A 56,255-nucleotide genomic window follows, 5' to 3' on the forward strand; every position below is an offset into this window, starting at 1 on the left:
GACCCGGCTCAGCTTTCAGGGATTCACGCGTGCGATCGTCGCCGAACTGCGCTACGCCCCGCTGGAAACCCCGGGTGCCTTTCCCAAACGACTCGCCCGGCTCCGGCAGCAAGCTCGCGTCTACCTGTTACCTCCACGACGACAACGATCGTATTCGCGCGAAGTCAAACGACGACCGCAAAAATACCCTATGAAAAATGCCAGTCAGCTTAACTGACTGGCATTAGGCCATGCGCCGGGCTTTTCGTTTTCGGGGCCCTTGCGTTCAAGGCCGGGTGGGCTGGTCCGCACCGCTGCCGTGGCGGCCGGCATGCTTCCGCAACTGGTCGAATTCCGCCTTGTCGATCTTCTGCACCGAGCGGATCGCGCACGGTGGCTGGTAGCGCGAGCGGACCGTCTCGCCGGCCTCGCCGCAGATGCTCCACGGCATCACCGCCTGGTTGGCCGGGTTGGAGCGGAAGCTGAGGCCGCCCGGCGGCATGCCCAGGCGGGGACAGTCCGCCTGCAGCTTCACCAGGTAGCGGTCGGGGCCGGCGCGCGCGATGACGGTGCGCTTGTCCACCACGTGCCATTCGTTGATGCGGTCGCTGCGCAGGCAGCTGGAGACCGGACGTATCGGCTGGTACTGCGGCGCATGCGTATCGGCCATGGCCGCGGATGCGCCCGCCATGCAGGCGAGCGCCAGTGCGGGCAGGATGAGGGTGATGGGTTTCATGGGACACCTCGCCGTTGGAGTGACTGGCGCAGGCAATCGTGCCGCCGCGCCGCGGTTCGACGATCTGCCATCCGCGGATCACACCATTTGAACGGGTGCTGCGGCATGGTAGGGCGATGGTCACGCGTCCCCACGCCCGCCGCAAGGCACCCTGCAACAATGCCGGCCAGGCGGTGGGTTGGCCATGAACGCAGCGCAGCCCGTACCCGCGGTCGTCGATGCGGCGACGCGTTTCCGCCGGGTGCGCGGCCACACGCTGGCGCTGTGCGCCGGGCTGGGCGCGGAGGACATGCAGGTGCAGTCCATGCCCGACGCCAGCCCGGGCAAGTGGCACCTGGCGCACACCACGTGGTTCTTCGAGCAGTTCGTGCTGGGCCTGGACCCGGCATGGCGCCCGCGCCATCCCGAATGGCACTACCTGTTCAACTCTTACTACCAGACCGTGGGGCCGATGCACGAGCGCCCGCGGCGCGGCCTGCTGACCCGGCCCACGCTGGACGAGGTGCTGGACTACCGCCGGCGCGTCGATGCGGCGGTGGAGGATCGCCTGTCGCGCGACCACGCCCCCGAACTGGCGCGCCGGGTGGCGCTGGGCCTGCAGCATGAACAGCAGCACCAGGAACTGTTGCTCACCGACATCAAGCACGCGTTCTGGTGCAACCCGTTGCGGCCGGCCCTGCTCGACGCGCCGCCTGCACCGTCGTCGGCCGGGGCCGCGCCGCTGCATTTCCTGCCGGGCCGCGAGGGCATCGTGGAGATCGGCCACGCCGGCGACGGCTTCGCCTTCGACAACGAGACGCCGCGGCACCGTACCCTGCTGCAGGCGCACGCGCTGGCCGATCGATTGGCGACCAACGCCGAGTACCTGGAGTTCGTGCGCGACGGCGGCTACCGCGAGCCGTCGCTGTGGCTGTCCGACGGCTGGGCGCTGGTACAGCGCGAAAGCTGGCGGCATCCGCTGTACTGGCAGGACGGGCTGGACAGCGAATTCACCCTGGCCGGCATGCAGGCCTTGGACCCGGCCGCGCCGGTCTGCCACCTCAGCTTCTTCGAGGCCGACGCGTTCGCCCGCTGGGCCGGCGCCCGGCTGCCCACCGAGGCCGAATGGGAAGACGCCGCCGCCGGCGTGTCCGTGCACGGCAACCTGCAATACGCGGGCCGCCTGCATCCGCGGCCGGCCGAACCGGGCGAGAGCCTGCGCCAGCTCTACGGCGACGTGTGGGAATGGACCGCCTCGCCCTACGTCGGCTACCCCCGCTTCAAGCCGCTGCCCGGTGCGCTGGGCGAGTACAACGGCAAGTTCATGAACGGCCAGTGGGTGCTGCGCGGCGGCTCCTGCGCCACACCCGACGACCACGTCCGCGCCAGCTACCGCAACTTCTTCCCGCCCCATGCGCGCTGGCAGTTCGCCGGCGTGCGCCTGGCGCGGGACCGATGAACGCCATGCCCCGGAGCCCCCGCCGATGAACCTGCCCGCCAGCGCCCTGCGCGACGACGACCGCCGCCCGCCGGCCGACGAGCTGCTGGAAACCGTGCAGCGCGGCCTGCGCGCCCGGCCCAAGCGGCTGCCCTCGTGGCTGTTCTACGACGAGCGCGGCTCGGAGCTGTTCGAGCGCATCTGCGAGCAGCCGGAGTACTACCTCACCCGTTGCGAGATCGCGCTGCTGCGCGAGCATGCGCCGGCCATCGGCGCCGCGCTGGGGCCGGACGTGCGCCTGGTGGAATACGGCAGCGGCCACGCGCACAAGACGCGCCTGCTGCTCGAACACCTGGAGCGGCCGGTGGCCTGGGTGCCGGTGGAGATCTCCGCCGAGCCGCTGCGGCTCAGCGTGCGGCGCATGGCGGAGTGCTTCCCGCACCTGCCGATGCAGCCGCTGGGCGCCGATTTCACCCGCCCGCTGCGCCTGCCGGTGCCGCCGCGCGCGCCGCGGCGCACGGTGCTGTATTTCCCCGGTTCCACCATCGGCAACTTCGACCACGCCGAGGCGGCCGCCCTGCTGCGCAAGATGCGCGCCGAGATGGGCGAGGCCGGCGGCCTGCTGATCGGCGTGGACCTGAAGAAGGACAACGCCATCCTGGAGGCGGCCTACAACGACCGCGCCGGCGTCACCGCCGAGTTCACCCTGAACATGCTGGCACGCCTGAACCGCGAGCTGGGCTGCGACTTCGACCTCGCCGCCTTCCGCCATCGCGCCCGCTACAACGCGATGGCCGGCCGCATCGAGACCCACATCGTCAGCACGCGCGAGCAGCGCGTCCGCGTCGGCCGCCAGCGGGCCGCCTTCGGCGCGGGCGAGGCCATGCTGGTGGAATACAGCTGCAAGTACTCGGTCGAGGACTTCGCCGCCCTGGCCACCCGCGCCGGCCTGCGCGTGGAACGCAGCTGGTTCGATCCGCAGCGCATGTTCGGCGTGCACTACCTGGTGCGGGCGTAGCGTCTGGGCCGGGCGGCGCCGGAGGCCCGCTCACTTCATGCCTCGGATGGCTGGCCCCGGCGCGGGAATCGTGCGGCGGCAAGGCATCCTTCTTGAAGGATTTGCCGGGTACGCGGCTAGGCCCGCGAGTCCCGCTCCAGCCGGCCGAACCGCAGGGTCACAGAAGCACTGACGGCCAGCGATAGCGCGAAAATGGCAGCGAAGACGAGCCAGCTCTGGAAACGAAAGCCCAAGACAACCGACGTTACACCCAGGCACGCCGCCAGGATGCGAAGCGCCATGGACAGCTTGAGGTGCGACAGTTTGAGCCGCAAATGCGCGCCGCAATCCGTGCATTGAAGCGCTCCGGACCCACCCACGAGCCACACCCGGGTGAATGGAACCGAAGAGTTCTGGCATTCCGGGCAGTTCATGGAAGAACCCGATGTCGGAGCAAGTACCCCTGTCCGCAGTGTAGCCCTGCAGCCTGCCTTGCACTACTGCAATGTGGTGTGGCCCGACCCGCCGGGAATCAATCGTCTGCTTTGGTTTGCGCGGGCGGATTGCGGGTGGCGAGGCTGGAAATGGCAGCGAGACGACCAGGGAGTGGCGTCATTCGCCCGGGATCGACGGCTCCACCAGCCGCGCCAGCAACGTCAGCGATTCCTGCCAGCCCAGGTAGCAGGCTTCCACCGGGATGGCCTCGGGGATGCCTTCCTGGGTCACCTGCAGTTCGGTGCCGCAGGACACGGGCTTCAGCGCGATCGTGGTCACCATCTCGCCGGGCAGGCCCGGGGCGTCGAAGCGGTCCGTGTGGCGGATCAGCTCGCCCGGCTTCAGTTCGAGGTAGCTGCCGCCGAAGGCGTGGCTGTGGCCGGTGGAGAAATTGGTGAACGACATGCGGTAGTCGCCGCCCACCCGCACGTCCATGTGGTGCACCGTGCAGGTGAACCCGTCCGGCGGCAGCCACTTGGCGACCGCGCTGGCGTCGAGGAAGGCGTGGTAGATGCGCTCCGCCGGAGCGCGCAGCACGCGATGCAATGTCACGGTTCCCATGGATCACCTCGCTTGTTGGGGGGAGCGTCCTTCTGTTCATGCGACGAACGGAACATGGCGGTATCGACACCGGGACCGTGGGCGCCCCCGACTTCAGCCCGGACGCTCCCAGGACGCCATCTCGCCCGGGACGATGCGGAACAGCGGGTGCGTGCCGGGAATGCCGATGCCATCCCAGCGGCGATGGAGCTCGGGACTGCGTCGCGCCAGCTTGTCCAGCAGGTGGCGCCATTCGTGCAGGAGCTGGCCGTCGGTGCAGGCGATCGGGGCGATGCCGCGGACGGGGCCGAGTTTGCCGCGGTCGAAAGCGTAGCCGCGCGCGGTCGCCTCGGCGTGCACCGCGGCCAGGTAGGCGTTGATGGCCGAGCGCGGCGCAGGATGGTCGCGGAAGCGTTCGAGCTGCGGGTGGTGGCGGTAGCCGCGCGTCTCGCCGCGCAGCACGGCGCGCGCCAGCAGCGCTTCGCGCCACAGGGCGACCAGGCCCTGCGGATCGAGGTAGCGGGGGTGGAGGGTCCAGAGTCGCATCGGCTCAGGCCTGTTTGTGTCCGCGCACGATCCACACCCACGGGAACATCAGGAAGTTCGGCCCGTGCCGTCGCGCGTCGGCAAGCCCGTTGGCGCGCAGGGTGCGGGCGTAGTCGGCGGTGTGGCGGAAGTCGAGCAGCGCGACCCGGCCGCCGGGTTTCAGCACGCGGGCGATCTCGCGCACGGCCTGCTCGCGGTCGGTCTGGGTGGGCAGGTTGTGGATGGCGAGGCTGGAGATCACCACGTCGAAGCTGGCGTCGGGGTAGGGCATGCGGCGCATGTCGCCGGTGTCGATCCGCACGCGTTCGCGCAGGCCGGCCAGTTCCGCGTTGCGCGCGGTGGCGTCGGCGGCGTTGCCGCTCTGGTCGCGGGTGCTCCACAGGTCCAGGCCGGTGGCGCGTCCGCGCGGCAGGTTCCGTGCCGCTTCGAGCAGCAGCATGCCGCGGCCACAGCCCACGTCCAGCACCTGCTCGTCGCCGCGTAGGGCCAATGCGGCGACCATCCGGCGCAACACGGCCGGCTTGCCGCGCAGGCTGCTCAACGCCATCAGCACGGCTTCGGCCGCCAGCACGGCGCCGGTGTACACCATCGCGCCTGCCAGCGCGGGCGGCAGGATGGCGGAGCCGCCGAGACCGAGCGCCAGCAGCAGTGGCCCGCCGATGGCGAAGCCCAGCACCAGCCCGGGCGCGTCGATGCCGAATCGCGGTGTCCCCTTCATGTCGCACTCCTGGTCCGATGCCGGCATCTTGGCGGCCCGGGGGCGTGTCCGCCATTGACAGTTGTCACCGGACTGGCGGGCGCCTGTACGAGGCGCGGCGTTCTGCGACATCATCGGCCTGTTTCCACGCAGGAGTGCCACCATGAAATGGCTGATGATCCCGCTCGTCGCGCTGGCCGTGGCGGCGCCGGCGCTGGCGGCCGACACCGCCGCGCCGGACTTCGATCCGCACCGCCTTTCCGCCGAGGTCAGGACGCTGTCCTCCGACGCGTTCGAGGGCCGCGGGCCGGATACCCCCGGCGAGACGAAGACCGTGGCCTGGCTGATCGAGCAGATGAAGGCCGCCGGCCTGCAGCCCGGCGGCGCGGTGGTGGACGGCCAGCGCACCTGGACCCAGTCGGTGCCGCTGGCGCGCTTCGAGATCACCGGCACGCCGCGCTTCACCCTCACTGTCGACGGCAGGGACCAGCCGCTGACCCAGGGTGGGGAGATCGCCGTGCGCCCGTCGATGGACGGCTCGCGCAAGGTGGACATCGAGCACGCGCCGCTGGTGTTCGTGGGCTACGGCGTGAAGGCGCCGGAGCGCCACTGGGACGACTTCAAGGGCGTGGACCTGCACGGCAAGGTCGCCGTGGTGCTGGTGAACGACCCCGACTACGAGACCGGCAAGGGCGACTTCGGCGGCAAGGCCATGACCTACTACGGCCGCTGGACCTACAAGTACGAGGAAGCCGCGCGGCAGGGCGCGCTGGGCATGCTGGTGATCCACGAGACCGCGCCCGCCTCGTACGGCTGGGCCACGGTGAGGAACTCCAACACCAACGTGCAGTTCGACATCGTGCGCGACGATCCGAAGGCCGCGCATCCGCAGCTGGAAGGCTGGATCCAGCGCGACCTGGCGGTGGCGATGTTCAAGCGCGCGGGACTGGACTTCGAGGCGCTGAAGAAGCAGGCGCAGACGCGCGCGTTCAGGCCGGTCACGCTGAAGGGCGAAAGCTTCTCGGCGCACTACGACGTGGCCGTCGGCCACATCACCTCGCACAACGTGGTGGGCCGCGTCGAGGGCAGCACGCATCCCGACGAGACGGTGATCTACAGCGCGCACTGGGACCACCTGGGCATCGGCGCGCCCGACGCGAAGGGCGACCGCATCTACAACGGCGCAGTGGACAACGCCACCGGCACCGCGGCGCTGATCGAGCTGGGCCGCGCCTTTGCGCACGGGCCCAGGCCGCAGCGCAGCGTGGTGTTCCTCGCCGTCACCGCGGAGGAGAAGGGCCTGCTCGGTTCGGAGTATTACGCCAGCCACCCGCTGTACCCGCTGGACAGGACGGTGGCGGTGATCAACACCGACGCGCTCGACCCGGGCGGCGTGGCGCGCAACTTCTCCATCTCGGGCACCGCGAAGCTGGGCCTGCTGGACGACCTGGTCGCGGTGGCGAAGAAGCATGGCCAGTACTTCACGCCCGACCCGCATCCGGAGGCCGGCGGCTTCTTCCGCTCGGACCACTTCTCCTTCGCCAAGCGCGGCGTGCCGGCGCTGTCGTTCGAGTCCGGCAACGACCTGGTGGACGGCGGCAAGGCGGCCGGCGAGGCGCAGGCCAAGGCCTACACCCGCGAGCACTACCACCAGCCGTCGGACGAATGGCAGGCGGGCTGGAGCTTCGCTGGCATGGCGCACGACCTGGGCGTGCTGCACGACCTGGGCGCGCAACTGGCCGACTCGCGCGAGTGGCCAAACTGGTCGGCGGATTCGGAGTTCCGCGCGATCCGCGACCGCAGCGCGGCGGAGCGGCGTTGAACCTGTTCCTGGCTCCTCCCCCTGCTTGCAGGGGGAGGTCGGGAGGGGGTAGACGGGCTGGCCGCGAGCTTGGGTGACCCCTCCCCAGCCCTCCCCTGCGCGCAGGGGAGGGAGCACCGGAGCGGTATCCAATCCCAGCCCTCACCTGCAAGCTGGAAAGGGAGAGTTCGAACCCGTTGTCAGCCGGGGCGGCGGGCGCCCAGCAGCACCAGCACGTCCTGCGCGCTGCGGATGCGCTCGGCGGCGCCGGGCAGGTCGAGGGTGACGCGCAGCTTGTCCTGGCCGTCCAGCTTGTACACGCGCGGCAGGCTCTGGATCAGCTTGATGATCGCCATCGGGTCGACCTCGGGCTTGTCGCGGAACACGATGCGGCCGCCGTTCGGGCCGAAGTCCAGCTTGCGGATGCCCAGCGGCGTGGCCATCAGCTTCAGGCCAGACAGCGCGAACAGGGTTTTCGTGGGTTCGGGCAGCAGGCCGAAGCGGTCGATCATCTCCACCTGCAGGTCGCGCAGCGCGTCGTCGTTGCGCGCGCTGGCGATGCGCTTGTACAGCGTCAGGCGCGTGTGCACGTCGGGCAGGTAGTCGTCGGGGATCAGCGCGGGCAGGTGCAGTTCGACCTCGGTCTCGTGCTCGGACGAAAGGTCGAAGTCGGGCACCTTGCCGCTCTTCAGCGCGCGCACGGCGCGGTCCAGCAGCTCGGTATAGAGGCCGAAGCCGATCTCCTGGATCTGGCCGGACTGCTCGTCGCCCAGCAGCTCGCCGGCACCGCGGATCTCCAGGTCGTGCGTGGCGAGGGTGAAGCCGGCGCCCAGCTCCTCCAGCGAGGCCAGCGCCTCCAGCCGCTTCTCCGCGTCGGCGGTGATCGCCTTGCGGTCGGGCACGATCAGGTAGGCGTAGGCGCGGTGGTGCGAGCGGCCCACGCGGCCGCGCAGCTGGTGCAGCTGGGCCAGGCCGAAGCGGTCGGCGCGGTCGATGATGATGGTGTTGGCGGTGGGGATGTCGATGCCGGTCTCGATGATGGTGGTGCACACCAGCACGTTGAAGCGCTGGCGGTGGAAGTCCGCCATGACCTTTTCCAGCTCGCGCTCGGCCATCTGGCCGTGGGCCACGCCGATGCGCGCCTCGGGCACCAGTTCCTCCAGCTCGCGCACGGTGCGCTCGATGCTCTGCACCTCGTTGTGCAGGAAGTACACCTGGCCGCCGCGCGCCAGCTCGCGCTGGAAGGCCTCGCGGATGGTGGCCGGGTCCCAGGTGGAAATGAAGGTGCGCACGGCCATGCGGTGTGCAGGCGGGGTGGTGATCAGCGACAGGTCGCGCAGCCCGCTCATCGCCATGTTCAGCGTGCGCGGGATCGGCGTGGCGGTCATGGTGAGCAGGTCGACTTCCGCGCGCAGCTTCTTCAGCTGTTCCTTCTGGCGCACGCCGAAGCGCTGTTCCTCGTCCACGATGACGAGGCCCAGGTTCTTGAAGCGGATGTCCGGCTGCAGCAGCTTGTGCGTGCCCACGATCACGTCGATCTGGCCGTCGGCGAGCCGTTTCAGCGCCTCGTTCACCTCCTTCGACGACTTGAAGCGCGAGAGCACGTCCACCTTCACCGGCCAGTCGGCGAAGCGGTCCGCGAAGTTGCGGTAGTGCTGCTGGGCGAGCAGGGTGGTGGGTACCAGCACGGCGACCTGCTTGCCCGCGGTGGCGGCGGCGAAGGCGGCGCGCAAGGCGACTTCGGTCTTGCCGAAGCCCACGTCGCCGCAGATCACGCGGTCCATCGCGCGCGGCGCGGCGAGGTCGCGCAGCACGGCGTCGATGGCCTGTTCCTGGTCGGGCGTCTCCTCGAACGGGAAGCTGGCGCCGAATGCCTCGACGAGCTGGCGGTCCACGGCCATCGATTCGCCGCCGCGCGCCTCGCGCTGGGCGTAGATGGCCAGCAGTTCGGCGGCCACGTCGCGCACCTTCTCGGCGGCCTTCTTGCGCGCGCGCTCCCAGGCGTCGCCGCCCAGCGAGTGCAGCGGCGCCAGTTCCGGCGCGGTGCCCGAGTAGCGGCTGACCAGGCCGAGCTGCGCCACCGGCACGTAGAGCTTGTCGCCCTTGGCGTACTCGATGACCAGGAACTCGCCTTCCATGCCGCCCAGTTCCATCGACAGCAGGCCCTGGTAGCGGCCCACGCCGTGGTCCACGTGCACGATGGGCGCGCCGGCGGACAGCTCGGTGAGGTCGCGGATGATCGCGTCCGGATCGCGCGCCGCGCCGCGGCGACGGCGGCGTTCGGTGCGCACGCGCTCGCCGAACAGTTCGCGCTCGGTGAGCACGGTGAGCGCGGGTTGCTTAAGTGAGAAGCCCTGTTCCAATGGGGCGATGGTGATGGCGAACCTGGTTCCCTCGCCAGACTGTGCCGCGGCTCCCTCCCCTGCTTGCAGGGGAGGGTTGGGAAGGGGTTCTGCAGGCTTGCCGCGAGCTTGGGTTACTCCCTCCCGGCCTCCCCCTGCAGGCCGGGGGAGGAGAAAATCGTTCCAGCCGGCGACGCTTTCGGGCTTGAGCCCCGCGCCCGCCAGCGTTTCCAGCAGCGCCTCGCGCCGGCCGGCCGAGTCGGCGGCGATCAGCACGCGGCCCGGGTAGCTCTCGAGGAAATGCCGCAGCGAGGTGCCCGGTTCCTCGCCCTTGCGGTTGAGCGGCAGCTCGGGCGCCGGCTGGGTGCCGGCGTCCACCGCGTGCGCATGGCCGGGCTCCACCACTTCCACGCGCAGGCGCTTGTTGAGCTGCTCGCGCAGCTGCTCGGGCGACAGGTACAGCTCGGCCGGCGGCAGCACCGGGCGTTCGATGTCGTGGGCGCGCTGGTCGTAGCGTTCGGCCGTCTGTTTCCAGAACGCCTCGCTGGCCTCGCCCGCGCCTTCGCCGAGCACGAACAAGGCGTCGTCGGCGAGGTAATCAAAAAGAGTGGCGGTCTGGGGGAAGAACAGCGGCAGGTAGTACTCGATGCCGCCGGGCGTGACGCCTTCCTTCATGTCCTGGTACAGCGGGCAGCGGCGCACGTCGATCGGGAAGCGCTCGCGCAGCGCGTTGCGGAAGTCCTTCGCGGCGTCCTCGGTGAGCGGGAATTCGCGCGCGGGCAGCAGTTCCACCTTCTCCACCGTCTGTGCGGAGCGCTGCGTCTCCGGGTCGAAGCTGCGGATGGAGTCGACCTCGTCGTCGAACAGCTCGATGCGGTAGGGCTCGGCCGCGCCCATCGGGAAGATGTCGATCAGCGCGCCGCGCACGGCGAAGTCGCCGGGCTCGGCCACCTGCGGCACGTTGCGGTAGCCGCTGGCTTCCAGCCGGCGCTGCTCGGTGGCCAGGTCGTATTTCTGCCCCTTCGCCACCACCAGGCCGGAGCCGGCGATGTGCGAGCGCGGCGCGATGCGCTGCATCAGCGTGGCCACCGGCACCACCAGCACGCCGCGCTTCACGTTGGGCAGCCGGTACAGCGTGGCGATGCGCTGCGAGACGATCTCCGGGTGCGGGCTGAACACGTCGTAGGGCAGGGTTTCCCAGTCGGGGAAATGCAGCACCGGCAGGTCGCCGGCGAAGAGGCGCAGCTCGTCCTCCAGCGCCGAGGCGCGCTGGGTGTCGCGCGTCACCGCCACCAGCAGGCCCTCGTGGGAGCGCGCCGATTCGGCCAGCAGCAGGGCGCGTCCGGAGCCGTGGGGCGGCGTCCAGTAGCGGCGTTGCTTCGGGGTGGTGGGGAGCGGGGGATGCGGGATCGTGTTCGACATGGAGACGCGCTGGCATGACGCGGCATGCGGCCGCGTCGGAAGCGGCCAAGTGTAGCGCGATACAGGATGCCGCCCGGGACGTCGAGCGTCTTCCTCTCCCCGCCGGAGAGAGGACCGAGGTGAGGGGGCGGGCTTGCGGATGCCCGGTCGGGGCCGGTCCGGGGAAAGGGCGCGGCCAGACCGCCCCTCACCCCAACCCTCTCCCCGCAGGGGAGGGCGAGAAAGGCGTTACAGCGCCAGCGTGATCTGCGCGATGCCCGGCTCGTCCGGCAGCATCGCCGTGCGGAAGCCCAGCTCGCGGCACAATTCCAGCATGGGGCGGTTTTCCATCAGCACGTAGCCCCACAGTTCGGCCAGGCCGCGGCGGCGGCAGTCGTCCACCAGCCGCTTCATCAGCAGCGCGCCGAGGCCGCGGCGGCTCCAGGCCTGCTCCACCAGCACCGAGAACTCGGCGCTGCGGGTGGTGTCGTCCACGTAGATGCGGCCCACGCCGCGCATCTCCGCCGGGTGGACGGATTCGTCCATCAGCACGAAGGCGGTTTCCACGGCGGGGTCGATCCGGCACAGCCGCTGCGCCATCGGCGTGGGCAGCTCGGACATGGCGTGCAGGAAGCGGCGGCGGATGTCCTCCGGCGACAGGCGGGTGAAGCAGCGCTGCATCGCCGCCACGTCGCCGGGCTCGATCGCGCGCAGGCGCAGCTGGCGGCCATCGCGGGTATGGACGTGCTCGCCCGAGGCGGTCAGCAGCACATGCGGGCGTGCGAAACGCTCGCGGCTGGGCGGCGGCAGCGGGGCCAGGCGGGAAGGAGCGGCGAAGTCGATGGCGGGGATCATGGCAATGGCAGGTGCAGATGCCGTACGTATGCGTATTGTGTGCGATGCAGCATGAACATGCAATGAGGGCGGCGTGCCGTCATGACGCAGTTCCGTTCATATTTCCGACCCATGCAGGCCGGCCTTCATGTCGCGTTGCCGCAAGCGGCCGGACGCTGCACGTGCCGAGCCGGCACAATGCGGCCTCGACCCGGCACGAGGGCACATGACATGGGCGGAAGGCGGCAGGGATTCGACCGGGCGCGGCTGGAGGCGCTGTGCGCCCGCTGGCCGGGCGTCACGCGCGACATCAAGTGGGAGACGCGCCGGGTCTACAGCGTGGATGGCAAGATGTTCGCGATGACCGCGGAAGACCCGGGCGAGCCCTTCCAGCTCTACGTCAAGGTGCCCGACGAACGTTTCCTCGAACTCACCGACCGTCCCGGCATCGTGCCCGCGCCCTACCTGGCACGGGCGCGCTGGGTGATGGTGGCCGAACCCGCGCGCCTCGGCGCCGCCGAGCTGGCCGCCCTGGTGCTCGATTCCTACGCCCTGGTGCGCGCGAAGCTGGCGAAGCGGCGGCAGGCGGAACTGGGGCCGCTGCCGGTGCCGGAGGCGGTGCGATGAACCAGCACCTGGCCGCGCTGGCCCTGCTGGTGGCCGACTACGCCGCCGCCGTGGCGCCCGGGCGCCGCGTCAGTAGCTTTTGCCGCGCGCCGACACCGGCCAGACCACCTCGACCTTGCCGTTGCGTACGCCCACGTACCAGTCGTGCAGGTTGCAGGTGGGGTCGCAGTGCCCGGGCACCAGCCGCAGCTTCTCGTTGATGCGCAGTACGCCGCGCCGGTCCACGATCACGCCGTGCTCGTCGGACGCGTTGACGTACGCCACGTCGTCGCGGCCGTGGACGACGGGAAGGCCGCTGTCCAGCGACAGCACCTTGAGTCCCGCGTCGCAGACCGCCTGGCCGGGTTTCGCGCGGCTCATCACCGAGGTCAGCACGAACAGCGCGTTCTCCCACTCGCCCTGGTCGAGGCGCCACCCATCCTCGTCCAGGATGCGCCCGTAGTCCGCGTCCATGAAGGCGTAGCTGCCGCACTGCAGTTCGTTGTAGATGCCCGAGTTCGATTCGAAGCGGTAGGAGCCGGTGCCGCCGCCGGAGACCAGCGCGGGCGGCAGGCCGGCGGCACGCAGGTCCGCGACGACGGCCTCCGCCAGCGCGATGGCGACGTCGAGCCGGGCCTTGCGGTCCGCGTAGCGTTCCAGGTGCTGCATGGCGCCCTGGTAGGCCTGGATGCCGGCGAATTCCAGCCCGGGCGCGGCGCCGATGGCCCGGGCCAGCGCGACCGCCTCGCCGGGCGTGGCGACGCCGCAGCGGCCGGCGCCGCAGTCGACCTCGACCAGGCACGCCAGGGTGTTGCCGTGCCTTTGCGTCGCCGCGGAAAGCTCGGCGACGTTCGCGGGATCGTCGACGCAGACGGTGACCCGCGCGCCATATCCCGGCAGCCGTGCGAGCCGGTCGAGCTTGCCCGGGTCGCGCACCTGGTTGGAGACGAGGATGTCCCGGATGCCGCCGCGCGCGAAGACCTCCGCCTCGGATACCTTCTGGCAGCAGACGCCGACCGCCCCGCCCAGGCGCTCCTGCAGCTTCTGCACGTCCACCGACCTGTGCATCTTGCCGTGGCTGCGGTGGCGCATGCCGTGCGCCTTCGCGTAGTCGCCCATCGTGCGGATGTTGCGCTCCAGCGCGTCGAGATCGAGCAGCAGGCAGGGCGTCTGGATGTCGGCCTCGTCCATGCCCGGCAGGGCGGGGATGTCGTAGCCGACCTCGTAGCCGGCGAAATCGGGCGGTGCGTTCACGGGAAGTCTCCGGGGGGGCAACGACCGGCGCGTGGCGGGATGCCGCGCAGTCAACGCGGGCCGCATCCACGGTGTCAAGCGCGGCATGCGCGTACAGGCGTGCTCATGCCTGCGCCGACGGTGCGTAGGCGACCCAGCCCTTGAACGTGAATCCCGCATAGAACAGCTCGACGCCCTCGAAGCCGGCTTCTTCCAGCAGGGCGGTTTCCTGCGCCGGCGACAGCAGGGGCAGGCGTGCGCCGATGGCCTCGATGGCGCGGCGGGCGTCCACGTCGGGAATGCCGGACGCGCTGGCGTAGGCCGCATACCGGGCCAGCCAGCGCGACTTGCCCGCGCGATCCAGCGGCACGCTGTGATGGGCCACCACCAGCGGCGCGCCGGGTTTCAGGCGGCGCCGCAAGGCGTCGAGCGTGTGCAGGCGCTGTTCGCGCGTGAGGAAATGCAGGGTCAGCAGGCAGGTGGCGCCGTCGAAGGCGGTGTCGGGTGCGTCATCGATGAGGCCCTCGAGCAGCTCCACGCGCGATGCGAGCGGCCCCAGGGTGTCGCGCGCCAGCGCCAGCATTTGCGGCGACGGGTCGACGCCAAGCAGGCGCCATCCGGGCTGCGCCTGGGCGAACACCTTCAGCTCTAGGCCGCCGCCCGCGCCGAGCACGAGCACCTGCCCATCGGCAGGCACGCGCTCGGCCAGCAACAGGGTGGCCATCCGTTGCAGGGCGTGGAAACCGGGGACCTGCCTGGCAGGGCCCTCGGCGTAGCGGGCGACGGCTTGGGGATCGGCGAATGACATCGGGTGGCTCCACGCGGTTGACGGTTGCGCTTTTAATGTAACATCATTAGTTACATGAAACGAGACAGTCGATTGTCGGCCGTGCTCCATGCGCTGCTGCACATGGCGGAGCGCATCGAACCCATGACCTCGGACGAGCTGGCGCAGTGCCTGGGCACGCACCCGGTGGTGGTCCGGCGCACCCTGGGACTGCTGCGCGAGGCCGGCCTGGTCGCCGCGGGCCGCGGCCATGCCGGCGGGTGGCGCATCACGGCGGACCTCTCGAGCGTCACGCTCAGGCAACTGCACGAAGTGTTGGGCGAACCCGCGCTGTTCGCGGTCGGCAACCGCGACGAGAACCCTGGCTGCCTGGTCGAGCAGGCGGTCAACGCCGCGCTCGACGACGCCTTCGAGGCGGCTGAAGCCCTGCTGCTGGAACGCTTCGCCGCGGTCACCCTGGCCGACCTGGCCGCTGATTTCGCGCGCCGGCACCAGGCCCGGCGATCCGGAGGAAAACGATGAGATACGACGCGATCGTCGTGGGCGGCAGCTACGCGGGCATGGCCGCCGCCCTGCAACTGGTGAGGGCGCGCCGCACGGTGCGGGTGATCGACGCCGGCCAGCGGCGCAACCGCGCGGCGGCGCATTCGCACGGTTTCCTGGGGCAGGACGGCGCGGACCCGGCGACGATCGCGCGCACCGCGCGCCTCCAGCTCGAAGCTTATCCCACCCTGGCCTGGCGCGACGGCGAGGTGACGGACGCCTCCGGCCGCAAGGACGACTTCACCGTGCGCACGCGCGAAGGCGGCGAGTACCGCGCGCGGCGCCTGCTGCTGGCGACGGGCGTCGCCGACCGGTTGCCGGCGGTCGAGGGGCTGGCCGAGCGTTGGGGCCGCAGCGCCTTCCATTGTCCCTACTGCCACGGCTACGAGCTGGACGAGGGCCGCATCGGCGTCATCGGCGCGGTGCCGATGTCGGCGCACCAGGCCATGCTGCTGGCGGAGTGGGGCCGGGTCACCTTCTTCCCCAATGGCGCGGTCGAGCTGGACGGGCAGGCCGCGCGCGAACTGGCGGAACGCGGCGTCGCGGTTGAACCTATGCGCATCGCGAAGATCGACGGTCATGCGGACGTACTGCTCGCCGACGGCCGTCGGCTGTCGTTCGCCGGGTTGTTCACCGCGCCGCGCAACGCGCCTTCGACGCCGGTAGCCGAGCGTCTGGGATGCGCGCTGATGGAAACGCCGATGGGCGTACAGATCCGCACCGGCGAGACGAAGGAAACCAGCGTGCCCGGCGCCTACGCCTGCGGCGACGTGGCGCGGGTGCCGCATTCGATCTCGCTTGCGGTGGCGGATGGCGCCTGGGCCGGCGCGCAGGTGCACCAGTCGCTGGTCTGGGCGGCAGCCGGCGGCGCCTGAGCGCGCTGCGCCCGCGCCTCAATCGGCGACGTCGGGCTCGAAGAAACTCCAGCGGATCTCGTCGAAGGCGGCCTTCATGTCGCGCTCGACCGCGTTGATCGCATCGATCAGGGCGCGGTCGCCGGCGACCGGCGCCATGCGCGCCTTCACCGCCACCATCGCGTCCGGGCCCATCTGCAGGGTGATCAGGTTCAGCACCTCGGCCACCTCCGGCCGGGCCTGGAGGAAGGCGAGCAGTTCCGCGCGGCGCGCGGGGTCGATGCCCTGGCCGATCAGCAGCGCCTTCACCTCGATCGCCACCGCCACCGCCACCAGCACCAGCAGCACGCCGATGGCGACGGTGCCCAGCGCGTCGAACAGCAGGTTGCCGGTGAGCATGGTGGCGCCCACCGCCAGCGCGGCCAGGCACAGGCCGAGCAGGGCGGCGAAGTCCTCGCCGAAGATCACCAGCAGTTCGCTGGAGCGCGTCTCGCGGAACCAGCGCCACAGGCCGCGCCCGCCGCGCGCCTTGTTCACTTCCTGCAGGCAGCCGTGCATGGAATAGCCTTCGGCCACGATGCCGAAGGCCAGCACGCCCAGCGCCAGCCACGGCCACTTCAGCGGCTCGGGATGGCCGAGCTTGTGCACGCCCTCGTAGATCGAGAACACGCCGCCCACGCTGAACAGCAGCAGCGCCACCAGGAACGACCAGAAATACAGCGCGCGCCCCCAGCCCAGCGGGTACTCGTCGGACGGCGGCCGCTTCGCCTGGCGCATGCCGAACAGCAGCAGGCCCTGGTTGCCGCAGTCGGCCAGCGAATGGACCGCCTCCGCCAGCATCGCCCCCGAGCCGGTGACCACGGCGGCGACCAGCTTGGCGACGAAGATGGCGAAGTTCGCGCCGAGGGCGAGCAGGATCGCCTTCAGCGAATTGGCGTGGCCGGACATGCGTGCCCCTGAAGCGGGAATTGGCCGGTCATTGTAGTGGGCGCAGGCACGGTTCGCGCGGGGCAGCCATCCGTAGTCGAGTCGTTGCCCAGCCGCGGGACCGATCACAGCGCCTCAGCGGATGCCGACGCCCACGCCCACGCCGAAGTGCACGTTGTTGCGGCCCTTCTGCATCTCGTCGGCGGTCCAGCGGTGCGATTGCACCACCGTCACCAGCGGGAACACGTAGTCGGCCTGGCCGACCTTGCCCACGCGGCTGCCGTCGAGCGTTCCGCTGACGGTGACCGGTGCGCCGGCCGGGTAGTCCAGCGGTTCCACGTAGCCGGGCAGGGTGGCGATGAAGCGGCCGGCGGCGGTGCCGTCGAGGCGCGGGCGCTGCGAGCCGTCGAGCGGGTAGGCCAGCACCTCGATCTCGCTGTCGCCCGCGAGGTTCCTCACCGCCACCACCGTGCCGCCCCAGATCACGCTGCCGTGCGCGTAGCGCTCGGGCGCCTGCGCCACCTGCATCGGCGTGGCGGCGACGGCGTCGGGTGCCGGCCGGTAGATCGGCGCCGGGGCGCAGGCAGCCAGCAGCAGCGGGAGGATCAGCAGGGGCAGGTGGCGGATGGCGATGCGCATGGCTGGACTCCTGTGGCGTGGCTCGCCCGGCGTCGTTCCCGCGTGGCAGGGCCCGGATGCCTGACGTCCGGCCTAAGCTACAACAAGCCGTGTCGCCGGGGCGTGCGGGCCGTGCCGCCGTTCAGCGTGGCGGGCGACGGAGCCGTCCGGCCGGCGAGGCCGGCGCCACGGGCGGGCGTTGCGGTGCGGCGGCCTCGCCTTCCTGCAGCAGCCAGTCCAGCGTCCAGGTGGCGGGGCGTTCCTGCGACAGCAGGCGCGCCAGCGCGCGCAGCGGTTCGCGCAGGGCCTCGTCGAGCTTCCACGGCGCGTTGAAGATGGCCATGCCCGAGCCGTTGAGGCGCAGCGGCGTGTCGTCCGGATGCACCAGCAATTCCGCGCGCAGCACGCGTTTCGCGCCGCTGTGGCGCAGCTTGCGCAGGAACGGCTGCACCTGGCTGCGCAGCTTCACCGGATACCACACCGCGTAGATGCCGCCGGGCCAGCGCTGCAGGGCTTCCTTCAAGGCCTTCTCGATGCTGGCGTATTCGGCGTCCTGCTCGTAGGGCGGGTCGACCAGCACCAGGCCGCGTTTTTCCCGTGGCGGCAGCAGCGCCTTCAGCGCGGCGTAGCCGTCGCGCTGATGCACGTGTACGCGGGCGTCGCCGTGGAACAGCTCGCGCAGGCGCGCGGCTTCGTCGGGATGCAGCTCGCAGGCGTGCAGGCTGTCACCGTGGCGCAGCGCGCGGGCGGCCTGCAGCGGCGAACCGGGGTAGAGCTTCAGGCCGTGCTCGTTGCCGGGCAGGGCGAGGATGTCGTCCAGCCAGCGGCGCAGCAGCGGCGGCAGGGTTCCCGCATCCGCGCCGCCGCCATGCAGGTCGGGGAACAGCAGGCGCGCGATGCCGTCGCGGTATTCGCCGGTCTTGCCGGCTTCCTCGCTGTCCAGCGCATAGCAGCCGCTGCCGGCGTGGGTGTCGAGCAGGCAGAACGGCGCGGGCTTGGCGTGCAGCGATTCGATGAGTGCGCGCAGCACCACATGCTTGAGGACGTCGGCGAAGTTGCCCGCGTGGTAGGCGTGGCGGTAGTTCATGGCGGCGATGGCGTGGGCGGCGGACAAGTATAGGGCCGCGAAACCCGCCGCGGCCCGCGTGGAGCCAGCTTCAGGGTTGAGCGCCCGCGCGCGGCGTGGTTTAGTCCGGCCATGCCCGCCGTCCTGTTCCGCCGCCTGCGTCGTTGCCGCGCCCTGTTCGCGCTGGCCCTGTGCGCCTGGCTGGCGCTGGCCGGCGCGGCGTGGGCACAGGATGGCTGCTGCGCAGGCATGGGTAGTCAGGCCATGGCGTCGATGGTCCATCACGACGGCATGCCGCCCGCACCCCATGCGGACATCGGCGGGCACGTCGGTTGCACCTGTGCCCATCTCGCCGCGGCCTTGCCGGTCGCGGTCCCGTCGTTGCCGTCGGCGGCGCCCGCATGGCAGGCCGGTCCCGCATTGCCGGCCATGGCGCCCGAGCGTCCTTCCGCGCCGCCCTTGCGACCACCCCTGGCCTGATCTTCCCGGTCCCGTGCCGGTTGCCCGGCAGTCGCCCGCCCCGTGGCGGGAAAACGGCCGCGCGCGTCGCGGCGTGACGGAGCCGCACGGCGGTTCCGCGTGAACGGAGTCGATCGATGGACAGGCAAGACCCGCGCGACATTTCGCTGTCGCGCCGACGTTTCGTGCAGGGCCTGGCGCTGGGCGGCGTGGCCGCCGGGCTGGGGCTGCGCCCGGGTGCGGCTCTCGCGCAGGCGAGCGGCGCCGCGCCGCACGAGTTGCGCGGCACGCACTTCGAACTGGAACTGGCCGAGCTGCCGGTGGACTACACCGGCCGCCGCCGCCTCGCCACCGTGGTCAACGGCCAGTTGCCCGGGCCGCTGCTGCGCTGGCGCGAAGGCGACACGGTGACCCTGCGCGTGACCAACCGCCTGGACGTGCCGGGCTCGATCCACTGGCACGGCATCCTGTTGCCGTACCGGATGGACGGCGTGCCCGGCATCAGCTTCCCCGGCATCGCGCCGGGCGCGAGCTTCACCTACCGCTTCACGCTGCGGCAGAGCGGCACCTACTGGTACCACAGCCATTCCGGCTTCCAGGAACAGACCGGCCTGTATGGCCCCATCGTGGTCGAGCCGGCCGGCGGCGAACGCTTTCCCGCCGACCGCGACTACGTGGTGATGCTCAACGACTGGACCGACGAAGACCCGCAGGCGGTCTTCGCGCACCTGAAGAAGCAGGGCGACTACTACAACTACGCCGAACCCACTGCGCCCGGGTTCCTGCGCGACGTGCGCGAGCAGGGGCTGCGCCGGGCGCTGGCGGAACGGCGCATGTGGAACCGCATGCGCATGAGCCCCGCCGACCTCGCCGACGTCGGCGGCGCCACCTACACCTACCTGATGAACGGCCACGCGCCCGCCGGCCACTGGACCGGCCTGTTCCGTCGCGGCGAGAAGCTGCGGCTGCGCTTCATCAACGGCTCGGCGATGACGATCTTCGACGTGCGCATCCCGGGGCTGAAGATGACCGTGGTCGCCGCGGACGGCCAGGACGTGGAGCCGGTGGGCGTGGACGAGTTCCGCCTCGCCGTGGCCGAGACGCTGGACGTGATCGTGCAGCCCGCCGACGACCGCGCCTGGACCATCTTCGCCCAGGCCATCGACCGCAGCGGCTACGCGCGCGGCACGCTGGCGCCGCGGCCCGGCATGGTGGCGGAGGTGCCGGCGATGGACCCGCGCGTGCCCCTGTCGATGACCGACATGATGGGCGCGGGGGGCATGGCGCGTCACGCCCGCAGCGAATACCGCAACCACGGCGTGGACATGCGCGTGGACAGGCCGCGCGGCAACCTCGACGACCCTGGCACCGGCCTGCGCGGCAACGGGCGCCGCGTGCTCACCTACGCCGACCTGCACACCCTCGGCGGCCCGCTCGACCCGCGCGAACCGGGGCGCGAGATCGAGCTGCACCTCACCGGCAACATGCGGCGCTACACGTGGTCCTTCGACGGGGTGAAGTTCTCCGACGCGAAGCCCATCCATTTCCGTGCCGGCGAGCGGCTGCGCGTGGTGCTGGTCAACGACACCATGATGAACCACCCCGTCCACCTGCACGGCATGTGGAGCGAGCTGGAAGACCCGCACGGCCGGTTCCAGGTGCGCAAGCACACCCTCGACGTGCAGCCGGCGCAGCGCATCGCCTACGGCGTCACCGCCGACGCCCGGGGGCGCTGGGCCTACCACTGCCACATGCTCTACCACATGGAGGCCGGGATGATGCGCGAGGTGGTGGTGGCATGAACGCGATCATCCGGCGGACCGCCTTCCGTCTTGCATGGCTGCTGCCGCTGGCCATGCCGCTGGCGGCGATGGCGCAAAGCCTGCCTGCGCCGGCGAGCAGCGTGGGCATGGCGATGCCCGGGATGGAGCCGGGCGATGCGCACGATCCCATGGCGACGCATGCACACCATGCGGTGCAGCCCGACGATGCCTCGTCGTCGTCCCACTCCTCGCCGTCATCCCGGCGGCTCTCAACGGGGCCGGTCGAGCCGGGATCCGGCGACTCCGGACAGCACGTCATGCCCGAGGGCATGGACCCTGGCTCGGCTCACGACATGGAAGGCATGGAAGGCTCCCCCGAACCGGTCCACGGTTCCGCCGACGCCATGCCGGACATGCAGCACACCCCCGCCTCACGCCACGCCATGCACGACGCCATGCCCCACGGCGCGCACGCCATGCGCATGCAGGGCGGCGACGCGCCATCCGGTGCGCGCAGCGCCGACTACTCCGACGGCTACGGCCACGGCGACATGCCCGGCATGGACATGCGCGACGCCGAGCCGCTCGGCATGCTGCGCCTCGACCAGCTCGAAGCCTTCCATGGCCGGGACGGCAGCGGCCAGCGCTGGGACCTGCAAGCCTGGTACGGCACCGACGGCGACCGCCTGTGGCTGCGCAGCGAAGGCGAACGCGCGCACGGGCGCATCGGCGACGGCGATGCCGAGGCGTTGTGGAGCCACGCGGTGGCGTCGTTCTGGAACACACAGCTTGGCGTGCGCCACGATCTCGGTGCGGGCCCGCGGCGCAATTGGGTCGCGGTCGGCGTGCAGGGCCTGGCGCCGTACTGGTTCGAGCTGGCGGCGACCGCCTACGCCGGTCCGTCCGGGCGCACGGCAGCGCGCCTGCGCGTGGAATACGAGCTGCTGTTCACCCAGCGCTTGATCCTGCAGCCGGAACTGGAGCTCAACCTCTACGGCAAGGCCGACCCGCAACGACGCATCGGCGCGGGCCTGTCCGACGCCAGCCTCGGCCTGCGCCTGCGCTACGAATTCAGCCGCCGCTTCGCGCCCTATCTCGGCGTGGCGTGGACGCGTCGCTTCGGCGGCACGGCCGGTTTCGCCCGCGACGAACATCGCCCCGTGCTGGACCGCCGGTTCGTCGCCGGCCTCCGTTTCTGGTTCTGAGGGAGTCGCCATGACAGTGCACACGAAGTACGCGATCGCCGTGGCCGCCACGCTGGGCGTGCTGGCCGCCGGCGCTATGGCCTTCGTCTATTCCGGCGTCTACGACGTCGGTGCGGACGACCCCCACACCTGGCCGGTGGCCGCCGTGCTGCAGACGTTGCGCGAGCGTTCGATCCAGCGGCGCGCGGAGGGCCTGCGGGTGCCGGACCTCGACGATCCACAGTCGATCCTCCAGGGCGCGGGCCAGTACGCGGCGATGTGCACCGGTTGCCATCTCGCGCCGGGCATGGCGGATTCGGAGATCCGCCCCGGCCTGTACCCGCGGCCGCCGAACCTGGCGAAGACCCGCGTCGATCCGCGGGCGGCGTTCTGGGTGATCAAGCACGGCATCAAGATGAGCGCGATGCCGGCTTGGGGCACGAGCCACGACGACGCCACGATCTGGAGCATGGTGGCCTTCCTGCAGAAACTGCCTGCCATGACGCCGGCCGGGTACAGGGCCATCGTGGCGAAGGCGCCGCCGGACGATGACATGGAGGGCGGCGGCGATGCCGGCGCCGATGCGAAGACGGCCGGCATGGCCATGCCGGCCGGCGCGGCTACCGCCGCCGCGCCGGCCATCGTAGGCAAGCCGCTCAGTAGGCCACGGTGATGCGGCGGCGCGGGGCGTCGTTCTTCTCCACGCGGTCGAGCAGGGCGATGGCGTAGTCGGCCACGCTGATGCGGCTGTTGCCCTCGGCATCGACCAGCAACTGGTCGCCGCCGAGGCGGTAGTGGCCGGTGCGTTTGCCGTCCTCGAGCAGCGCGGCGGGGCTGACGACGGTCCAGTCGACCGGCGAAGTGCTGGCGCGGAACGCCTCCAGTGCGCGGCCCTGGGCCTCGGCTTCCGGCTTCCATGCGGCCGGGAAGCCGGGGTCGTCGATCACCCGCACGCCCGGCGCGGTCTCCAGGCTGCCGGCGCCACCCACCCAGACCAGCCGCCGCACGCCGGCCTGCGGCAGCTGTTCCAGCAGGATGCGCGCGTTGGCGGGCAGGCTGTCCGGGTCGCCATCGCGGCGGGCGGACAGGCTGGCGACCGCGGCATCGCTGCCGCGCACGGCGTCCAGCCAGGTCGCCGGGCGGGCCACGTCGCCGGTGGCGACGCGCAGCCGGTCGTGGCGGAGGTCGAGGCGGGCCGGGTCGCGCACGATGGCGACGACGTCGTGGCCGCGTGCCAGGGTTTCGTCGAGGATGGCGCGGCCGACATGGCCGGTGGCGCCGAACAGTGCGATGCGCATGGGAAAGCTCCGGTGGATGGGGAACGACGCACAGCATGCGCCACCTCATTCACTGGATAAACCGAACATATAGGAATTCACTGTAAAGTATGGGTTGACAGTGGAGGGGCGCGGAATGGGCGAGGTCAATCTCAACCGGCTGGCGATCTTTGTCGCGCTGGTGCGCGCCGGCTCGTTCACCGCGGCGGCCGAGCAGCTCGGCCTGACCAAGGCGATGGTGAGCCAGCACCTGGCGCGGCTGGAGCGCGAGCTGGGCGTGGCGCTGATGGTGCGCAGCACGCGGCGGATGGCGCTGACCGAAGCCGGCGCTGCCTTCCATGCCGACTGCGTGCGTATCCTCGGCGACGCCGAGGCGGCGATCGCGCGTGTGGGCGAGAACCGCGACACCCCGCGCGGCACGCTGCGCCTCACCGCGCCGGTGAACTACGGCGCCATGGTGGTGGCGCCCGCGCTGGCGAGCTTCCTGCGGGCCTGCCCGGAGGTGCACGCCGAGCTGGTGCTGGACGACGGCATCAGCGACCTGATCGGCGACCGCTTCGACCTGGCGATCCGCGGCGGCCCGTTGCGCGACTCCGGCCTGCGCGCAGTGCGGCTGGCCGGCTTCCGCCAGCTGCTGGTGGCGGCGCCGTGCTACCTGGAAGCGCGCGGGCGTCCGCGCCGGCCGCAGGACCTGGCCGCGCACGACGCGGTCCTGCTCTCGGTGCTCAGCTCGCCCGCCCGCTGGACTTTCACCGCCCGCAGCGGCGCCCAGGTCCGCGTGCGCCTGGCGCCGCGCGCCCAGGCCGACAGCGCGGCGGCGGTGCACGCGATGGCGCTGGCCGGCGCCGGCGTGGCGGTGCTGCCCGACTTCATGGTGCAGGCCGACCTCGCCAGCGGCCGCCTCGATCACCTGCTGCCCACCCAGCGCCTGCCCGAGGGCAGCTTCCACGCGGTCCATGCCGGGCTGCACGCGCCGGCCAAGGTGCGCGCCTTCATCGACCATTTGCGCGCGGGCGTCGCTGGCGCGCAGGCATGATGTCTTGCGGGAAGCGAGCGTTGCCTTCGGTCATCCGGCGAAGACGGATTCACCGCGGCGCCTGTCATTCCACGATGTTGTGGCTCTCGGCCGTTCCCAGCAGTTCCGGCTGCCTGGCCGGCTTCTGCCGGCGCCCCAGCAGCGGGTGCGCGAACACCGCCAGCAGGATCACCACCACGCCGGCGTAGAACCCGCCGTCGAGCTGGCGCTGCTCGCCGAGCAGCAGCATCGCCAGCACGATCGCGTAGACCGGCTCCAGGTTGGTCACCATCTGCGTGCCGAACGCGCTCAGGTGGCGCAGCGCCACCAGCGCCAGCGCGAACGGCAGCAGGGTGCAGCCGAAGGCCAGCGCCAGCAGCAGCAGCGCGTCGTGCGCGTCCGGCAGCACGAAGGCGGCGCCCACGTGCGGCAGCAGCGGCGCCAGCACGGTGAGGAAGGCGGCGCCGGTGCCCAGCTCGATGCAGGTGACGGTGAGCGGGTCGCCGTGTTCCACCAGCCGCTTGTTGAGCGCGCCGAACAGCGCCACGAACAGCGCGGACAGCACGCCCACCGCGATGCCCAGGCGCATGCCGTGCGGCACGCCGCCCACCACCAGCGCCACGCCGGGCACCACCGCCACGCCGACCAGCAGTTCGCGCGGGTCGAAGCGGCGCCTGGCGATCCACGGCTCGACGAAGGCCAGGAACACCGGCCCCAGCGCGATGCAGGTGGCGCCTACCGAGGCGTTGGCCAGCTTGATCGCGGCGTAGAAGGTGAGCCAGTGCAGCGACACCAGCACGCCGATGCCCGCGTACGCCCAGCGCAGCCGCGGCGGCATCGCGCGCAGGCCGCGCCACACGCGCGGCATCAGCAGCAGGGCGGCCGTCACCAGCAGCATGCGCCACCACACCAGCGGCAGCGCGGGCAGGGTGATCAGCTTGCCGAGGATCGCGGTGAAGCCCCACAGCAGGACGCAGAAGTGGATCTGCAGGCGGGCGCGGCGGGTGGCTTGCATGGGGGCGCATCGATGGGAGACGCCGCATTTTACGTCGCGACTGCGCGCCCCGGGATCGGCAGGCGCGGCCGGGGATGGCCGCCGGTCCCGTTCCCGCGGCCGGGCGCGACGGCGGCAACCGTCAACGCCGCGCGGCGCCGGGCGGCGCGGCCCGGGCCGGGTGGCGCATCTGTCGCAGCACCGCGCGGCAGGTGTTGCCGTTGTCGTCGTCGTTGTCGTGGCTGGGCGCCACCAGCGCCAGCAGGGCGGCCGCGGGGGTGGCGACCACGCCCAGCGCCACCGCGCCGGCGCCACGCGCCAGCAGTGGGCCGGCGTGCACGCCCACGTCGGGATGCTTCAGCGTGCCCTTGACGTACAGCGGCGAACGCAGCGACAGCACGCGCAGGCCCTTGGTGTGCGGCACCACGTCCAGGTCCAGCTTCTCGTCGGCGAAGTCCACCGTGCCCTTGACGTCGATCACCGCGTCCTGGGTGTCGAACACGAATAGCCGGGTGCGGAACAGGCCGTCCTGCGCGGCGAGGTCGGTGGCGGCGCAGTTGATCTTCACGGTGCGGTCGCCGAACAGCTTGCCGAGCACGATGTTGCCCACGTTGAGGCCGGCGGTCTCGAGCAGGTTGCGGCTGATCGCGCCGTCGTTCATCAGCAGCTTCAGCTCGCCGCTGGCGCTGCCGAGCAGGGCGGCGACGGCGTTGCCGCGGGCATCGAGCGCGGCGCTGCCGTTGATCTCGCCGAGGCTGGTGTGCATCGGCTCGAAGTCCGGGAACAGCTGCTTGAGCTTGAGGTGGCGCGCGCGCAGCTTCAGCGCGCCACGCATCGGCGCGACGCTGCCGTCGAGCCGCAGCGCGCCCTCCACCCGGCCGCCGGCGATGCCGAAGCGCAGCGGGTCCAGCGCCAGCGCGCCGTCGTCCATCACCAGGTGGGTGGACAGTGATTCGATCGGCAGCGACGGACCGTGCTCGATGCGCCCGGCGGCGAACTGCACGTCGGCGTCCATCGCCTTCCAGCGGTCGGTGCGGAAGGCCTGCGTGGGCAGCACGCGGTCCGAGGCGGCGGGCGGCGGCGCGGTGGTGCTGGAGCCGCCGCCGCCGACCAGCGGCGCCAGGTCGGCGAAGCGCAGCTGCGTGGCCTGCACCTTGCCGCTCAGCTTCGGCCGTGCGCCGCCGGTGACGTAGTCGAGGCTGCCGGCGAGGTCGCTGCCGCCCACGCGGCCGCGGAAGTCGTGGTAGCCGAAGCGGCTGCCGTGGCGGCCCAGCGTGGCGGTGAGGCGGCCGCGGGTGGCGTAGGGCGGAGTATCGGGCAGGGTCACGCCGAGGATGGGATAGAGCTTCGCCATGCTGGAGCCGGCGAACCACAGCCGCAGGTCCAGCGCGCCCAGGTGCAGCGGGTCGGTCAGCGTGCCGACCAGGGCGATGTGGGTGTCGCCGATGCGCAGCCGCGCCTGCACCGGGAACGGCTGGTCGGCCTGCTGCAGGGCCAGCACGGCGCCGGTCCTGCCGCTGCCTTCCAGCGTCGCGCCCTGGTAGCTGCCGTGCGCGGTCCAGGCGAACTGGTAGCGCGCGCGCCGTGCCGCGTCGCCGCCGGGCTCGGCCTGTCCATCGTCCCTGCCCAGCGACTTGCCGGCGCCGCGGCCGGCGCTGTGCTCGGCCTGCGTGCGTGCGTCGGCGCTGGCCTGCGCCACGATCTGGTCGTAGGGGATCGCCTGCTTCAGCGGTTCGATGCGGGCGTCGATCCGGGTGTGTCCGCCGGCGTCGTCGAAGACGAGCCGGCCGGTGTCGAAGCCGATCGCGCCCAGGTCCAGCGTCCAGGCGGACGGCGTGCCGTCGCCGCCGAGGTCGAAGTTCCAGTTGGCGCGGCCCCTGGCGTCGCGTTCCAGGTCCACGTCGGGGTTCACCAGCTGCAGGACGGGAATGCGCACGCGGTGCAGCAGCAGGTCCAGCGGCGACAGGCTGAAGCGCACCGCATCCAGGTGCGCGAACTGCGGCTGCTTCGCCCACGCGGGATTGGCGACGGCGATGTCGCGCGCCTCCACCTGCGGCCATGGCAGCCAGGCGCGCAGGCCGTGCGCCTGCGGCTCGCGGCGCCAGTGCACCTCGAGCGGGCCGTTGATCACGAAGGTCCGGCCGATCGCCGCGCTGGCGCGGGCGTCGATGGTCGGCTTCAGCCGGTTCCAGTCGAACAGCGCGACCGCCACGACCAGGACGACCACCAGCGCCACCAGCACGCCGATGATCCATGCCAGCAGCTTGTGCCTGCGCTTCATGGACGCCTCCCGTGGCCGCGTCGTGGCCGGCGATGGGCCATGGCATACCCGAAGGCGTGGCAAGGTTTTGTCGTCGCGGGCGGATATGCTCACCGTGCGTTCACATGCCCGGGGCGCCTGTGGAACGGCGAAGCCGGCTCCGCGGGGTCGAGCGCGATGGATGGCGCGAATCCAGGCGGGTGCGGACGCGGTGGGGCATGGCAGCGGCGCCGCCCACTCCGCAACCCTTCTCCCGCGAGCGGGAGAGAGGCTCAGGCGGCGGCCGTATCGGCCTTCCAGTAGCCGGTGGCGCGGATCCAGTCCTTCGGCACGCCTTGCCGGTCCAGCCACTGGCGCATGGCGCGGGCGCGGTCCGATTCGGCGGCGATCCAGTAGAAGCTGTCGCCCTCGGTGGGGGGCAGTTGGCGCAGCGCGTGTTCCAGCAGGGGGCTGGTCGCGGCCGATGCGCCGCCGCGTTCGAGCCAGCAGACCTCGATGCCGGCGCGCGAAGGCAGCATCTGGCGGTCGGCAGCCTCGGGAATCTCGATCAATGCGGTGGCGCGCGCACCGGCGGGCAGCTCGTCCAGCCAGCGGCCGATCGCGGGCAGGGCGGTCTCGTCGCCGGCCAGCACGTAGCGGTCGAAGTCGCCGGCGACCATGAACGAGCCGCGCGGGCCGCCTGCGCCGAGGCGCTGCCCGGGCGCGGCCTGCGCTGCCCAGCTGGAAGCCGGACCGTCGCCGTGCAGCACGAAGTCCACGACCAGTTCGCCGCGCGCGGCATCGTGGCGACGTGGTGTGTAATCGCGCATTGGCGAAGGTTCGCGGCCGGCGGGGAATTCGAGGCCGCCCGGGCCCAGCATGGGCGGCACCAGTTCGCCGTCGCGGTTGGGGAAGAACAGTTTCACGTGGTCGTCGGGCGCGGTGCTGTGGAAGCCGTGCAACCCGGGGCCGCCGAACGTCACGCGCTGCATGTGCGGGGTGAGGCGCTCGACGCGCAGTACGTCGAGCGTGCGCAGGACGACCTCGTGGCGGAGGCGCTGGTGCAGGTGGTGGGCCATCGTGTGGTTTCCGTGGTCGGGGAACGGGAATGCGCGTGGCGATGGCTGGCGCGGGTGAAGTCGATCAGGTGGTGGTGCGCGGGCGTGGAGCGTCCGCGCTGGTGCCGACGGCCTGGTCGACGGCGGGTGCGGCGTCGGCCAGGCCCAGTCGTTCGAGCTCGCGCAGGACGTGGCGGAGCTGCAGCAGCAGCGGCCGGAGTTCGTCGGCGACGGGTTGCGGCCCGACGGCCAGTTGCCAGCGCATGCGGCCGTGGGGTTGCGGCTGCGCGCGGGCGAGGCCATGCAGTTCCAGCTCGCGCAGGAAGCGGTAGGTGGTGCCGAGGCTGGTGCCTGGATGGACTTCCCGCGCCCTGCAGCACGGCGACCGCATCCAGCGGCGCCCGTGCTTCCAGCAGGACGCGCAGGACGGCCCGACGGGGCGCGGTGAACGCCAGCCCGTGCTCCCTGCAGCGGGCTTCCCAGCTGGCCAGTGCAGGCAGCGCGGCGTCAGAGCCTGTTCACGATCTCCGCGTGGCCCGCGTGGCCTTGCTTTGGCCGCCCGGTGGGAGTGCGTGGCGCAGCGCCTGCCTGGCGGGCAGGCCAAGCCGCGCGCTGCCGCATGGCGGCCAAAGCAAGGCAACCCGAAGGGCCAGGTCTGTTGGCCCACAGGCCGGCGTCATCGTTCAGTCGTGGACGGACGTCCACTCCCTCACTCTTCCTTGGCCTGCGCGCAAACAGCTCCCGGCGCGGGCTACGCGGAGATCGTGAACAGGCTCTCAGTCCTTGCGTCCACCGGCGGCGATCTCGCTGGCGGCGCGTTGCAGGATCGCGGCTACCCGTTCCGCCTCGGCCTTGTCCCAGTCGGTGCGCATCAGCATCGCGTGCTTCAGCGCGTGCATGGCCTTGCGTACGGTCATCGGCGCGGCCATCTTCGCCGCCATGCGCGCGCTGTGCTCGGTGCGGGCGGTGACCGCCTCCACCGCGGCGCGGTTCTCGTCGAGGAAGGCGCGGCCCGCGTCGGTGATCGCGTAGAGCTTGCGGTTGCCCTGTTCGCTCTGCACCTCGACGTGGCCCAGTTCCTCCAGCATGGTGAGGGTGGGGTAGATCGCGCCGGGGCTGGGCGAGTACTGGCCGTGGAACATCTCCTCGATGGTGCGGATCAGCTCGTAGCCGTGGCGCGGCTGCTGCTCGATCAGCGCCAGCAGCAGCAGCTTGAGGTCGCCGTGGCCGAACATGCGGCCGCCGCCGTGGCGCCCGCCGCCGCGCAGGCCATTCCAGGCGGCGAAGGCGTCGTCGCCATGGCCGTGGCGGCCGAACGGGCCGCGGCCGGCGTGGCGCGCGTGGTGGTCGGAGTCGTACGGGCCGTCGCAGCCGAAGCCGTGGTGGAAACGCTGGTGCATGGCCCTGAAGAAGTGGTGGCGCATGTGCATGATGTTCTTCCGATATGTCGTGAGTGCGGTTCAAGATATATCGTAGTAATGTCTTGTGCAAGTGCCCGCATGCCGTCGCTGCGCCTTGTCGCCGTCGCCCCGTCCTCGTGTCCGCGGGCGGGTGGTCCGGGGCCTCTGCATGGCATGCTCGCGTCGTCCGCTCCAGGAAAAACCGCCATGCCCGGTCCTGCCACACGCCGCGGCGGCTACCGCGAACCGCCGCCGCCGCCGAAGAACCTGCGCGAACGCTTCGTGGCGTTGCGCAACCTGCCGCCGTTCCTGTCCAGCATCTGGCGCACCAGTCCCTGGCTGTGTATCTGCACCATCGCGTTGCGGTTGTTGCGGGCGCTGCTGCCGGTGTCCACGCTGTACGTCGGCAAGCTGATCATCGACGCAGTGGTGCGCCTGCTGGCGGGCGGCAGCGCGCATGCGGACCTGCATGCCTGGCTGGGCGACCCGGCGTTGCGGCACCTGTGGCTGCTGATGGCGCTGGAGTTCGCGCTGGCGGTGGCGGCCGACCTGCTCGGCCGCGCCACCGCGATGATCGACTCGCTGCTGTCCGAGCTGTACGCCAACGGCACCAGCGTGCGGCTGATGGAACACGCCGCCTCGCTGGACCTGGAGGACTTCGAGGACGCCGACCTGCAGGACCGCCTCGACCGCGCGCGCCGCCAGGTGGCCGGGCGCAGCCCGCTGCTGTCGCAGTTGCTGGGGCAGGCGCAGGACATGGTGACGGTGGCCAGTTTCGCGGTGGGGCTGGTGGTGTACGCGCCGTGGCTGATCGCCTTGCTGCTGGTGGCGCTGGTGCCGGCCTTCCTCGGCGAGTTCCACTTCAACGCGCAGAGCTACGCGGTGAACCACCAGTGGACGCCGGAGCGGCGCGAGCTGGACTACCTGCGCCTGCTCGGCGCCAGCGCGCAGACCGCGAAGGAGGTGAAGAGCTTCGGCCTGAACCGCTTCCTGGTCGGGCGCTACCGCGAGCTGTCGTGGTCGATCTACCGCGCCAACCGGCGCGTGGCGGTGCGCCGCGCGGGCTGGGGCGGGCTGTTCACCACGGTCGGCACGATCGGCTACTACGCGGCCTACGCGCTGATCGCCTGGCGCACCGTGCGCGGCGAGTTCAGCGTGGGCGACCTCACCTTCCTGTCGGCCTCGTTCCGCCGGCTGCGCGGCCTGCTGGAAAGCCTGCTCACCGGCTTCTCGCAGGTGGCGGGGCAGGCGCTGTACCTGGACGACCTGTTCTCGTTCTTCCGCATCCAGCCGGAGATCCTCTCGCCGGCGCAGCCGCGGCCGTTCCCGCAGCCGATCCGCGAAGGCTTCCGCTTCGAGGACGTGGGCTTCCGCTACCCCGGTGCGCAGCGCTGGGCGGTGCGCCATCTCGACTTCACCCTGCACGCGGGCGAGGTGCTGGCGCTGGTGGGCGAGAACGGCGCGGGCAAGACCACCCTGGTGAAGCTGCTGTCGCGGCTGTACGACCCGGACGAAGGCCGCATCCTGCTCGACGGCCATCCGCTGGCCGAGTACGACCTGGAGGCGCTGCGCGCCAACGTGGGGGTGATCTTCCAGGACTACGTGCGCTACTACTTCGACGCGGCGGACAACATCGCGGTGGGGCGGATCGAGGCGCGCGACGACCGCGCGCGCATCGAGCAGGCCGCGCGGCGCAGCGTGGCCGACGAGGTGATCGGGCGGCTGCCGAAGGGCTACGAACAGATGCTGGGCAAGCTGTTCAAGAACGGCGTGGACCTGTCCGGCGGCGAGTGGCAGAAGATCGCCATCGCGCGCGCCTACATGCGCGACGCGCAACTGCTGATCCTCGACGAACCCACCGCGGCGCTGGACGCGCGCGCGGAGTTCGAGGTGTTCCAGCGCTTCGGCGAGCTGGCGCATGGGCGCAGCGCAGTGATCATCTCGCACCGCTTCTCCACCGTGCGCATGGCCGACCGCATCGTCGTCATGGAAGGCGGCCGGATCGAGGCGATCGGCAGCCACGACGAACTGGTGGCCGCGGGCGGGCGCTACGCGGAGCTGTTCGAGTTGCAGGCGGCGGGGTATCGGTGAGGAGGAAAACGGAAAAGCCACGCCCACCACCCGCTGGCGTCAACGTCGCTTGATGAATCCCTCTCCCTCCGGGAGAGGGTGCCGGCAGGCAGGAGAGGGTGCGGCCGGAGCGGGGCGTGGCGGCGTTGCCGCGCCCTCTCCCCAACCCCTCTCCCGCAAGCGGGAGAGGGGCTCTTACAACAGCGGCTTCCCGTCCACCCGCACCGGCGCGTGGATGTCGCAGATGCCCAGCTTGCCCACCGGCACGGGGTAGAACGCGTTGTGGCCGTGGCGTGCGTTGTCGATCATCGCGTGGAACGTGGGACTGTCGGTGCGCAGCACCTGGATCTTCTCGCGCTGCGCGGGCGGCAGGTCGGCGGCCAGCTTCACCGACAGGATGGGCGTGCGCTCGGATGCCTTGTCGTAGAAACCCATCGGTCCGGTGCCGCGCGGCAGCGCGGAGAGGTACGGCATGCCCTGCAGCACGCGGCCAGCCACCGCGAGGTTGTGGTCCAGCCGGCGCGGCGCCTGGCCGATGATCGCGTAGAGCGCGCTGCCGTTGCCGCTGTCCGGCGGCACGTCGCGCCCCACGCCGACCATGCCGTAGCACTGCACCAGCCACTCCTTGCCGTGGGCCGGGTCGCGCGCCACCGGGAAGCCGCCGGAGAAACCGACCTGCGGCGCGTAGACGTCGCCATCGGGCAGCGGCGTCCACGGCTGTTTCGGATCGATCGGGCGGGTGAACTCCGGCGGCAGCGTGGCCTTGGCCTTGCCCAGCGGGTGCATCTTCGCCTTGTCGCCGCCGTCGTCGCCGTTCGGGTCGTCCCACTGGGTGACGAAGTTGTCCTGCACGCGCACGATGGCCAGGCCGTCGAAGTAGCCCTGACGCACCAGGGTGCGGATGTTGGCCGCGTGCAGCGGGCTGAAGTCCGGCGCCAGCTCGATCACCACGCGGCCCTGCGGCAGCTGCATGTAGACCAGGTCGCGCGGGTCGGGCGTGCGCCATTCGGACGGCTTCGAGGCGGCCAGCAGTTCCTTGGTGGTGGGCGTGTCCCTGGCCTGGGCGGCCAGCGCGGGCAGGCAGCAGGCCAGCGCAACGGAGAGGGCGGCGAGGCGGCGCATGGGCTTACTCCTTCTCGAAGGCGGGTTGGGCGGGGCGGCTGCGGCGGCCCTTCAGCCAGTAGCCGATCGCCAGCAGCACGAACCACACCGGGCTGGCCAGCAGCGCCTTGAGCGTGTCCGGCTGCAGGGTCAGCAGCACGATCACGAAGGCGAAGAACGCCAGGCAGGCCACGCACATCGCCACGCCGCCGGGCATCTTGTAGATCGAGCGCGCGTGCAGCTCGGGGCGCTTGCGCCGGTAGGCGATGTAGGCGCACAGGATCAGCGACCAGATGAACATGAACAGCACCGCTGACAGCGTGGTGACCAGGGTGAAGGCGGTGACCAGGTTGGGGATCACGTACACCAGCATCGCGCCCACCAGCAGGCAGGCGCAGGAGAACAGCAGGCCGCGCGCCGGCACCGCCGCGCGCGACAGCCGGCCGAAGCCGTCCGGCGCGTGGCCTTCCTGCGCCAGGCCGTAGAGCATGCGGCTGGTGGAGAAGATGCCGCTGTTGGACGAGGACATCGCCGAGGTCAGCACCACGAAGTTGATCAGGCTGGCCGCCGCGGGGATGCCGGCCAGCACGAACAGCTCCACGAACGGACTCTTGTCCGCCTGCACCAGCCGCCACGGCGTCACCGTCATGATCACCACCAGCGCCAGCACGTAGAACAGGATGATGCGCACCGGGATCGAGTTGATCGCCTTGGGCAGGTTGCGCTCCGGGTCGGCGGTCTCCGCGGCGGTGGTGCCGACCAGCTCGATGCCCACGAAGGCGAACACCGCGATCTGGAAGCCGGCGAAGAAGCCGCCCCAGCCGGTGGGGAAGAAGCCGCCGTCGCTCCACAGGTTGGCCAGCGAGGCCGTGTGCCCGGCGGGCGAGGTGAAGCCCCAGGCGATCATGCCGAAGCCCACCACGATCAGCGCGATGATCGCGACGATCTTGATCAGTGCGAACCAGAACTCCAGCTCGCCGAACAGCTTCACCGCGGTGAGGTTCAGCGCCAGCAGGATCGCCACGCACAGCAGCGCCGGTATCCACGGCGCCAGCCCCGGCAGCCAGAACTGCGCGTAGGAGGCGATCGCGATCACGTCGGCGATGGCGGTGACGATCCAGCAGAACCAGTAGGTCCAGCCGCAGAAGAAGCCGGCCCACGGCCCCAGCAGGTCGGTGGAGAAGTCGATGAACGACTTGTACTCCAGGTTCGACAGCAGCAGCTCGCCCATCGCGCGCATCACGAAGAACAGCATGATGCCGATGACCAGGTAGACCAGCAGGATCGACGGCCCGGCCAAGCTGATCGTCTTGCCCGAGCCCATGAACAGCCCGGTGCCGATGGCGCCGCCGATCGCGATCAGCTGCAGGTGGCGGTTGGAGAGGCTGCGCCTCAGGTGGTCCGGTTGCTCCGTGGAAGCGGTCATGCGGGCGCCGAGGTCGTGGAGGAAGCCGCCACCTTAAAAGAAACGCCCCGCCGCCGCCACGACGCCCTGGGCATGACTTCAGGCCCATGGACTATGCATAACTTCGCACTATGCTTCACTCAAGCCTATGAAGCCGTGCGGGTGAGCGGATGGACGACAACGCCAGCCAATTGAAGAAGTTCCAGAAGGAGCTGTCTGCCGGCACCGTGTCGCTGGTGCTGCTGGCGGTGCTGGGGCAGTCGCGCCAGCCGCTGTACGGCTACCAGATCGCCAAGCGGCTGGAGGAGGCGGGCGAGGGCGTGCTGGCCGGCAAGCAGAGCGCGCTGTACCCGGTGCTGCGCAACCTGGAGGGCGCCGGCCTCTTGGCCAGCGAGGTGGAGCCCTCGGTGAGCGGGCCGCCGCGCCGCTACTACCGCATCACGAAATTCGGCCGCGAGGTGCTGCGCGAGTGGATCGCCGCGTGGAACGCCAGCCGCGACTCCGTCGACAAGGTATTGCAGGGAGAACTGTGATGAATGCACCGTCCAGCAGGCCGCCGCGCACGATCGCGGAATACCTCGAACAGTTGCGCACCGCGCTGCGCGGCGCCGATCCCGCCCTGATCCAGGACGCGCTGTACGACGCCGAGGAGCACCTGCGCGCCGAGCTGTACGAACGCCCCGGCCGCGACGAGGCGGCGATGCTGGAGCACGTGGTGGAAAGCTACGGCGCGCCGGAGGAGGTGGCCGAGATCTACCGCGACCAGGAGATCAGGATCCAGCGCGCGCTGCGGCCGCCGCCGCCGCCCCGGCGCCGTTCCCTGGCCGGGCGTTTCTTCGGCGTGGCGGCTGATCCGCGCACCTGGGGCTCGCTGTTCTACCTGCTGCTGTCGCTGGCCACCGGCATCTTCTACTTCACCTGGGTGACGGTGGGGCTGTCGCTCTCGGCCGGCCTGTCGGTGCTGATCGTGGGCCTGCTGGTGGTGGTGCTGTTCTTCGCCACCGTGCGGGTGATCTCGCTGACGGAGGGGCGCATCGTGGAAACCATGCTGGGCGTGCGCATGCCGCGCCGGCCGGTCTATCCCGTGCAGGGCCAGGGACTGCTCAAGCGCATCGGCGCCATGTTCGCCGACGTGCACACCTGGACCACGCTCTGCTACATGTGGCTGATGCTGCCACTGGGCATCGCGTACTTCACCCTCATGGTCACCCTGCTTGCCGTATCGACGGCCTTCGTCATCTTCCCGGTCGCCATGTTGTTCCGCCGCGACTGGCTGGACAGCATCTACGTGGACCACTTGGTGATGGTGGACTGGGGCTACGGCCCGCACGTGCCCGGCTGGGGCGAGGTGGCGGCGATGTTCGTGCTCGGCGTGCTGCTGCTGTTCGCCACCCTGCACCTGGCGCGCGGGCTGGGCCGGGTGCACGGCTGCATCGCCAAACATATGCTGGTGCCGCGCCAGATGCGCGAGGGAGCGTGACATGAACGCCGTTTCGACCGACAACGTGCTCGCCCGTCTGGCCGGCGAGTGGGAAGGCGAGGAGACCATCGCCACCACGCGTTGGGGCGAGGGCGGGCCGGCGACCGGGCGCATCTCCGCCCGGCTCGACCTCGGTGGCCGCGCGCTGCTGCAGGACTACCGCGAGGAACGCGACGGCCGTCCCGCCCTGCAGGCGCATGCCGTGTTCACCGCCGGCCCCGAGCACGACCAGTACGCGCTGTACTGGTTCGACAGCTACGGCTTCGCGCCGGCACAGCCCGCGCCGGGCCACTGGGACGGACGCCGGCTGGTGTTCCTGCGCAGTTCGCCGCGCGGGCAGACGCGGCACAGCTACGAGCTGGTCGACGCCGGCACCTGGCGGCTGACGCTGGAAAGCTCCTTCGACGGCGGCGTGCGCTGGGAACCGGTGATGCAGGGCACCTACCACCGCGTCGCGTAGCCTGCCGGCCGCGCCCCTCCCCGTCGTGCAGGGGAGAAGGGTGGGATGCCTTTCGTCCGGTTGACCCCGCCGCCCCGGCTTCCTACGCTGCCCCGGCGCGCGCGTGCGCGCTCCATCGGGGAAACATCATGCGCATCCGCCGCTCCTGGCTTCCGGTTCTTTTGCTGGCGTCGATGGCCGCCTCCGCCGCCGACGCGCCGATCAGGGGCTTCCCGCCTGCGCTGCCCGCCGCCGACCTAGTGCTGCGCGACGCCAGCATCGCCACGCTCGATCCGCTGCAACCGCACGCACAGGCGCTGGCGGTGAAGGACGGCCGGATCGCCGCGCTGGGCAGCGACGAGGCCATCGCCCACTACATCGGCCCGCACACCGAGGTGCTGGACCTGCACGGCGCCTTCGTCACGCCCGGCTTCATCGAGGGCCACGGCCACCTGATGGACACCGGCGACTCGCTGATGCAGCTCAACGTGGGCATGGCGCCGAACTGGGACGCCATCGTGGCGATGGTCAAGTCCGCGGTGGCCAAGGCCAAGCCGGGCGAGTGGATCGTCGGCCAGGGCTGGCAGCAGAGCAAATGGAACAAGGTGCCGCAGCCCAACGTCGACGGCCTGCCGCTGCCGGCCAGCCTGGACGCGGTCTCGCCCGACAACCCCGTGCTGCTGGCGCATACCAGCGGCCATGCGATCTACGCCAATGCTGCGGCGCTGAAGCTCGCCGGCATCGGCCGCGACACGCCCGACCCCGTCGGCGGAACGATCGTGCGCGACGCCAGCGGCAACGCCATCGGCGCGCTGCGCGACACCGCGGGCGACGCGGTGTACGCCGCCTACAGCCGCTACCTGGCCAGCCTGCCGCCGCAGGAACTGGCCGCGCGCAAGGAGCAGTCGCTGAAGCTCGCGATGCAGAACGAGGTGAGCAAGGGCATCACCGGCTTCGTCGACATGGGCGAGGACTTCAAGACCATCGCCTGGATGAAACAGCAGGCCGCCAAGGGCTTCCCGCTGCGCCTGTACGTCAACGTCGGCGTGCTCGACGTCGCCAGCCTCGACAAGAACCTCGCCAAATACCGCACGATCGGCTACGCCGACGACCATTTCACCGTGCGCGGCGTGGGCGAGGACGTCTCCGATGGCGCGCTGGGCACGCACAGCGCGTGGTTCCTGAAGCCCTACGACGACGCACCGGGCGTCACCGGCAAGAACGTCACGCCGATGGCCACGCTGGCGCAGATCGCGCGCATCGCCGCGCGCGACGGCTTCCAGGTCTCGATCCACGCGATCGGCGACCGCGCCAACCGCGAGGTGCTGGACATGTACCAGCGGATCTTCGACGAATACCCCGCCGCGCATAACCTGCGCTGGCGCATCGAACATGCGCAGCACCTGGCGCCCTCCGACATCCCGCGCTTCGCGCAGATGGGCGTGATCGCCTCGATGCAGTCCATCCATGCCTGCTCGGACGCGCCCTACGTGGTGCCGCACCTGGGCGAGCAGCGCGCGAAGGAAGGCGCCTACGTGTGGCATACGCTGATCGACAGCGGCGCGATGGTACTGGACGGTAGCGATACCCCGGTGGAGGACACCAACCCCATCGCCGGCTTCTACTGCGCGGTGACGCGCGACAACGGCCGCGGCCAGCGCTTCTTCCCGGCCCAGGCGAAGACGCGGATGGAAGCCCTGCGCTCCTACACCTGGAACAACGCCTACGCCCTGTTCGAGGACCACCAGCTGGGCTCGCTGAGTCCCGGCAAGCGGGCCGACATGGTGGTGTTCTCCGGCAACCTGCTGACCATCCCCGACGACCAGATCCTGCGCACGCGGGTGCTCTACACCATCGTGGGCGGCAAGCTGGTCTACCAACGACCCGGCGCGGCGGCGTGGAAGAAGGGCGAGCTGTTCAAGCCGATGCCGGAGTTCGATCACGTGAACTGAATGAAACCACCATCCCAGGGCGGCGAGCTTCGGGCGGGTGCAGGATACGGCCGATGGCGGATGCCGCCGGCTCGGTGGCTGTGTTCATTCCTGCCTGACGGTAGAGTCTGCTGCCACCGACGCACAGGCATGCCTGGACGCTGACGCAATTTCGGGACGGTTCCACGGTAGCCGAACAGGCGACTACGGGCTGCACCGTTGCGCGTCATGCGCCAAGGGGTTCAGAAGGTATTGATCCTCGTGTAGGTTGCAGCTGCGCGACGCGCCAGCTTCGTGCAATGGAATGGAACGCGCAGGCCGGAGGCCCGGCTTTCCGTCGGATTTTTCAAGGAGATCGGATGAAAAAGCACGCTGTATGGCTGGCCATGGCCTTCTCCCTCGCGCCCTTCGGCGCTTCGGCACAGGTGCCCCTGCTCTGGTGCAACGGCTGTTCGCAACAGCAAGAGGGGCGCGCCGCTGCCCAGGAACTCGACAAGGAAAACACCGATCCGACGGCTCCGGCGCGGGACATGATCTATGTCGGAAACAATGGCGCCATCCACAAATATGCCGTCTTCGTGGGAAGCCGGATCGGGGAATCCAGTTGCGGCGACGATGGCATGCCGCGGTGGACTGCCGTCCCGATGGCCGTGGAACCCAGGGTGCAGGCGGCGTTCAATGACCTGATGGCGTTCTACAACACGGCTCCCGTGGGTTGGACGAAGACCTTCACGGTCAAGATCATGGCGCCTGCCCGGGCCATGCCCACCGACGAAGGCATGGCCTCGCCGAGGGCGCGCGCGGAAGAACGGAAACACCGCTAGCACGAACGCCACGTGGTGGCCCGCGCGAATTCACACCAGTCGCAGATCCCGCGGCCTCGCCTGCGGAAACACCGTCTGCAGCTGGCCGGGGGCCAGGCTCCACAATCGGGCGAACAGCCCGCCCAGCACGTCGCGGTAGTCGTTGAGCACCGGGTAGTCGCGGTTCTGCAGCAGGTTCCGCGGATTCACCGCGAGCTGTTCGCCGGCAAGGCGGCCGCCGGCGACGCGGCCGCCCAGCACCCAGTGCACGGTGCCGTGGCCGTGGTCGGTGCCATGGTCGCCGTTCTCGCGGAAGGTACGGCCGAACTCGGACAGCACCACCACCGTGGCGTCGTTCCAGGCATCGCCCAGCGCGTCGGCGTAGGCGGCCAGGCCCTCGCCGAGGTTCTTCAGGTTGTTGGCGAGGCCGCCCCTGGTGCTGCCCTGGTTGACGTGGGTGTCCCAGCCGCCCACGTCGACGAAGCCGAGCCGGTAGCGGTCGCGCATCAGGGTGGCGATGCGCCGCGTCTCGGCGGCGAAGTTGCGCGCGCTGGGCGCGCCGCGGCTGGCCGCCACCATCTCGTGGCGCAGGTCGGCGGAGACGGTTCTGGGCAGGGCGAGGCCGTCGGCGCTGGCCTGGGCCAGCGCCGTGCCCTTGTACATGCCGGCGAGGATCGCCGCCTGGCGTTCGTTGAAGTGCGCCTTGGGGTCGGCCTTCAGCGAGATGTTGGGAATGTCGCGTGCGGCGCCCTGGAAGGAGAGCGGCAGGTTGTCGGTGAAGGCGATCGCCGGCACGCCGGCGAGCAGGCCGGAAAGCCGCGCCAGGAAGCCGGAGCGTTCGCCGGCCTCATGGCCCAGCGGTTCGCCGCGCTCGATATGGTCCTGGGTTTCGAAGTGGCTGCGCGAGAGGTCGTTCGTGCCCGCGAAGGGGACGAAGGCGAGCTGCTTCTTCCGCCACAGCGGGTACAGCGAGTCGCGCACGACCGGGCTGAGGCCCCAGTCCGCGTCCAGCGCCACGGCGCTGTCGGGATTGCCGGCGTCGGGTTTCGCGATGGCGAGGGTAGGGCGCGATTCGTAGTAGAAGTCGCTGCCGCACGGCACCAGCAGGTTGTTGCAGTCGTAGCCGCCGCGCAGGAACACCAGCAGGAAGCGCGGCGAGCTCGCGGGCGCGGCGAACAGCCGGCCGGTGAACGACAGCGTGGAAGCGGCGGCCGCGCCGGCGGCGGCAAGCAGGAATTCGCGGCGGTTCATGGCCATACCTCGGCGACATGGGTTTGCCCCTCCCCCCGCATGCAGGGGGAGGTTGGGAGGGGGTAGAGCTTTTGCGTGTAAGAGCACCCCTCCCCAAGCCTCCTCCCGGATCGAGTCCGGGACAGGCTCTGCATGCAGGGGAGGGAGCCGGATGCGGCAATGGGTAGGACGGGGTAGCTCATCGATAATTGAAGTCGGGCGAAGACAGCAGGAAGGTGTTCCACTCCATCGGCGATCTGGCTTGCGCCAGCGCATGGCGGGTGGCCTCGGAGAGGCGTGGCGCGATCGCATCGCGGTAGGTCGCGGAGCCTTGCAGGTCCGGCGCTCGGGGCGGTGGGGCATTCGCCGCAGGCGTGCTGCCATCGCCGTCGGCGAACAGCCGGTTGCGACCGCTGCCGATCACGCGGGCGAAGTCGAAGCGCTTGCTCAACTGGCCCGAGCCGGTCCAGCTCGCCGAATCCAGCGGCCAGCCGTCGGGCGTGACGCGGCCGTACAGCGGCTCGCCCATCTGGCGCAGCCAGTTCACCAGCGGCGCAGCGTCGGAGACCGGCCGGCCGTCGTAGGCCAGTCGCATCGCCGAGACCAGGAAGCGCATCGGATCCTTGAACTTGCGTCCGTCCGGGGCGGCGGCGTCCTTCGACAGGAACATCGTGCGCAGCACCGCGGCGATGTCGCCGTCGGTGCGCCGGAACGTGCGAGCCATCGCATCCACCAGGGCGGGCGAGGGCTGGTCGGCGATGAAATATTCGGCCAGCTGCCGCGATATGAAACGGGCGCAGGCAGGCTGGTGCACGATGAGGTCCACCGCCTGTGCGATCTCGGCGTAGCCGCTGCCCTCGATGGTATGGCCGAGGAAGGTCTTGTCGCCGAAGTCGTGCTGGTTCGGGTTGAAGCGGAACAGGCCGTCGCGCACGACCCCGGGACGTCCGCGGCCGAAGCGGCCGCCGCGCATCGCCGGCTTCGGCGGCAGCAGACCGGCGCCGGTGAGCACGCGCATCAGCTGCTGCACGTCGGCCTGGGTGTAGCCCGAGCCCACGCCCAGCGTGTGCAGTTCCATCAGCTCGCGCGCGTAGTTCTCGTTGGTCCTGCCCTTGACGTTGTGCACGTTGTCGAGGAACACCAGCATGGCCGGGCTCTGCAGCGTGGCCATCACCAGGTCCCTGAACTTGCCCAGCGCGCGCGGGCGGATCACGCGCTCCTCGTAGTCGGCGGCGAACACGCGCACGGGTCCCTTGCCGGCGTAGACGCTGAAGTGGTTGAGCCAGAACCACACCATCTGCTCCTTCAACTGGTCGCCGCCGTAGACCGCGTGCAGCAGCTCCGCCTGCGCGGCCTGCCGGTAGAGGTCGCGGCGGTACTCCGCGATGGCTTTCCTTGCCGCATCCTTGGCGGCGCCGGCGGGCGTGTCCTTGTATCGCTTCGCCCGCGCGCGGTAGTCGGCCAGCAGCGCGGGGAGCGGCGTGTCCACCACCGGGAGGGCGCGGATCTGCGCGGCCACCTGCGGCGGCAGCGTGTCGTCGGCGCCGGCCAGTTGTCCGTCGAGGAAGCGCGTGCGGCCCAGCCGGCGGTAGCGGTCCAGCGTGGCGCTGTCCAGGCCAAAGCCGTCGCGGCGCAGCCAGGCGATGTCCGAAAGGCTCAAGCCGTCCATTTTCGCGGTGGCCGTGGGGGCGGGCATGCGCTGCTGCGGCGTGGTCTGGCCGGCGCAGGCCAGCGCCGACAGGCATCCCAGCAACAGGCCTGGCACGAGGCCATGGCGACGTATCGGTGCGGCGGGCATGTGTCCGTTCTCCGGCGAGGGCCAGTTGCTCCAACGGGAAAGAAGCTGCGCGGTCGACAGGCGGCAAGTATTTGCGATAGTTCGTTTCATGGGGATTCATGCAGTTTTCAACGGGGATGGAATCCCGGCGGGCTGGCTTGCCGGCCGGTTTGGGCAACTGCAATATGGCGACGGATTCCGACCGGGAGTGAACATGGCACGCATGGCTTGGCTCGGTGGGCTGGCGGCTTTGGGACTGGTCTCGTCCGCGCTGGCGTCGGGAGCGCCGGATGCGACGCAGGCGCAGCGTTATTTCGAGACGATGCAGCGCCAGTGCATCGCCGACCATGGCAAGCTGTGGGGCGTGAGCTTGTGCGGACCGGTGATGTTCGTCGACCCGGTGACGCGTCGCGTGGTCGCCAATCAGGCTGATCCAAAGGGGGCGCTGAAATCCGACCATGGCGTGTATGTGGGCGTATTGCCGCCGGATGTACTGATCGCCAATACCAGCATCGAATGGGAAGGCGTGCGCTGGATCCAGATGCTGTGGCCAGTGGCCGGCGACGAGGCGTCACGACGCACGCTGTTCGCGCACGAAGCCTTCCACCGTATCCAGCCGCAGGTGCTGCCGATCGTGGCGGGTGGCGACAACGTGCAACTGGATACCGAGCAGGGTCGCTACACCATGCTGCTGGAGTGGCGCGCGCTGGCAGCGGCCTTGCAGGCGTCCGACGATGCCGACCGTCGCGCGAGGATTGTCGACGCGCTGCTGTTCCGCGCCGAGCGCTACCGCCTGTTCCCCAAGGCGGCTGCCAGCGAGAACGCGCTGGAACGGAACGAGGGAGTGGCTGAATACACTGGCGTGACGGTGGGTAACGGTACGCCGTCGACACGGGTGGCAATGGCCTTGAAAGACATCCGGACGCATGCAGATGACCCCAGCCTGGTGCGTTCCTTCGCTTACGCCACCGGTCCTGCCTATGGCCTGCTGCTGGACCGCTATGCACCGCACTGGCGCAAGACGCTGCGACAAGGCGATGCCAGTCTGCCCCAGCTACTGGCCTCAGCCTTGCGCTTGCCTGCCGCGCAGCCCTCCGCAGCCGGGATCGAACAGCACGCAGCACGCTACGGCGGCGCGGCCTTGCTCTCCTCGGAACAACAACGTGCGCATGAACACCAGCAATTGCTGGATCGCTACAAGGCCGCCCTGGTGAATGGCCCGGTGCTGGCGATCCGGCTGCTGCACATGCACGTGCAGTTCAACCCGAATACTGTGCTGTCGCTCGGCCAAGCCGGCACCGTGTACCCGCATCTCAAGATCATTGACGACTGGGGCACGCTGGAAGCGGAGCGGGGCGCTCTGCTTCGCGGCGACTGGAGGCTGGTCACGGTGAGCGCGCCGGCCGCACAAGATGGCACGAACGTACATGGCGCGGGGTGGCAGTTGAAGCTCAAGCCCGGCTGGACACTGGTGCCGGGCCCCCGGCACGGTGACTGGACCTTGCGCCAAGCCAGCGCGGCGCACTGACGCACCGCGCCCGGCCCGGTACCATGCCCAGCCCATGAGCAAGACCTACGACCGCGCCTATTTCGACAAGTGGTACCGCGACAGCGCGCACGCGGTGGGCTCGGCCGCCGCACTGAAACGCAAGGTGGCGCTGGCGGTGGCGCAGGCCGAGTACTACCTCGGCCGGCCGCTGCGCAACGTGCTCGACGTGGGCTGCGGCGAAGGCGCCTGGCGCGCGCCGCTGCGCGCGCTGCGGCCCGGCGTGGACTACCGCGGGCTGGATGCCAGCGAGTACGCGGTGGCGCGCTATGGCCGCAGCCGCAACATCGGCCTGGCGCGCTTCGGCCAGCTGGAGCACCTGCGTTTCGACACGCGCTTCGACCTGATCGTGTGCAGCGACGTGCTGCATTACCTGAAGCCGGCGGAGTTGCGTGCCGGCCTGGCCGGCATCGCCGAGATGGTCGAAGGCGTGGCCTTCCTCGAGGTGTTCACCAGCCGGGACGGCGTGGACGGCGACCTGGAGGGCTTCCACCACCGTTCGCCGGACTGGTACCTGCGCTGCTTCGCCGACGCCGGCCTGCTGCCGTGCGGCTCGCACTGCTACCTCGCGCCGCGGCTGGGGCGGCGCATCGCGGCGCTGGAGCTGGCGAGTGCGCCGCGTCCCGCGGCCACGCGCACGAAGGGCTGACGGTCACCGGGCGTTGCCGGGCTTCGCATCTACGCCGGCTGGCGACGGGCGAGCGGCGCCAGGAGGCCGTGAACAGGCTCTCAGACCAGGGTGACGTCGACGCCGGCGTTGCGCAGCGCCTCGACCGTCTCGGCCGGCGCGCTGGTGTCGGTGATCACGCGGTGCAGCTTCTCGACCGGGGTGATGACGGACAGGCTGCGCTGGCCCAGCTTGGTGGCGTCCAGCACCGCCACCGTCTCGCGCGAGACGCGGATCATCAGTGCGTTGAGCGAGGCTTCCAGCGGGTCGGGCGTGGTCACGCCCACGCGCGGGTCGAGGCCGTCCACGCCCAGGAACAGGCGGTCGGCGGAGAGCTTGGCCAGCGCCTGCTCGGCGTCGGGGCCGACCAGCGAGTAGGAGGTCTGGCGCAGCATGCCGCCCAGCATCATCACCCGCACATGCGGCACGTTGGACAGTTCCAGCGCGATGTTCAGCGCGTTGGTGATCACGGTGAGCGATTCCAGCTTGCGCTGGCGCAGCTGGCGCGCGATCTCGGCGGTGGTGGAGCCGGAGTCGAGGATGATCGTCTCGCCGTCGCGCACCAGCTCGGCGGCGGCCTGGCCGATGCGCAGCTTCTGCGCGTGGCGGCGGGTTTCCTTGATGTTGAGCGGGGTGTCGTTGGACACCGGCGTGTGCACCGGCAGCGCGCCGCCGTGCGAGCGGGCGATGGCGCCGGCGCGTGCCAGCGCCTCCAGGTCGGCGCGGATGGTCACCGCCGAGGTGCCGAATGCCTGCGCCAGTTCCTCCACCGTGGCGCGGCCCTGCTTGCCCACCAGGTCGACGATCAGGCGCCGGCGTTCCTCCACCAGCAGGCGAGGGCGGGGCTTGGCGGGCTTGGCTTTGGTCATGGGTTCAGGCGCAGCAATCGGGCGGCGTTGTCGTGATAGACCTTGCGCAGGATGGCGTCCGGCAGCTTCAGGCCGTAGATCGACCAGCGCCCCTGCGGCGGTACCGGGGAGGGAGCATAGTCGAAATACTCGTCCTCGGTCTCCAGGAAACGGTAGTAGATCTCGTACAGGGCGTCGCCGAACAGCTGCTGGGGCACGTCGTCGCCCCACGGCGAGGGCACCGCATCGGTGCCGAACAGGATGCGGTCCTGGAAGCGGTCGAAGAAGCGCTGCGCGATGCGCGGCTGGCGGCCCAGTTCGCCGATGCGGGCGCTGATGTCCACCAGGGTATTGGGGAAGCGCTCCAGGCAGTCGCTGACGGCGGCCAGGTTCTCGGCGTTGTTGCCCACGTGCAGCAGCACGAAGGTGGTGCCCGGGTGGCGCGCGATCATGCGGTTGCGCGCGTCGATCAGCTCCTGGTGGCCGGGGAACGCCGGGCCGTAGAACGACCAGTCCGGGTGGTTGGCCAGCTCCTCGTAGCGCTCGTTCGCGCCGTCGGTGGGCAGGAAGAACGCCTCCGGGTCGGACACGTGCAGGAACACCGGCATGCCGTGGGCGGCGCAGGCTTCCCACATCGGGTCGAAGCGGCGGTCGTCGACGCCGACCAGCGGGCCCTCGTCGATGCGCTCGCGCAGGTACAGGCCCAGCGTCTTCAGCAGCTTCAGGCCGCGCGCGCCCGCGCGGCTGGCGTGCCCGATCGCCTCGGCCTGGCGCTGCGGGTAGTCCGCTTCGGGGAACAGTTCGAACGAGGGCTCGGTGAGGGTAAGGAAACGCCCCGGCGCGGCGCGATCGAACAGGCGGATGCTTTCCTCCAGCCCCTTGCCGACGCCGCCGGTGAGGTTGACCAGGGTGCGCACGCCCTTGCGGTCCATCACCGGCAGCAGTTCCTCCGGCGTGCTGAACACGGTGATCTCCTCGCCCACCGACACGCCGTTGCGCACGTTCTTCGACCAGGTGAGGTGGGCGTGCACGTCGATCACCGGGAAGCGCGGCCGCTCGATGCGGGTCTGCGGCACGCGCAGCATGCTGCGCGGTTTGAAGTCCTTCAGGCGCAGCTCGCCCTTGCTGGCATCGGGGGCGGTCTGCAGCGGGTTCTTGCCGCCGGCCTCGATGCGCACCGTGCCGGCCCCGGTGGGCGGGGCGCAGCAGAGGCAGGATTTCTGGTGCTGCTTCAATCGAATGACTCGCTTCTTGCGTTCGCTTCCTCTCCCCCGGCCCTGATTTCATTTGGGGGAGAGGATTGAGGTGAGGGGCGGGTGCTCGCGGCAAGGATGCTAGTGCAAGCTGCTCCGTTGGGGGTATGCCGCGAGGTTGGCCCCTCACCCCAACCCTCTCCCCGGAGGGGAGAGGGAGCAAAGCATGGGCGCCTTCGCGAGCCGGGCCCCTCCGGAAGTGCGGCTAGCGCGGGTGCTTCGCCATGATGTCGTGCACCTGCCGGACCAGCGCCACCGCCTGGTCGAACGGGCGCAGCCACATGTTGCGGCCGAACATCACGCCGCTGGCGCCGCTCTGCATGTAGTGCTCCACCTTGCGCAGCACGACCGCGTCGTCGTCGTTCTTCTCGCCGCCGGAAAACAACACCATGGTGCGGCCGGCCGAGCGCACCACGCGGGCGCAGCGGGCGGCGGAGTCTTCCTGCAGCGTGTCGTAGGGCGCCGGCACGTTGGCCACGCTGTCGTTCGGCTCGTGCAGCTTGACGATGTCCGCGCCCAGCTCCAGCGCCACGCGCGCGGCGTAGTCCTGCGCGTAGAGCGTGTTGGTGCCGCCCTTGGCATTGACGGCACTGCCACGCGGGTAGGACCAAAGCACCAGCGGCATGCCGTAGCGCTCGCAGTCCTGGCGCACCTTCTCGAACTGGCGGAATTCGTCGTGCTGGCGCGGCGAGCCGACGTACAGGGTGTAGCCCACCGCGTCGGCGCCCAGGCGCACGGCGTCCTCCACCGAGGCGAACAGCGGCGAGGTGGCTTCGGCATCGCTGGGGATGTTGGTCTTGCCGTTGAGCTTGAGGATCAGCGGCACGCGGCCGCAGTACTCGGTCATGTACTTCTCGGCCAGGCCGATGCCCAGCGCGATGGCGGAAAAGCCGCCGGCCGCGGCCAGTTCGAACTGGTAGGCCGGGTCCACCGCGGGCGGATGGGGGAAGAAATCGGTCGGGCCGTGCTCCAGGCCCTGGTCCAGCGGCAGCACCAGCAGGCTGCCGTTGCGCGGACCGTTGCCGTACAACAGGCGCCACAGGCGTGTCCGCTTGCCATGCGAAAGGGGGAGTCGTGAGAACTTTTCGGAAACTTGTGAAGGTACTTGTAAGTTCTGTTTCATTTCGAATACGCTGGGCTGGTGGACGAATAGCTTCACATTCGGACGAAATCGACCAAATGTCAATACTCGAAAGAAAAACGAAATCAATCGACAGTTTTGCCGTCCTGGAAGCGGCTGCCCCGGCCGTGCAGCGCGAGCGTGGCTATGCCGACACCCTGCGCGAAATCCTACAGCAGCCGGCCACCTGGCAAGCCACGGCGGCACGGCTGCGCGAGCCGTCGGTGCGCGCGCAATTGCAGGCGGTGCTGACGCCCCGTCCCGCCTACGTCGTGCTGACCGGCTCGGGCAGTTCGATCTATGCCGGCGAGTGCATCGCGCCGGACCTGCAGCAGACGCTGGGCGTGCCGGTGCTGGCGATTCCCGCGGGCACCCTGCTCACGCATCGCCGCGCGTTGCCGCCGGGCGGCGGCCTGCTGGTCTCGATCGCGCGCTCCGGCGACAGCCCGGAAAGCGCGGGCGTGGTCGACCAGTTGCTGGCGCATGCGCCGGAGTGGAACCACCTGGCCATCACCTGCAACGCCGACGGCAAGCTCGCCACGCAGTATCGGGACGCGCCGCGCTACGCCGCGCTGGTGCTGGACGAGCGCACCAACGACCGCAGCCTGGTGATGACCAGCAGTTTCACCAACCTGGTGCTGGCCGGCAGCGCGCTGGGCGGTCGCGCCGACGAGGCCGGGTGGCAGGACGGCGTGAAGCGCCTCGCCGGCTGCGTGCAGCAGGTATTCGAGCACCGGTCCGATGCGTTGGCGGCCATCGCGTATCGCGATGTCGACCAGGTCGTGTACCTCGGCAGCGGTGGCGCGCTGGGCGCCGCGCACGAGGCCGCGCTGAAGATGCTGGAGATGACCGGCGGCCGCGTGACCACGATGGCCGAGACCTTCCTCGGGCTGCGCCACGGCCCCATGTCCAGCCTCGACGAAAACACCCTCGTGGTGGCCTACCTCTCGCCCGACCCGGCGGTGCGCGCCTATGAATACGACCTGCTGCGCGAACTCACCCGCAAGCGGCTGGGCATGGTGCGCGTGCTGGTGGGCGAGGGCATCGCCGGCGACGTGATCGGCGCGCAGGACGTGGCGGTGGACCTGCAGGGCCTGCACGCCGCGGACGACGCGCTGCCGCTGCTGGCCGACGTGGCCGTGGGCCAGGTGCTGGCGTTCTTCCGTTGCCTCGCCCTGGGCGGCAAGCCCGACGCGCCGGCGCAAGGCGTGCTCACCCGCGTGGTGGAGGCCTTCGCGCTGCACGCGGGAGGCGCGGCGTGAAACGCATCCTCGTCGCCGGCGAACTCAACGTCGACCTGGTGTTCCGGGACTGCCAGTCGTTCCCCGTGCCGGGATGCGAAGTGCTGGCCGAGGACGCGCGGCTCGTGCCCGGCAGTTCCTCGATGATCTGCGCGATGGGCCTGGCGCGGCTGGGCAACCCGGTGGCCTTCGCCGGCAAGGCAGGCGCGGATCCCTGGGGCGATTTCTGCGTGTCGGCGCTGCAGGAGGCCGGCATCGACGTGGCCGCGGTGCAGCGCGACGCCGCGCTGCGCACCGGCATCACCGCCTCGTTCTCCACCCGCAGCGATCGCGCGCTGGTCACCTTCGCCGGCGCCATCGGTGCGCTGCGCGCCGACGACATCGGCGACGAATCGCTGGCGGGCGCCGACCACCTGCACGTGTCGTCGTATTACCTGCAGCGCGCGCTGCGGCCGGACCTCGAGTCGCTGTTCGCGCGCGCCCGCGCGCACGGCCTGGGCACGTCGCTCGACCCGGGCTTCGATCCCGAACAGCGCTGGGGCGACGCATGGCCGAGCCTGCTTTCCGGGGTCGACCTGTTCCTGCCCAATGACGTGGAGTTCGCCGCCATCAGCGGCCGCGCATCGGTGCTCGATGGCCTGCGTGCGCTGGACAACGGCCACACCCGCATCGTGGTGAAGCGCGGCCGCCAGGGGTGCGTGGCGCTGGACGACGACGGCCGGCTGCTCGAGTCGCCGGCCTTCGCGCTGGACGCGGTGGACAGTACCGGCGCCGGCGACTCCTTCGACGCCGGCTTCCTGCACGCCTGGCTGCGCGGGATGCCGCTGGCGGAGGCCATGCGCTGGGGCAACGCCTGCGGCGCGCTTTCCACGCGCGGCGTGGGCGGCACGGCGAGGCAGGCCGACGCGGGCGAGGTGCGGGCACTGCTGGAGGCCGCGCCGTGATCACCGTGCTCGGCATCAACACCGCCATCGACCACCTGATGCAGGTGGGCGAGCTGCGCCTGGGCGAAGTCAACCGCACCATGCACGAGCAGGTGCTGCCGGGCGGCAAGGGCCTGCACGTGGCGCAGACCATCGCCGCGCTGCGCGAGCCGGTGCAACTGATCGGGCTGGTCGACGCCGCGCACCGCAACCTCACCGCGCGCCGCATGAGTGAACGCGGCGTGCTGTTCCACGGCGTGGAGATCGATGCGCCACTGCGCCACTGCATCGCGCTGCGCGACGCGCACGGACGGATCACCGAGGTGCTGGGGCAGGGGCCGGAACTGGACGGACGCGACCGGGCGGCGCTGCAGCGCGCCTTCCTGCGCGCGCTGGAAGAAAGCGACCTGGTGGTGCTCTCCGGCAGCCTGCCGCGCGGCTTCGCTGCCGACACCTACGCCGAACTCGCGCAGCAGGTGCGCGCCGCCGGCAAGCGCTGCCTGGTCGACGCCAGCGGCGACGTGCTGCGGTGGGCGGTGTCGGCGCAACCCTACCTGCTGAAGCCGAACCGCGACGAGGCGGAAGCCTTGTTCGGCCGCGCCATCGCCGGCGTCGACGCCGCCGTCGCCGCGCTGCGCGAACTGCGCGCACAAGGCGTGGCGATGCCGGTGTTGAGCCTGGGCGCGCTGGGCGCGGTGGGCATGGACGACAGCGGCGCATGGCATGCGTCGGTCGAGCCGGGGCAGGTGCGCAACACGGTCGGCTCGGGCGACTGCTTCCTGGCCGGCATGGCGGTGGCGATCGCGCGCGACCAGTCGTTGCGCGAGGCCCTGCGGCTGGCGGTGGCCTGCGGCGCCGCCAACGCCATGGAAGTGGAAACCGGATACGTACGCACGGACCAGGTCGAGGCATTGCTCGGCCGGGTCCGGGTGGAGGAGTGGACACGTTGAGTGCAGGCGGAGCCGGCCAGCTTGCCGATGGTACGAGCCATCGGTTTTGAACAGTCCGCGGGATACGGGGAGGTAACGACTCGCGGGCATCCGACAGTGAAGCGATCGATCGAGAGGGGCACGTATGAGATCCAGCAGAAGCATCCCGCTACGGAAGACCGGCCTGGCCACGGCGCTGGGCCTGTTCGTGGCATCCATGGCCGCCTACGGCCAGTCGACCACCAGCAACATTTTCGGCCGCGTGCCGGTGCAGCCGGGCGAGAGCGTGGTGGTCAGCAACGGCGCGGGCCTGAGTCGTACGGTGGGCATCGACAGCCAGGGCCGCTACAACGCCACCCAGCTGCCGACGGGCACCTATTCGGTGACCCTCATGCGTGACGGCAGGGAAGTGCAGCGACGCGACAACGTGGTACTGAGGGTGGGTGTCGGCGTGGACATCTCCTTCAGCGCGGAAGGGGCCGAAGCCGGCTCCGTGAACGCGAAGCAGCTGGCCGGCGTGAACGTCACGGCCAACGCCGTGCCGCCGATCGACGTCAGCTCGGTGGATTCGCGCACGGTGGTCACGGCAGAACAGCTGGCCAGGCTGCCGCTGCCGCGCACCGCCGAGGCGGCGGCGCTGCTGGCGCCGGGCGCGGTCACCGCCGCCGGCGGCGCGACCAGCACGACCGGCGAGCCGCTGGTCAGCTTCGGCGGTTCGTCGTCCACGGAGAACGCGTACTACATCAACGGCTTCAACACCACCGATCCGTTCAACGCCAAGGGCGGCATCGCCCTGCCGTACGGCTCGATCGACCAGGAGGAGGCCTACACCGGCGGCTACAGCGCCCAGTACGGCCGCACCGACGGCGGCGTGATCAACATGATCGGCAAGAGCGGCACCAACGAGTGGCACTTCGGCGCCCAGTACGTGTACGCGCCGCAGGACTGGCGTTCCGGCCAGGACGACACCTACTACATGAACGGATTGCCGCCGACGCCGGTGGCGGGGCGCCTGTACGACCCCGGCCGCACCGACGGCTACTGGACGTCCACCTACGACGCTTACGTGGGCGGCCCGCTGATCAAGGACAAGCTGTTCCTGTTCGCCTCGGTGGAGGCCAACGACCAGGGCGGCCATACGGTCAACAACGTGGATGCGGGCACCTCGCAGCACTACAAGGTCAACAACCCGAAGTGGTACGCCAAGATCAACTGGAACATCAACGACAGCAACCTGCTTGAGTTGACCGGGGCGTCCGAGAAGCGGATGACCTCGGGGACGATCTACAACTACGACTACGCCAACCAGCGGGATGCCGGCTTCAAGGCCTTCTCCAGCAACGCCAAGCTGGGCGGCGACATGTGGTCGGCCAAGTACACCGGCTACCTCACCGACAGCCTCACGCTGAACGCGATGTACGGCAAGATGACCACGGTGAACTACAGCGGGCCGGTCGGCTACGACCCGAACCTCACCTACATCGGCGGCAAGACCAGCCAGAATCCGGCGCTGAACGGCGGCGTGCCGATCACCAACGCGCAGACGCTCACCCAGATCAGCAACCCGGGCAACAGCTACAAGACCAGCAATCTCCGGGTCAGCCTGACCTACGTGCTCGGCAACCACACGATCACCGCCGGCATCGACAACCTGCGTTCCAACGCCAGGGACCAGGGCCACATCACCACCGGCCCCGGCGGCTACTACTGGAGCTACGGCCATACCGACCACCCCGAGTTGCCGACCGCGGCCAAGCTGGGCGTGGGGCCGCTGATCAACTACCCGAACGGCGCCGGCGGCTACTACGTCACCAAGAACATCGACGTCTCCGGCGCCGGCCTGCTGACCACCCAGCGCGCCGAGTACATCGAGGACCAGTGGCAGGTGAGCGACCGCTGGCTGGTGTCGATCGGCCTGCGCAACGACGCCTTCAACAACTACAACGGCTCCGGCCAGTCCTACATGCGGCAGACCTCGCCGCAGTGGGCGCCGCGGCTCGGCTTCAGCTGGGACGTGTACGGCGACGGCACGTTCAAGATCTACGGCAACGCCGGCCGCTACTACCTGGGCCAGCCGCTCGCCCCGGGCGGCGTCGCCAACGGCGTGCTGCGCACCCAGCAGTACTTCACCTACAGCGGCATCGCGTCCGATGGCACGCCCACCGGCCTCACCCAGGTCTCGGGGCCGGTCTCGGCGAACAACTTCTTCGGCCAGGCGCCCGACCCGCGCACGCTCACGGCGCGCAACATCAAGGCGCAGGACCAGGACGAGTTCATCCTCGGCTTCACCAAGACCGCCGGCCCGAAGTGGGTCTACGGCGCCAAGTTCACCCGGCGCATGCTGCGCCACAACCTGGACGACTACTGCGATGCGCAGGCCGTGGTCGACAAGGCGGCCTCGATGGGCATCGTCGACGTCGACGACTCGACCTGCTACTACATCAACCCGGGCATCGCGAACACCTTCGCGGTGCGCGACGCGAGCGGCAACTACCACGACGTGACCCTGAGCAACAAGGAGATGGGCTTCACCCACATGGTACGCCGGTACTACGCGCTGGAAGGCTTCCTGGAACACCCGTTCGACGGCCGCTGGTACGGCAAGCTGAGCTACACGTTCTCGCGCAGCTACGGCAACACCGAGGGCCAGGGCCAGTCCGACATCCAGGCCACCGGCGGCATCCAGAACATGGACTGGGACTTCCCCTCGCTGATGGTCTACGGCAATGGCCCGCAGGGCAACGACCACACGCACCAGATCAAGGCCTTCGGCTACTACCAGATCACGCCGGAGTGGCTGGTCTCGGGCAACCTCAGCCTCGTATCGGGCGGCCCGAAGTACTGCCTGGGCCTGTATGGCAGCGACCCCATGGATCCGGCCACGAACGACCCGGCCGGCTATGGCTCCGCCTACCACTGGTGCAACGGCCAGCCGTCGCCGCCAGGGAAGCAGGGGCGCCTGCCGTGGAACAAGCAGGTCGACCTGGGGGTGCAGTACCGGCCGGCGTTCGCGGACCACAAGCTGGGCTTCCACCTGGACGTGTTCAACGTCTTCAACGACCAGGCGGAGCTCAATCTGAACCAGGCGATGTATTCGGACCGCGCCGGGACGCCGAACCCGCTGTACGGCACGCCGCGGGTGCTGCAGCCGCCGCGCTACGCGCGCATGAGCGTCACCTACGACTACTGACCGTGGACGGTGGCGTCCCGCGCCACCCCGTGTGCCAACCTCCGCCGTCCGGCCATGCCGGGCGGCGGGTTCCAATCCCGCCGGCTGGGCCATCGACGCATCGGTCCGGCCGGCCACGCCAATCGTTACAGAGGCCGCCATGCCAGCATCACGTCCCCGTCTTCTTCGCCCGCTGCGCCTGACCCTGTTCGCCTCCTGCCTGCTCGCCGTGGCGGCGGGGCCCGGCACGGCGCAGGCCGAGGACAGCGTCGCCACCGGCAGGCTGGTGCTTGCGCCCGGCGCCGCAGTCTTCACCGACCAGCAGGGGGCGGAGAGTTTCGGCAATGCCGCGATCGAGGCGCGCTGGAAGCTGGACGGCCGGCATCTCGTCGACTTCAGCGTGACCGACCGCGTGCACGGCCGCACCGTGCAGGTGTCCGCGCCGTTCGCGCTGGTGATGGCCGATGGCAGCACGCTCAAGGCCGCCGACATGAGCCTGTTGTCGCCGCCGCACGTGGCGGCGCTGCCGGTGGACGCGAAGTCCTCGCGGCTGGCCGGGCGGATCCCCGGCAAGGCGGTCGAGGCCAGCTTCGGCGATACGGGCGGCCGCTTCCGGGTGGACTGGAAGCTGGTGCAGCGCGACGGTTCGCCCTACCTGCGCGAGGAGGTGCGCATCACCGCGCTCAAGCAGGCCGAGAAGATCGCCAAGGTCTCGCTGCTGGAGACGAAGGTGGCCGGCGCCGAGGTGGACGGCACGGTGAACGGTTCGCCCGTGGTGGCCGGCGACATCTATCTCGGTTTCGAGAATCCCCTGTCCGAAAGCTCCGCGTACCACGACACGGTGAAGCTCACCATGGTCCGCACGCTGCCGCTGGAGCAGGGCAAGACCGTGGCCTATTCGGCGGTGGCGGGCGTGGTGCGCGACGGCCAGCTGCGCCGCGACTTCGCCGGCTACGTGGAGCGCGAGCGTGCGCATCCGTACCGGCCGTTCCTGCACTACAACTCCTGGTACGACATCGGCTACTTCACCCCGTACACCGAGGCGGAGGCGCTGGACCGCATCAATGCGTTCGGTCAGCAGCTCACCGTCAAGCGCGGCGTGAAGCTGGATTCGTTCCTGTTCGACGACGGCTGGGACGACTTGAGCGGCAGCTGGAACTTCAGCAAGGACTTCCCGCACGGCTTCGTGCCGCTGCGCAAGGCGGCGGCGAAGTACGGCGCCGCGCCGGGCATCTGGCTGTCGCCGTGGGGCGGCTACGGCAAGCCCTGGCAGGAGCGCGTGAAGAACGGCAAGGCGGCCGGCTACGAAACCAACGACGGCGGCTTCGCGCTGTCCGGGCCGAAGTACTACCAGCGCTTCCACCAGGTGGTGATGGACCTGCTGGACAAGGACGGCGTCAACCAGTTCAAGTTCGACGGCACCGGCAACGTCAGCAGCGTGTTTCCCGGCAGCCGCTTCGACAGCGACTTCGCCGCGGCGATCCAGCTGATCGACGACATCCGCAAGGACAAGCCAGACACCTTCATCAACCTCACCACCGGCACCTGGGCCTCGCCGTTCTGGCTGCGCTACGCCGACACCATCTGGCGCGACGGCGAGGACGACTGGTACGCCGGCGTGGGCACGATGCGCGAGCGGTGGATCACCTACCGCGACCAGCAGACCTACCAGAACATCGTGCTGAAGGGGCCGCTGTTTCCGATCAACTCGCTGATGCTCCACGGCATCATCTATGCACAGAAGAATCCGCGCCTGAACACCGATCCGGGCCACGACTTCGCCAACGAAGTGCATTCCTATTTCGCCACCGGCACCGAGCTGCAGGAGATGTACATCACGCCCTCGCTGCTCACGTCGCAGGATTGGGACACGCTGGCCGATGCGGCGAAGTGGTCGCGCGCCAACGCCGGCGTGCTGCGCGACACGCATTGGATCGGCGGCGACCCCGGCCGGCTGGACGTCTACGGCTGGGCCGCGTGGTCGCCGAAGAAGGCCATCGTCACCTTCCGCAATCCCGACGACAAGCCGCAGCTCGCGGTGGTCGACCTGCAGCGCCAGCTGCAGCTGCCGCCGGGCGTGGCGCGTCGCTTCAACGTGCGCGACGTGTGGAAGAACGGCGGCGCCGGCGTGCCGAAGACGCTGGACGCCGATCACCCGGGCACGATCACGCTGGCGCCGTTCGAGGTGCTGACGCTGGAACTGACCCCGGCCCACGGAGACTGAGCATGACCGACCTGACCCGCCGCCGCCTGTTGCAAGCCACCGCCCTGCTGCCGCTGGCCGCCGCCTGCGGCGTCCGGGCCTGGGGCGCGGATGCGCCCGCAGCGCGGGCCAGTTTCGCGCTGGACATGAGCCGCCCGGGAAGGCGCGTCGATACCAGCCTCGCCAGCCTCAGCTACGAGACGCTGGAGCTTTCCGACCCCACCTTCTTCGCCGCGGACAACCACGGCCTGGTGCGCCTGTTTCGCGAAATGAACCCGCACGGCGTGCTGCGCATCGGCGGCAACACCAGCG

At 70.3% G+C, this 56,255-nt stretch carries 49 protein-coding genes and 2 pseudogenes (1 of these 51 running past the window's edge); 26 read left to right on the plus strand and 25 right to left on the minus strand.

Annotation, left to right across the window (positions count from 1 at the left end):
- A pseudogene (locus tag QMK61_RS14405) lies at positions 1–217 on the plus strand (DDE transposase); the annotation flags it as partial.
- 48 nt (positions 218–265) lie between these two features.
- On the opposite strand, the gene QMK61_RS14410 reads toward QMK61_RS14405, so the two are convergent.
- On the minus strand, positions 266–715 hold the full coding sequence (locus tag QMK61_RS14410) for a DUF6491 family protein (protein ID WP_302072924.1): 450 nt from the start codon (positions 713–715) through the stop codon (positions 266–268).
- Positions 716–899: 184 nt separating this feature from the next.
- Here QMK61_RS14410 and egtB point away from each other — a divergent pair, with 184 nt between their 5' ends.
- Both egtB and egtD read left to right on the plus strand, forming a co-directional pair.
- Positions 900–2,153 carry an ergothioneine biosynthesis protein EgtB gene (egtB, locus tag QMK61_RS14415; RefSeq protein ID WP_302072925.1) on the plus strand — a complete coding sequence of 418 codons (1,254 nt, stop codon included), beginning with the start codon at positions 900–902 and terminating at the stop codon, positions 2,151–2,153.
- A 25-nt stretch (positions 2,154–2,178) separates the two neighbouring features.
- The gene (gene egtD, locus QMK61_RS14420; protein ID WP_302072926.1) at positions 2,179–3,150 is read left to right on the plus strand and encodes an L-histidine N(alpha)-methyltransferase; all 972 of its coding nucleotides are present in this window, start codon (positions 2,179–2,181) and stop codon (positions 3,148–3,150) included.
- A 116-nt stretch (positions 3,151–3,266) separates the two neighbouring features.
- On the opposite strand, the gene QMK61_RS14425 is transcribed toward egtD, so the two are convergent.
- From QMK61_RS14425 to QMK61_RS14440, 4 genes are all read right to left on the minus strand, one after another.
- Positions 3,267–3,563, minus strand: coding sequence for a hypothetical protein (locus QMK61_RS14425; RefSeq protein WP_302072927.1), 297 nt, complete (start codon positions 3,561–3,563; stop codon positions 3,267–3,269).
- Between the two features lie 178 nt (positions 3,564–3,741).
- A complete protein-coding gene (locus tag QMK61_RS14430; protein WP_302072928.1) occupies positions 3,742–4,185 on the minus strand; it encodes an SRPBCC family protein in 444 nt (147 codons plus the stop codon).
- A 93-nt stretch (positions 4,186–4,278) separates the two neighbouring features.
- The gene (locus QMK61_RS14435) at positions 4,279–4,710 is read right to left on the minus strand and encodes a pyrimidine dimer DNA glycosylase/endonuclease V (protein WP_302072929.1); all 432 of its coding nucleotides are present in this window, start codon (positions 4,708–4,710) and stop codon (positions 4,279–4,281) included.
- A gap of 4 nt (positions 4,711–4,714) precedes the next feature.
- A complete protein-coding gene (locus QMK61_RS14440; protein WP_302072930.1) occupies positions 4,715–5,428 on the minus strand; it encodes a class I SAM-dependent methyltransferase in 714 nt (237 codons plus the stop codon).
- A gap of 142 nt (positions 5,429–5,570) precedes the next feature.
- Between QMK61_RS14440 and QMK61_RS14445 the strand changes: the two genes are divergently transcribed.
- The gene (locus tag QMK61_RS14445; protein WP_302072931.1) at positions 5,571–7,229 is read left to right on the plus strand and encodes a M28 family metallopeptidase; all 1,659 of its coding nucleotides are present in this window, start codon (positions 5,571–5,573) and stop codon (positions 7,227–7,229) included.
- Between the two features lie 179 nt (positions 7,230–7,408).
- Here the strand turns inward: QMK61_RS14445 and mfd are convergent, their stop codons facing one another.
- Both mfd and QMK61_RS14455 read right to left on the minus strand, forming a co-directional pair.
- Positions 7,409–10,972 carry a transcription-repair coupling factor gene (gene mfd, locus QMK61_RS14450; protein ID WP_302072932.1) on the minus strand — a complete coding sequence of 1,188 codons (3,564 nt, stop codon included), beginning with the start codon at positions 10,970–10,972 and terminating at the stop codon, positions 7,409–7,411.
- 228 nt (positions 10,973–11,200) lie between these two features.
- The gene (locus QMK61_RS14455) at positions 11,201–11,806 is read right to left on the minus strand and encodes a GNAT family N-acetyltransferase (RefSeq protein ID WP_302072933.1); all 606 of its coding nucleotides are present in this window, start codon (positions 11,804–11,806) and stop codon (positions 11,201–11,203) included.
- A gap of 210 nt (positions 11,807–12,016) precedes the next feature.
- Here QMK61_RS14455 and QMK61_RS14460 point away from each other — a divergent pair, with 210 nt between their 5' ends.
- Positions 12,017–12,412: an MmcQ/YjbR family DNA-binding protein gene (locus QMK61_RS14460; RefSeq protein ID WP_302072934.1), complete on the plus strand. Its 396-nt coding sequence runs from the start codon at positions 12,017–12,019 to the stop codon at positions 12,410–12,412.
- A 69-nt stretch (positions 12,413–12,481) separates the two neighbouring features.
- On the opposite strand, the gene bhcC is transcribed toward QMK61_RS14460, so the two are convergent.
- Positions 12,482–13,645, minus strand: a complete 1,164-nt coding sequence (gene bhcC, locus QMK61_RS14465; RefSeq protein ID WP_302072935.1) for a 3-hydroxy-D-aspartate aldolase BhcC — start codon at positions 13,643–13,645, stop codon at positions 12,482–12,484.
- A 103-nt stretch (positions 13,646–13,748) separates the two neighbouring features.
- Positions 13,749–14,432, minus strand: coding sequence for a class I SAM-dependent methyltransferase (locus QMK61_RS14470; RefSeq protein WP_302072936.1), 684 nt, complete (start codon positions 14,430–14,432; stop codon positions 13,749–13,751).
- A 54-nt stretch (positions 14,433–14,486) separates the two neighbouring features.
- Here QMK61_RS14470 and QMK61_RS14475 point away from each other — a divergent pair, with 54 nt between their 5' ends.
- Complete coding sequence (locus QMK61_RS14475) at positions 14,487–14,933, plus strand: Rrf2 family transcriptional regulator (protein ID WP_302072937.1); 447 nt, start codon at positions 14,487–14,489, stop codon at positions 14,931–14,933.
- Entirely contained in the window at positions 14,930–15,829 is a 900-nt protein-coding gene (locus QMK61_RS14480; RefSeq protein ID WP_302072938.1) for an NAD(P)/FAD-dependent oxidoreductase, read from the plus strand. Before QMK61_RS14475 ends, QMK61_RS14480 begins: the two co-directional genes overlap by 4 nt.
- Before the next feature lie 18 nt (positions 15,830–15,847).
- On the opposite strand, the gene QMK61_RS14485 is transcribed toward QMK61_RS14480, so the two are convergent.
- The 3 genes from QMK61_RS14485 to rlmJ form a co-directional block, all read right to left on the minus strand.
- The gene (locus QMK61_RS14485; protein ID WP_302072939.1) at positions 15,848–16,756 is read right to left on the minus strand and encodes a cation diffusion facilitator family transporter; all 909 of its coding nucleotides are present in this window, start codon (positions 16,754–16,756) and stop codon (positions 15,848–15,850) included.
- Positions 16,757–16,870: 114 nt separating this feature from the next.
- Positions 16,871–17,374, minus strand: coding sequence for a Slp family lipoprotein (locus QMK61_RS14490; protein ID WP_302072940.1), 504 nt, complete (start codon positions 17,372–17,374; stop codon positions 16,871–16,873).
- 121 nt (positions 17,375–17,495) lie between these two features.
- Positions 17,496–18,440: a 23S rRNA (adenine(2030)-N(6))-methyltransferase RlmJ gene (gene rlmJ, locus QMK61_RS14495; protein ID WP_302072979.1), complete on the minus strand. Its 945-nt coding sequence runs from the start codon at positions 18,438–18,440 to the stop codon at positions 17,496–17,498.
- Between the two features lie 111 nt (positions 18,441–18,551).
- Between rlmJ and QMK61_RS14500 the strand changes: the two genes are divergently transcribed.
- The 4 genes and pseudogenes from QMK61_RS14500 to QMK61_RS14515 form a co-directional block, all read left to right on the plus strand.
- Entirely contained in the window at positions 18,552–18,899 is a 348-nt protein-coding gene (locus QMK61_RS14500) for a hypothetical protein (protein WP_302072941.1), read from the plus strand.
- 116 nt (positions 18,900–19,015) lie between these two features.
- Positions 19,016–20,680, plus strand: coding sequence for a copper resistance system multicopper oxidase (locus tag QMK61_RS14505; protein WP_302072942.1), 1,665 nt, complete (start codon positions 19,016–19,018; stop codon positions 20,678–20,680).
- Complete coding sequence (locus QMK61_RS14510) at positions 20,677–21,846, plus strand: copper resistance protein B (RefSeq protein ID WP_302072943.1); 1,170 nt, start codon at positions 20,677–20,679, stop codon at positions 21,844–21,846. The genes QMK61_RS14505 and QMK61_RS14510 overlap by 4 nt, the downstream gene beginning before the upstream one ends.
- 10 nt (positions 21,847–21,856) lie before the next feature.
- Positions 21,857–22,381, plus strand: a pseudogene (locus tag QMK61_RS14515) (cytochrome c); the annotation flags it as partial.
- Between the two features lie 100 nt (positions 22,382–22,481).
- Here the strand turns inward: QMK61_RS14515 and QMK61_RS14520 are convergent.
- On the minus strand, positions 22,482–23,123 hold the full coding sequence (locus QMK61_RS14520; RefSeq protein WP_302072944.1) for an NAD(P)-dependent oxidoreductase: 642 nt from the start codon (positions 23,121–23,123) through the stop codon (positions 22,482–22,484).
- A 115-nt stretch (positions 23,124–23,238) separates the two neighbouring features.
- On the opposite strand from QMK61_RS14520, the gene QMK61_RS14525 reads away from it, so the two are divergent.
- Positions 23,239–24,138 (plus strand): LysR family transcriptional regulator, encoded by a 900-nt coding sequence (locus QMK61_RS14525; protein ID WP_302072945.1) that lies wholly within the window; start codon positions 23,239–23,241, stop codon positions 24,136–24,138.
- Positions 24,139–24,202: 64 nt separating this feature from the next.
- On the opposite strand, the gene QMK61_RS14530 is transcribed toward QMK61_RS14525, so the two are convergent.
- The 5 genes from QMK61_RS14530 to QMK61_RS14550 form a co-directional block, all read right to left on the minus strand.
- A complete protein-coding gene (locus QMK61_RS14530) occupies positions 24,203–25,132 on the minus strand; it encodes a DMT family transporter (protein WP_302072946.1) in 930 nt (309 codons plus the stop codon).
- 121 nt (positions 25,133–25,253) lie between these two features.
- A complete protein-coding gene (locus tag QMK61_RS14535; RefSeq protein ID WP_302072947.1) occupies positions 25,254–27,392 on the minus strand; it encodes an AsmA family protein in 2,139 nt (712 codons plus the stop codon).
- Between the two features lie 251 nt (positions 27,393–27,643).
- On the minus strand, positions 27,644–28,429 hold the full coding sequence (locus QMK61_RS14540) for a siderophore-interacting protein (protein WP_302072948.1): 786 nt from the start codon (positions 28,427–28,429) through the stop codon (positions 27,644–27,646).
- 64 nt (positions 28,430–28,493) lie between these two features.
- Entirely contained in the window at positions 28,494–28,799 is a 306-nt protein-coding gene (locus QMK61_RS14545) for a hypothetical protein (RefSeq protein ID WP_302072949.1), read from the minus strand.
- Between the two features lie 385 nt (positions 28,800–29,184).
- Complete coding sequence (locus tag QMK61_RS14550; RefSeq protein ID WP_302072950.1) at positions 29,185–29,838, minus strand: PadR family transcriptional regulator; 654 nt, start codon at positions 29,836–29,838, stop codon at positions 29,185–29,187.
- Between the two features lie 177 nt (positions 29,839–30,015).
- On the opposite strand from QMK61_RS14550, the gene QMK61_RS14555 reads away from it, so the two are divergent.
- Entirely contained in the window at positions 30,016–31,899 is a 1,884-nt protein-coding gene (locus QMK61_RS14555; RefSeq protein WP_302072951.1) for an ABC transporter ATP-binding protein, read from the plus strand.
- 174 nt (positions 31,900–32,073) lie between these two features.
- Here the strand turns inward: QMK61_RS14555 and QMK61_RS14560 are convergent, their stop codons facing one another.
- Positions 32,074–33,000: a peptidylprolyl isomerase gene (locus QMK61_RS14560; RefSeq protein ID WP_302072952.1), complete on the minus strand. Its 927-nt coding sequence runs from the start codon at positions 32,998–33,000 to the stop codon at positions 32,074–32,076.
- Between the two features lie 4 nt (positions 33,001–33,004).
- Positions 33,005–34,405 (minus strand): D-serine/D-alanine/glycine transporter, encoded by a 1,401-nt coding sequence (cycA, locus tag QMK61_RS14565; protein ID WP_302072953.1) that lies wholly within the window; start codon positions 34,403–34,405, stop codon positions 33,005–33,007.
- Positions 34,406–34,554: 149 nt separating this feature from the next.
- Here cycA and QMK61_RS14570 point away from each other — a divergent pair, with 149 nt between their 5' ends.
- The 5 genes from QMK61_RS14570 (at position 34,555) to QMK61_RS14590 (ending at position 39,058) form a co-directional block, all read left to right on the plus strand.
- Positions 34,555–34,917, plus strand: coding sequence for a PadR family transcriptional regulator (locus QMK61_RS14570; RefSeq protein WP_302072954.1), 363 nt, complete (start codon positions 34,555–34,557; stop codon positions 34,915–34,917).
- Positions 34,917–35,864: a sensor domain-containing protein gene (locus QMK61_RS14575; protein WP_302072955.1), complete on the plus strand. Its 948-nt coding sequence runs from the start codon at positions 34,917–34,919 to the stop codon at positions 35,862–35,864. The genes QMK61_RS14570 and QMK61_RS14575 overlap by 1 nt, the downstream gene beginning before the upstream one ends.
- A gap of 1 nt (position 35,865) precedes the next feature.
- Positions 35,866–36,324, plus strand: a complete 459-nt coding sequence (locus QMK61_RS14580) for a DUF1579 family protein (RefSeq protein WP_302072956.1) — start codon at positions 35,866–35,868, stop codon at positions 36,322–36,324.
- Between the two features lie 128 nt (positions 36,325–36,452).
- A complete protein-coding gene (locus QMK61_RS14585) occupies positions 36,453–38,255 on the plus strand; it encodes an amidohydrolase (protein WP_302072957.1) in 1,803 nt (600 codons plus the stop codon).
- A 338-nt stretch (positions 38,256–38,593) separates the two neighbouring features.
- Positions 38,594–39,058, plus strand: coding sequence for a hypothetical protein (locus QMK61_RS14590; RefSeq protein WP_302072958.1), 465 nt, complete (start codon positions 38,594–38,596; stop codon positions 39,056–39,058).
- Between the two features lie 30 nt (positions 39,059–39,088).
- Here the strand turns inward: QMK61_RS14590 and QMK61_RS14595 are convergent, their stop codons facing one another.
- The gene (locus QMK61_RS14595; protein ID WP_302072959.1) at positions 39,089–40,288 is read right to left on the minus strand and encodes a DUF1501 domain-containing protein; all 1,200 of its coding nucleotides are present in this window, start codon (positions 40,286–40,288) and stop codon (positions 39,089–39,091) included.
- Between the two features lie 178 nt (positions 40,289–40,466).
- Positions 40,467–42,065 (minus strand): DUF1800 domain-containing protein, encoded by a 1,599-nt coding sequence (locus QMK61_RS14600; protein ID WP_302072960.1) that lies wholly within the window; start codon positions 42,063–42,065, stop codon positions 40,467–40,469.
- A gap of 193 nt (positions 42,066–42,258) precedes the next feature.
- On the opposite strand from QMK61_RS14600, the gene QMK61_RS14605 reads away from it, so the two are divergent.
- Positions 42,259–43,572 carry a hypothetical protein gene (locus QMK61_RS14605; protein ID WP_302072961.1) on the plus strand — a complete coding sequence of 438 codons (1,314 nt, stop codon included), beginning with the start codon at positions 42,259–42,261 and terminating at the stop codon, positions 43,570–43,572.
- Positions 43,573–43,606: 34 nt separating this feature from the next.
- Positions 43,607–44,239: a class I SAM-dependent methyltransferase gene (locus QMK61_RS14610; protein ID WP_302072962.1), complete on the plus strand. Its 633-nt coding sequence runs from the start codon at positions 43,607–43,609 to the stop codon at positions 44,237–44,239.
- A gap of 80 nt (positions 44,240–44,319) precedes the next feature.
- Here QMK61_RS14610 and agaR read toward each other — a convergent pair whose 3' ends face one another.
- The 3 genes from agaR to QMK61_RS14625 all read right to left on the minus strand — a co-directional run bounded on the left by agaR (position 44,320) and on the right by QMK61_RS14625 (position 47,388).
- Complete coding sequence (gene agaR / locus QMK61_RS14615) at positions 44,320–45,126, minus strand: transcriptional repressor AgaR (protein ID WP_302072963.1); 807 nt, start codon at positions 45,124–45,126, stop codon at positions 44,320–44,322.
- On the minus strand, positions 45,123–46,340 hold the full coding sequence (locus QMK61_RS14620) for an amidohydrolase family protein (protein ID WP_302072964.1): 1,218 nt from the start codon (positions 46,338–46,340) through the stop codon (positions 45,123–45,125). Before QMK61_RS14620 ends, agaR begins: the two co-directional genes overlap by 4 nt.
- 223 nt (positions 46,341–46,563) lie before the next feature.
- On the minus strand, positions 46,564–47,388 hold the full coding sequence (locus QMK61_RS14625) for a fructose-bisphosphate aldolase (protein WP_302072965.1): 825 nt from the start codon (positions 47,386–47,388) through the stop codon (positions 46,564–46,566).
- Between the two features lie 218 nt (positions 47,389–47,606).
- Here QMK61_RS14625 and QMK61_RS14630 point away from each other — a divergent pair, with 218 nt between their 5' ends.
- The 6 genes from QMK61_RS14630 to QMK61_RS14655 all read left to right on the plus strand — a co-directional run.
- The gene (locus QMK61_RS14630; RefSeq protein WP_302072966.1) at positions 47,607–48,740 is read left to right on the plus strand and encodes a tagatose-6-phosphate ketose isomerase; all 1,134 of its coding nucleotides are present in this window, start codon (positions 47,607–47,609) and stop codon (positions 48,738–48,740) included.
- A complete protein-coding gene (locus QMK61_RS14635) occupies positions 48,737–49,663 on the plus strand; it encodes a carbohydrate kinase family protein (protein ID WP_302072967.1) in 927 nt (308 codons plus the stop codon). The genes QMK61_RS14630 and QMK61_RS14635 overlap by 4 nt, the downstream gene beginning before the upstream one ends.
- Positions 49,660–50,592, plus strand: coding sequence for a 1-phosphofructokinase family hexose kinase (locus QMK61_RS14640; RefSeq protein ID WP_302072968.1), 933 nt, complete (start codon positions 49,660–49,662; stop codon positions 50,590–50,592). Before QMK61_RS14635 ends, QMK61_RS14640 begins: the two co-directional genes overlap by 4 nt.
- A 124-nt stretch (positions 50,593–50,716) precedes the next feature.
- Positions 50,717–53,761 carry a TonB-dependent receptor gene (locus QMK61_RS14645; RefSeq protein ID WP_302072969.1) on the plus strand — a complete coding sequence of 1,015 codons (3,045 nt, stop codon included), beginning with the start codon at positions 50,717–50,719 and terminating at the stop codon, positions 53,759–53,761.
- A 139-nt stretch (positions 53,762–53,900) separates the two neighbouring features.
- Positions 53,901–55,964, plus strand: coding sequence for an enterotoxin (locus tag QMK61_RS14650; RefSeq protein ID WP_302072970.1), 2,064 nt, complete (start codon positions 53,901–53,903; stop codon positions 55,962–55,964).
- Positions 55,965–55,966: 2 nt separating this feature from the next.
- Positions 55,967–56,255: the 5' end (the start) of a glycosyl hydrolase family 79 C-terminal domain-containing protein gene (locus QMK61_RS14655; protein ID WP_302072971.1), read on the plus strand. The gene runs 1,184 nt beyond the window's last position; 289 of the gene's 1,473 nt are visible here — the first part of the coding sequence; its start codon is at positions 55,967–55,969; the stop codon falls past the right edge of the window.

The organism is Fulvimonas sp. R45 (assembly GCF_030504985.1).
Taxonomy (GTDB): domain Bacteria; phylum Pseudomonadota; class Gammaproteobacteria; order Xanthomonadales; family Rhodanobacteraceae; genus Rhodanobacter_A.

Excerpts from the sequence above, each read along its gene's own strand:
- QMK61_RS14410 (WP_302072924.1), bottom strand. The coding sequence starts at position 715 with ATGAAACCCATCACCCTCATCCTGCCCGCACTGGCGCTCGCCTGCATG.
- egtB (WP_302072925.1), top strand. The coding sequence starts at position 900 with ATGAACGCAGCGCAGCCCGTACCCGCGGTCGTCGATGCGGCGACGCGT.
- egtD (WP_302072926.1), top strand. The coding sequence starts at position 2,179 with ATGAACCTGCCCGCCAGCGCCCTGCGCGACGACGACCGCCGCCCGCCG.
- QMK61_RS14425 (WP_302072927.1), bottom strand. The coding sequence starts at position 3,563 with ATGAACTGCCCGGAATGCCAGAACTCTTCGGTTCCATTCACCCGGGTG.
- QMK61_RS14430 (WP_302072928.1), bottom strand. The coding sequence starts at position 4,185 with ATGGGAACCGTGACATTGCATCGCGTGCTGCGCGCTCCGGCGGAGCGC.
- QMK61_RS14435 (WP_302072929.1), bottom strand. The coding sequence starts at position 4,710 with ATGCGACTCTGGACCCTCCACCCCCGCTACCTCGATCCGCAGGGCCTG.
- QMK61_RS14440 (WP_302072930.1), bottom strand. The coding sequence starts at position 5,428 with ATGAAGGGGACACCGCGATTCGGCATCGACGCGCCCGGGCTGGTGCTG.
- QMK61_RS14445 (WP_302072931.1), top strand. The coding sequence starts at position 5,571 with ATGAAATGGCTGATGATCCCGCTCGTCGCGCTGGCCGTGGCGGCGCCG.
- mfd (WP_302072932.1), bottom strand. The coding sequence starts at position 10,972 with ATGTCGAACACGATCCCGCATCCCCCGCTCCCCACCACCCCGAAGCAA.
- QMK61_RS14455 (WP_302072933.1), bottom strand. The coding sequence starts at position 11,806 with ATGATCCCCGCCATCGACTTCGCCGCTCCTTCCCGCCTGGCCCCGCTG.
- QMK61_RS14460 (WP_302072934.1), top strand. The coding sequence starts at position 12,017 with ATGGGCGGAAGGCGGCAGGGATTCGACCGGGCGCGGCTGGAGGCGCTG.
- QMK61_RS14470 (WP_302072936.1), bottom strand. The coding sequence starts at position 14,432 with ATGTCATTCGCCGATCCCCAAGCCGTCGCCCGCTACGCCGAGGGCCCT.
- QMK61_RS14475 (WP_302072937.1), top strand. The coding sequence starts at position 14,487 with ATGAAACGAGACAGTCGATTGTCGGCCGTGCTCCATGCGCTGCTGCAC.
- QMK61_RS14480 (WP_302072938.1), top strand. The coding sequence starts at position 14,930 with ATGAGATACGACGCGATCGTCGTGGGCGGCAGCTACGCGGGCATGGCC.
- QMK61_RS14485 (WP_302072939.1), bottom strand. The coding sequence starts at position 16,756 with ATGTCCGGCCACGCCAATTCGCTGAAGGCGATCCTGCTCGCCCTCGGC.
- QMK61_RS14490 (WP_302072940.1), bottom strand. The coding sequence starts at position 17,374 with ATGCGCATCGCCATCCGCCACCTGCCCCTGCTGATCCTCCCGCTGCTG.
- rlmJ (WP_302072979.1), bottom strand. The coding sequence starts at position 18,440 with ATGAACTACCGCCACGCCTACCACGCGGGCAACTTCGCCGACGTCCTC.
- QMK61_RS14500 (WP_302072941.1), top strand. The coding sequence starts at position 18,552 with ATGCCCGCCGTCCTGTTCCGCCGCCTGCGTCGTTGCCGCGCCCTGTTC.
- QMK61_RS14505 (WP_302072942.1), top strand. The coding sequence starts at position 19,016 with ATGGACAGGCAAGACCCGCGCGACATTTCGCTGTCGCGCCGACGTTTC.
- QMK61_RS14510 (WP_302072943.1), top strand. The coding sequence starts at position 20,677 with ATGAACGCGATCATCCGGCGGACCGCCTTCCGTCTTGCATGGCTGCTG.
- QMK61_RS14520 (WP_302072944.1), bottom strand. The coding sequence starts at position 23,123 with ATGCGCATCGCACTGTTCGGCGCCACCGGCCATGTCGGCCGCGCCATC.
- QMK61_RS14525 (WP_302072945.1), top strand. The coding sequence starts at position 23,239 with ATGGGCGAGGTCAATCTCAACCGGCTGGCGATCTTTGTCGCGCTGGTG.
- QMK61_RS14530 (WP_302072946.1), bottom strand. The coding sequence starts at position 25,132 with ATGCAAGCCACCCGCCGCGCCCGCCTGCAGATCCACTTCTGCGTCCTG.
- QMK61_RS14535 (WP_302072947.1), bottom strand. The coding sequence starts at position 27,392 with ATGAAGCGCAGGCACAAGCTGCTGGCATGGATCATCGGCGTGCTGGTG.
- QMK61_RS14540 (WP_302072948.1), bottom strand. The coding sequence starts at position 28,429 with ATGGCCCACCACCTGCACCAGCGCCTCCGCCACGAGGTCGTCCTGCGC.
- QMK61_RS14545 (WP_302072949.1), bottom strand. The coding sequence starts at position 28,799 with ATGCGGTCGCCGTGCTGCAGGGCGCGGGAAGTCCATCCAGGCACCAGC.
- QMK61_RS14550 (WP_302072950.1), bottom strand. The coding sequence starts at position 29,838 with ATGCACATGCGCCACCACTTCTTCAGGGCCATGCACCAGCGTTTCCAC.
- QMK61_RS14555 (WP_302072951.1), top strand. The coding sequence starts at position 30,016 with ATGCCCGGTCCTGCCACACGCCGCGGCGGCTACCGCGAACCGCCGCCG.
- QMK61_RS14560 (WP_302072952.1), bottom strand. The coding sequence starts at position 33,000 with ATGCGCCGCCTCGCCGCCCTCTCCGTTGCGCTGGCCTGCTGCCTGCCC.
- cycA (WP_302072953.1), bottom strand. The coding sequence starts at position 34,405 with ATGACCGCTTCCACGGAGCAACCGGACCACCTGAGGCGCAGCCTCTCC.
- QMK61_RS14570 (WP_302072954.1), top strand. The coding sequence starts at position 34,555 with ATGGACGACAACGCCAGCCAATTGAAGAAGTTCCAGAAGGAGCTGTCT.
- QMK61_RS14575 (WP_302072955.1), top strand. The coding sequence starts at position 34,917 with ATGAATGCACCGTCCAGCAGGCCGCCGCGCACGATCGCGGAATACCTC.
- QMK61_RS14580 (WP_302072956.1), top strand. The coding sequence starts at position 35,866 with ATGAACGCCGTTTCGACCGACAACGTGCTCGCCCGTCTGGCCGGCGAG.
- QMK61_RS14585 (WP_302072957.1), top strand. The coding sequence starts at position 36,453 with ATGCGCATCCGCCGCTCCTGGCTTCCGGTTCTTTTGCTGGCGTCGATG.
- QMK61_RS14590 (WP_302072958.1), top strand. The coding sequence starts at position 38,594 with ATGAAAAAGCACGCTGTATGGCTGGCCATGGCCTTCTCCCTCGCGCCC.
- QMK61_RS14595 (WP_302072959.1), bottom strand. The coding sequence starts at position 40,288 with ATGAACCGCCGCGAATTCCTGCTTGCCGCCGCCGGCGCGGCCGCCGCT.
- QMK61_RS14600 (WP_302072960.1), bottom strand. The coding sequence starts at position 42,065 with ATGCCCGCCGCACCGATACGTCGCCATGGCCTCGTGCCAGGCCTGTTG.
- QMK61_RS14605 (WP_302072961.1), top strand. The coding sequence starts at position 42,259 with ATGGCACGCATGGCTTGGCTCGGTGGGCTGGCGGCTTTGGGACTGGTC.
- QMK61_RS14610 (WP_302072962.1), top strand. The coding sequence starts at position 43,607 with ATGAGCAAGACCTACGACCGCGCCTATTTCGACAAGTGGTACCGCGAC.
- agaR (WP_302072963.1), bottom strand. The coding sequence starts at position 45,126 with ATGACCAAAGCCAAGCCCGCCAAGCCCCGCCCTCGCCTGCTGGTGGAG.
- QMK61_RS14645 (WP_302072969.1), top strand. The coding sequence starts at position 50,717 with ATGAGATCCAGCAGAAGCATCCCGCTACGGAAGACCGGCCTGGCCACG.
- QMK61_RS14650 (WP_302072970.1), top strand. The coding sequence starts at position 53,901 with ATGCCAGCATCACGTCCCCGTCTTCTTCGCCCGCTGCGCCTGACCCTG.